We start from the raw sequence: 56,866 nt of genomic DNA on the forward strand, positions 1-56,866 counted from the left end.
GATCCGCAGGGCCGGCCGGGGTGCTTCGGCGAGGCAGGGCGGTCATGGCTTGTCAACCAGCGGCGTTTTCGGAACGGCTAAAGAAGGCTCACTCAAGATCCTGTTACGAGCTCTTGGTAGTCACAATGTTTCACATTCACCATTATGGATCATCAGTCCGGGCCATACTGCCAGTCACCCATCGCCGCGTATTGCCGGAGGTCTTGCGTTGAACGCACCTGTGTTGGCGCCTGCGGTGCATATTGACGATTGCACAACGAGCGTTGACTGGAACCCAATCTCCGCTTCCCAGCCAACGTCGACGTTCGCTGGTCTGTTCGCTGGATTCGTGTTCGCCAGCATGATCGTTATCTTGGCCAACCGGGAGAAGATCAACCATCGAACGGCTGATGCGGCACGAGCCCTCAAGCTGCTGCTGTCAGCCTTCTTCGGTCTGGCCATCGTCGCCTATTTGGAAGGGGTGGTGCGCGGTGAGCAGGAATGCCCGCGAGCACAGACAGAATCTGTAATAAACGGGGGGTCATTGGCGGTCGGAGCGGTCGCCGTGTTGGTGTCGCTGAGCTGGTTGGTGCTGGCTTTCGACCGATATCAGAGCGGCGTTCTACGGTATTTTCGCACAGTCGTGATCTCTGGGTCAGCCTTTGTGGTGGTGATGCTTGTGGTCTCTTCGGTCGGTTACCTTGATGCCACCAGCAGTGAGAAGCACACGACGTCTGATTGGGCGATGTGCGGATTCGGTTTGTTTGCGATCGCTGCGACCCAGATCGTCCCCAGAATTCGGAGGCTTCACGCCCGTGAACTGGATGGCCGTATGCCTGACGGCGAGATTGAGAGCCGCTGGGACAGGCGGGTGTCGCGAGGAGCCTCCGCCGGATTGATCTTCTTCGGGTTCTCTGCTCTAGCGTCTTCCGCGGCGGCCTCCCGGCCTACCCGTTATTGGTACCCCGTGCCCGCAGAAGTCGCGTACGTAACTGCCTGGTCCTCGCTCGTCGGCCCGGTGATTGCAATATCGCTTTGTGTCTTCGCTCTCGCACAGGTCCCCGATCGGGGCAAAGAAGCCCCGGAAGCGACGGGGGCGCCGTCCTGAACGGCTCGGCCCAGTACTCGGCGGGTGATTACAGCCGTTGCTCCAACAGATGGGTACTGACCCGCCCCTACAGGAGCGGTGTATCCGGGGCAGTAGCCGGGGGTGGCTGGGCCTGGGGGCAATCCGTCGCAGTGCCGTTGGTGTACGGGGACGGTACGGCGACCGGCATGCCTCCGACGTCCTGTTCCGCCAAGAAGAGGTGCCACCCACAGGTGATCACGGCTTTCCCGGGGTATTGGCCTGCTGCAGCTCGACGAGCTGGACTTCGAGGTCGGCGATGCCTTTCTCGGCGAACCGCAGGTTGGAGCGGGCGCCTTCGAGTCGTTCTTGGAGTGAGCGGTGTTCTTGGGCCAGTTGGTCCACGCGGCGCTTGAGCTGGGTGTTTTCGGTCCGGAGCGCTCGGGTGGAGTCCGCCGGGGTCTTGTGTTCAGCGTCCCGTAGTTGACCCATGAGTTCGCCGAGCCGCTTGCGTTGGGCGAACACGGTTTCCTGGGTGCGGGTGAGGGCTTCCTCGGAATTGAGCGCGCGTTCGCGCCATGAGGCTTCGATGCGCTCGTGTTCCTGTTGGGCTCCTTGAGCGCGCCGCTGTCGGGTATGTGCGATGGCTACCTGGACGAGGGCTCGTGCCTCGGGGTTCTCGTAGCAGAAGGTGGCGGACACACCTGCTCGCTCGGCGATGGCGCGCACGGTGACCCGTCCGCGTTCGCGCCGGAGTTGACTGACTGCCTTCTCCAGGTGGGTGAGTTTGGCGCGGGTCTGGCGACGGCGGGCGGCGATCGCGGCCGCGGTGGAGCCGGCCGTGGCGGTGACGCGTCTGGCAATCGCTGTTCGGCGGGGGGACGCAGACGGACGAAGCGGGTGGTGGAGTGGCGGCCGGGGGTGCGGCGAACTTCGGCGTGCAGGCCTTCACGGACCGGGTGTTCGACTTGTCCGCCGGCCAGCGTCCGGACCGGGCCGAGGCGGCCGGCAACGGCCTCGGCGACCTGGGCGGCTTGCAGGGGGCCAGGCGGGGTGATGTGGTGACCGGTGCGCCGTCCAGGAGGACGCGCAGGGCGCGGGGGCGGTGTGCAGGTCCCAGGATGGCAAGGAGCGGGGCGTCTTCGGTCTCGGCGGGGCGCCACTTCACCCATGCGCGCGTCAGAGGCGGGTTGTAGGCGTGATCCATTTGAGAGGGCGAGGGAGGCGGAGTCGCCTGTCACGCTGTCCGCTGTCCGCTGTCCGCGACTGCCGCCGCCCACGCACCGGCGTGAGTCTGCACCCGCTCACTCGCCTTCATCACTGCGAGCGTCAAGATCGGCAATGGCTTCGGCGCGTACAGCATCCTCTGACGGCAACAACGCACCGGGCCTGCGGAGTCGGACTACGGCTCACCGCTCCTGGTGGTAGCGCATGCACTCCCCGCTCGCGTGAACCATGGGGTCATCCGTGTACCAGGCCTGCTGGAGGGAGAGTTCGATGCCGTGATCGGTCGTCTGTATCCCCGGCAGGCCCGGGTGGCCGGGCCGGTCCCAGGGCGCCACGTCCGTGACTGTCAGGCCCTCGGCCTTCCAGCCTGCGCGGAGATGGGCCAAGGCCGTGAGGTAGTCGGCGCGGGTCGCGTACCGCAGCGTCCAGCTGTAGCCCGGCCCGCCGCGCGTGACGTCGCCTTTATCGAAACCGAAATCATCGACACAGGAGCTGCTGTATTCCTCCTGCGCCGCGTCCTCCAGCGTGGCACCAGGCCCCGTACCCGCCAACTGCGCGACGGGCCGCAGCCGCGCGACCGTGTCCATACCAGCCTGCTTGGTACGTACGCCGTACGCACGGTAGTCCGCCGCCGAGTGCACCCGGCCCCCCGTCAACGTGCAAGCGCTGGTGAAGGACACCGCCAGCAGCAGCGGGAACCCCACGATGACTGCCCGGCGGGCACGGCGCGGCAAAGAAAACATGTCGGTCGGCATACGGACGATCAAACGCCCCAGGCCACCGCAGCAACACCGCACACCTACTCAACCGCCCTGAGTACCCCGACCAGCACCCCCGACCGGACACCCCGCACAGGCAACCAGCTTCACGCTGCAGTACGTAAAGTACGGGGCGATGCCGATGACAGGGGGCGCCGCCGTCGGCCTCGAGGGGTGAGGGGCTGGGCTGGCTCTCCCCCTGACCAAGCCGACCAGAACGGCAGGCTCGCACGAAAACGCCCCGCTGTAGCAGCAGGGCGTTTCGTTGGTCCCCGGACTTGCGGGTGATGTGATCCCCGGACTACAGGGGAGTAACCAGCAGGTCAGCGCATTGGCACGCGAAGACTCCCGTTTGATTCCCGGACGAGCGGGACTTTGCTGCTCCCCGGACTAGCGGGGTAACCAGCAGATCGGGCATGTCAGCTACGTCCGATCTTTCGGTTCATTCCTGGATGAGCGGGATGTGACAGATCGTGCCCTGTGGAGGCTGGGGCGGACACGCCGCCCTTTTCTTGGTCCTCCCCGAGCGGGTGGTAGCGGTCCTGGGCTGCACGGCGCCACACGGCGGCCGCCGTCGCAGGCACGGCAGCCAGCGCGTTCTCGTGCACCGTGTCCTGCCACGCCGCGGCACGCGCGGGAGGTTCCCACGGCTCGGGAGCGGCAGCCCAATCTGCTCGGCCGCCCCGTACAGGTCCATCGTGTTGCGCAGCATTCCCGTGCCGCGTCGGTCCCCAACGGCGCATACCTTCCCCGCGCACGGCCACGGATGGAGCGGTTCACAGGGATCGAAGGACCGCCACGACCTCGGCTGCGAGGGCTTCGCCGGTCGAGCCGACGGATCGTTCGGGTAGAGGCCCGGTCAGGCTGTCGTGGACCAGCCAGGTTCTCCGCAACCGCTCTGACGGCATGCGGTGAAGCCAACCCCTCTAGACTGTCGTCATCTCTTGCTGCGGGCACGGCGCCATACCGCCTCGAACTCAGCTACGGTGATGGGCTCCGCGTGGAACTCCCCCTGCGAGTTGATCTCTTGCAGATCCGGGAACGGGACCTCGCCGAGGAAGGTCGTGCCCGTCTCCCGGCTGGAATCGGCCCAGTCGAGCCGTCCCTCCCGGTAGACCTCGACCTTACGGACCTCGTAGCGGTCGTCGTCGAGCTCGCTGAAGATGTCCACGGGTTCTTCCGTGAACTCGTGGTCCCAGCGCACCTTCACGTATGACGTCACCGGTTCTGCCCCCCCAGCTCACGACGCGGTCAGTCGGGCCCGGGGATCCGAGGGGGGCACGAACACTCGCGGCCGACCCTCGATCACTTCCAGGACCGTCATGCCAGTGTCTCGAGCGGGTGCCCGAGCACCGGTGTGCACGAAACGGTACGCGAGCCGGTCACTGCGCAGGGACCCGGCGCAACGCCTGCAGGGCACTGCCCATGGGAACGGCGACTTCGTGCCCGCCTCCCCCAAGGCGCGGTTAGGGGTGCCGGGGCCCGGCGTTCCGTCACGACCATGACCCGCGCGGGTGCGCGCACCATGTCCACCGGGCCCCGGTCGCTCAGCCTTGCACGCCCAAGGACGTGCGTCTGCCCAGGGTACCCCCTATCCCTTGGGTCAAGGTCGTGGGTCAGGATGGTGGCATAACGACGTGGTTCCGTACCTACTACGACGGTTGGGCCCTGCCCATCGCCCTTCCCGCCGCACCCTGACCTGTACCCGGAGAGGTGACCGATGCGGTCCCAGCACCCCGACAAGACCGGCCACGGCTACGTGATCGAGCGTTATGTGATGAGGATGGACTCGGACGCCCCGCGCTATCTAGAGCTGAACGGTGCACGCGCCCTGCGGCCGGGGTGGCCGCACGCCGAACGCTTCGCCCGCCATATGATCGAAGACGCGGTCTCCATCACCGACGAGGAGCTGGAGGCCCTCCTGGCCTACGAATGGCGCTCGCGTCTCACGGGTGCCTGGCTGATCGGCGTGGGCCGCCGCGAGTCGTTCCGGGAACGCATCGCGGGCCTGCTGCTGGCCAGTGAGGTCTGCTACTCGGGCGCCGGCTACTGCTTCGCCCTGGCCCGCTTCGCCACGCGGGAGGACAGCGAGATCCTCACCGCCTACCTCGACCACTACCTGGCCCGCACCGACCTCCACTACGACCAGGGCGCCGCCCTCGGCGCCCTCCTCCACCTCGACGCCCGCCTCGCCACCCACTACGCCGACCGCTTCACCCAGCCCGACGGTCCATGGAACCAATGGGTCGAGGGCGTGGGACGCCTCGGCTACCCCAGCCACACCCCTGCCGAACTGCGCCGCTGGACGGACCTACAGTGCGGCTTCGCCAACGGCTGGTCCCACGTGTAGCCACACCTATCTGGCTGCCGCACGTGACAGCCCGTGTCCGGGCGGAGGCTTCGGCAAAGGGGGCTGCCGTGCGGCTGGAGCGGCGGATGGAGATCAACTACCCGCTGCGGTCCCAGGCCCAGGGGCATCTGAACCCGCCCGAGCAGTGGATGGGTGATGCCGCTGAGGGGGGGAGCCGCTGACTGCGTCGAGGTGTGACGGGTAGGGCTGGCCCTTCCTAGCGAGGCACGCGGGCATCGTTGCGGATCCTGGCAGCAGTGTCCGCGTTCTCGCCGAGGCTGACACCCATGCCGCCGTTGCGCAGCGCACCGGGGTCGAAGACGACGACCTCGCCGTAGGTGTAGTGATCGGCCCATACGCAGATGGGAGTCGTGATGATGCGCTGAGCCACTCTCGTACTCATGTTCTGACACTTCATCATGGCGTCACCCAGCCCGGTGGGGTGCACCCTCTGGAGGGTGCCGACCAGCCTGGTGTTCTTGCTCGGTTCCGCGGCTGCGTTGTCAGCTATCTTCGCGAAGTGCCGGTCGATGACCCGCTCGGGGTCGCTGATCGTGCCCCAGGCGCCGGTCAACTGGGCGGTCTGCTGTGAGGCGGGGCTGCTCGACTTGTATGAGATGCCAACGGGTGTGGGGTTGGTGATGCCGAAAGCGGCGTAGTCGGCTGCGGCTGACTCCGGGACGGGCCTCGTCATGACGGGGTCGTAGACAAAGGCCCCGCTCAGCACGCTGTGCGGCGCGGTGAGCTGATACGGACGGGCTGCGGCCGGTGCAGAATTTTGCGTGCTGGTAGGCCTGGCCGCGTTGTTGGCGGGTGCGCTGGTGTGGCGGCCGTACGCGTAACCTCCGGCCGCGGCCGCTGCCAGCGCGCACGTCACACTCACGGCGAGCAGCACCAACCGGCTTCGCGAGCGGCGCCGCGGCGGCGGGTCCGGAGGGGAGGCAGGCCCGAACCCCGGCCCCTGGACAGGCCCATACCAACCTCCGGGGTTCTGCTGGTTCACGTCCACACCCTCATTTCCCGCAGCAAGTGCGCTCCCCCATTATCCTCGCTCACCCACCGACCGGAGCACGCCCCGGAACGTTCTGGTCTGCGGGTTGGCGGGACAGCGGGCACCGCCTTGCAGGCTTGGCTCCTGCGTGGACCGTGCCCGGTGATCCGCCGGGGGCGCTGGGGCGCCGGGTCAGTGCTTGCCCTCGGCCTGCATGTCCTTGAGGGCCTGGGTCAGGTCACCGGTGTCGGCGGCGGGCGGGGTGGTGATCTGCCGCGCGCCGCTGAACTGGTGGGAGTCCAAGGTCACTTCGGCTTCGCCGAAAGTCTCGTGCAGGCAGGCAGGCGGGCAGGCCGAGGGCCGGGTTGACTCAGACACGGCAATACAGCTGGGCAGCGGACCTGGTGATCACCATCTGCAGGTCCGTCTGAGTGCTGGCGCTGGGAGAAGGGGGCTCTCCTCCCAGCGGGTGGGTGTCGAGGGGCTACGCGGGCACCTGTCCGATGGATGGGAGCAAGACGGCGATTCAGAAGGTCATTTGGGCAGTGAGGTGCGTGGTGAGCGTCACCAGGGGTTGTCTCTTCACCGGTCCTCGTGGGTGTGGGCCCTGTCCTGGATGAGGGCACTACCTGTTCCTTGCGCCTCAGAGGGAGCGGCGATCCGCAGAAAGCGGCCACCTCGGTGCTACGGCTGGTGCGGCCGGTCTGGTGATGTGCCATCACCGCTCGCCCAGGAAGGCTCTCCTGCGGCGGAGGCAGTGCTGTAGGGCCGCGCCGAGGAGGCGAACCGCCGAGGGTGAGAATCGGTGGGGTGCCTGTGAGGGTGCCTGGGTGCCTCCTATAGCGTCCCTTCACGCCAGGAATCACGCCCTGGCCATTTCGCGGCGGCATCCTGCCGCCGGGGGGAGGGGACACACCGTATGCGCAAGATCCTCACTGCGGGGAGCGCCGCAGCCGTGCTGGCGGCGGGTTTACTCGCGGGCACGGGCACCGCGTCGGCCGCCGATGACGCGGACACCGTCAAGTTGTCCACGCCTGACATCACGGCCGGGCAGTCGATCACGCACACCGTCACCGTGCATGCCGCGGCTGCGGCGTCCGTGGCGATCAGTTTCAAGCCTTCGGCGGGTGAGCCGGAATGGGGGGACGACGAGCCGCACGTGTCCGTCGAGTCCGTCACGGGCGACGGGCATGCGAGCTGTGAGGCATCCTCATGGCCCGTGATCGGACCGGCTGCGATGCGCTGTCGGCTCACGCCCGGTGATGCCGTAATCCGCTACACCCTGAAGGCCGACCCCAGCGCGGCGGACGGCAAGGTCGACGTGGTCGCCGGGTTCGAGCAGGGCGGCGACGCGCGGGGGACGAGCAGCTTTGCCGTGCACGCCGTCAAGCCTTCCCCTTACATTCCGTATGCGCTCTTCGGGCGAGATGCCGGCGGAAGGCTGTATGAGTACATGGGGACCGGTGCGGTCGCCAATCCGTTCTGGGCACGGCAGTTGGTTGGCGGCGGCTGGCAGACGTACAACACCCTGGTCAAGGTGGGCCAGATCAGCACGTGGCACACGGGCGGCCCGCTGGTGGCCCGTGACGGTGACGGTGTCCTGTGGCTCTACCAGACGACGCAGGCGCCGGCCCCGTTCAAGTCCCGTATCAGGGTCGGCGGCGGCTGGCAGGCGTACAACCAGCTCACCGGCGTCGGCGACGTGAGCGGCGACGGTGTCGCGGACCTCGTCGCACGCGACAGCTCGGGCACCCTGTGGCTGTACCAGGGGATGAAGAACCCTGCCGACCCGTTCAAGTCCCGCGTCAAGGTCGGCGGCGGCTGGCAGGCGTACAACCAGCTCACCGGCGTCGGCGACGTCACCGACGACGGTCTGTCCGACACCGTGGCCCGGGACAAGGACGGCGTCCTGTGGCTGTACCAGGGGACAAAGAACCCCACCAACCCGTTCAAGTCCCGCGTCAAGGTCGGCGGCGGCTGGCAGGCGTACAACCAGCTCACCGGCGTCGGCGACGTCACCGACGACGGTCTGTCCGACACCGTGGCCCGGGACAAGGACGGCGTCCTGTGGCTGTACCAGGGAACGAAGAACCCTACCGACCCGTTCAAGTCCCGCATCAGGGTCGGCGGCGGCTGGAACACCTACAACACCCTGTTCTGAACCGCCCATGCAGTCCCGGTGCGTCCGGCCAGCCCCGGCCGGACGCACCGCTGTTTCAGCGCCCCATCGGCCCCGCGCCAGTCCGCGTGACTGGGCCGGGCGCACGTCAGTGCGATGTGTTCTCCCGTAAGGATGCTTCTGTCCCGCCCAGACAACCCCGCGGCCGGCGGAGCCGTCCTTGGGAGCATGCCGATCGATGAGGTGCACATCTCGGAGCCGGGTCTGCGTCTTGGACGTCACGGGCGCTGGCAGAGGTGTCACCCAGATGGCCCGGGGAGTTCTCGATGGTGACGGACCGCGTCATGGTCGTGAGAGGGCGTGTGGCACCGTGTCCGGGTGACACGCTCTGACGTAGTGGAACTCGATGATCGCTGGCGGCTCCCGCTCGCTGGCCTCACTGTCACCCAGGTGAGGGTGGACTATCAGCTGGGCCTGCGGCTGGGCGAAGGCGCCGAGATCATTGTGGAAGCCGACGCCGTAATGGAGCATGGGGGCGCCGGGCCGATGAGGCCGCTCGTTCCGGAGCGGCAGGAGGTGGCCGCCGCCCTGGGGTTGTTCGGCAGGGTGGTCACCGGGGCGATCGCATTCAAGGACGGACGGCTGCTCGTGGAGTTCGACCAGGGTGCCCGGCTCACCGTCGCGGCTGCCGCGGACTTCGAGGCATGGAACATCACCGGCCCGGACAGGGTGCGGGTGGTGTGCATGCCGGGCGGTGAGCTCGTTATCTGGAGGTGAACGAGAGCACCGGACAAGCTCAGGCGAAGTCGATGGCCGCCAGCGCGGGGCCGGCGAACGCCAGCGCATACTGCAGCATGACGGACCCGCGCCGCACTGGATGGCTCACCATGGTGCTGGGCAGGCACAGCGCGCACAGTCCCACGATGGCGGACAGGCCCATCGACCACTGAGCCGCGCCCGCCAACGGCCCGCTGGCCCCGTCTCCGCTGTATGCCTGGCCCAGGACAACGACGATGAACGCGCCGTAGGCGAAAGCAAGCAGCAGCAGGCCGATGCCGGCGAACACGCGCACGGCCGCCGTGGACGGTGCGAAGGGGTCAGTCGCCGCCACCGAGGGGGCAGCGGCGGAAGGCAGATCGGATGCGGTCATGACCACCATTCTGCCCCGCGCACGCCGCCCGGTCCTCGGCGCGAATACTCATGGACGAGGAGAGCACGTACTCAACTGAGCCCGCCATCGAGGCCGATACTCTGCACGCACCGCGCCCTCGGGATACTGGTGGCGGCGGGTGACGCCGATCCCGGGCTCCGCCCATCCCACTGCCGCACCCCGGCCGCCGGGTGGAGGCCCACGAAGAGGCCGCCCGGGCTGGGTCCGCTGAGTCATCGGATCCGGTGGGGGCCGGATGACGGCAGACGGTCGAGCGCGACAAAGACGTGGCCTGCCGCTCGACGTCGCTTCCGCCGGCCAGCTCTTGATCAGGCGCTGCTCACCCGCTGAAAGATGTCGGAGAGCTCCCCGTTCTCGATCAGTCCGGCGATCACCTCGGTCATGCTCTCGATGCCGGGATCCCTGACGATCAGACCGTTCGAGACCCAGAAGTACCTGCCCGCAAGGGCCTCGCCGGTGCTTGCCCAGAGCTTCATCAGGCGCTCGACCTCGGCGACGGTGAACATGGTCGCGGACCAACCAGACCCATCGTTGAGAGTCACCAAGGCATCGACGTTGCAGACATCGTCCAGGTCCTCACCGGCGTCAGGCAGGAACGACGCCTGGAAACGCTCCGTGCGCACCCGGTACCAGGGCCCGTCCCACCCTCGCTCGATCAGTCCGGACGCAATACTGTGGCTCATCGTGCGAGTGTCCACGGTCAGGCATCGACCTCAAACGAGATCCCCTGCCGCACCGCCGCCGGCTGCGGACAAAGTCGGGAGCATTGGCCACGACACCTTCGGGGCACGAAGATTCGCATCCCGACACCGTCGGCCGAAGCGGAGCGGCGCTGACCTGCCCCACAGCCCGTGCGCCGCTCGCGCCGTTGGGGTCAGCCCAGGCCGACGGCGGCCAGCGCGGTGCTCCAGTCGGTGGCGATCGCGTGCCGGGCCGCATCCAGGCTCACCTGCCCGCTGCACACGGCCGCCTTGAGCCGGCTCTCCACCGTGTCCTTGTTCCCCGCGCTCTTCCCCCCGACGCTGTAGCGCGGCTCTGGCCACAGGTTTTACGGGTCCCGCGGCGCGCCGCCCAGTTCCAGGGGGAAGAGGTGGTCCTCTTCGTAGTCCGCGGTGGAGGTGTCGCTGTAGCCGTAGGCGGCGATCTGCTGGATTTTGAGGGGGTTGATGTAGCCGGTGGGCGGGCGCACCATGGAGGTCCAGCCAGAGACGCAGATCGTCGAGGTGATGGTGGCCTGGGTGACGTCGGGGTTGTCGGCGCCGGGCTGGCAGACCGGGTCCGGAAGGGGGAGGTAGGACTGTGAGCACGATGCCGACACCACTGCTGTGCGTGTGGTGGTGGCGTGGGCCGTGCCGGTGGTCAGCCCCAGGGCGCCGACGGCGAGGGTGAACGCGGCGGCGGCAGCGAGTCGACGGATCACGCGCATGTGGGGGGGGCTCCATCACGTACGGCCTGGGCAGGGATCCCGCGCATCTGACGGCATGACACCACCGCGATGGTCTGTGCGAGGAGAACCGGCGCGTGAACGGACGGCGGCCTGCGCGATCCTTGCCAGCCGATTGCCTGCTGCTGACCGGACCTTCAGCTCCCCTTGGTGGACGCCGCCCGAATGCATCTCCTGCCCGAGGCCACCGCCTTCCGCCCCGTGGCCAGATCGCTCACCGCGAGTGTTCGGCGTGCTCTGGCCTGAGAGCCCTGAGCTATGTCCGGCCGGAGCTCCACAGGGTCAGAAGGGCAGATCGTCCGCGCTGTTCCAAAGGAGATCCGGCGTCGCGGTCGTCGATGCTGGGGTGATGTCCTGGGAATCACAGACCGCGAAGGCGTCTCGCTTGAGTTGCAGGCCCGTGACGTCCTCACCCCATGCCTCAAGCCTCTCAATTGCCCGTTCGCGGTACTGCCAGACCTCGCTCACGGCCAGCGGATCCCGGAGAAGCGGGATGAGCCTGTGCCGGTGCCGGGTCAGGCGCCGGTCGTCCAACAGGGGAATGCACGCGTCGATTGCGGCTTCGCGCACGTGCGGGTCCGGAGCATCGAAGAAGGCTGCGACCGCACGGTAGAGCAAGGGCCGGAGCAGACAGGTCTGGACGAACGGAGGGTAGTCCTCCGGGGGGAAGCCGCAGCGGCGGCTGCTCGCGGCGGCTTCGTCACTGGCCGCGTCGGCGACGGAGCCCAGCCAGCCCAACAGCGCGGCACGCAAAGGGCCAGGGGCGTCATGAGGCTCCTTGTCAACGGGCAGACTTGTGCGCGGGTCGGTGAGGATCGCGGCCACGTAAAGGGCGGCGGGAACCGTCGCGTCGTACAGAGTGTTCTGGTGGTGCACCACGTGGTGCAGGTGATCCAGCGCCTGCGTCCTCACGCGTTGGTCGGCATCGAGAAGGTCGGCCAGCATCTGAGGCGTGTCCCCGGCCGGCCCCATGCTGTGTTCCAGGGCATCCCAGTCGGTGCCTTCCAGCACCAAGGCCGGAACAGGCAGGTCTCCTACGGCACCGGTGGTCATCACCCGATTGTGCCAGCGCCACTCAAAACCCACAGCAAGGGCTAGGGCTACAGGCCACCCGGATCCGCGGCACCGGAGGACAGACCGTCCACGAGGGGGCCGTACGTCCGGCCTCGCTCGACCTCCGTCGTGCCCGGATCTGCGCGAGCCTCCGACCATGATCTAGCTGCCGCGAACCGATGCCGCACTCGCCAGTATGAGGAGCCGCTCCAGCAGCCCGCCCATTCCTGCGTCAGTGTTCTGTCTGACGTGCGTCGATGAGGGCAACCTGCTCTTGCAGGGGTAGTTCGTCAAAGAACCGCGCAGGTTCAGATCCGCGTCTGCTGTCAGCACAGCGCGTCGCCGGATCCGGTTTCCGCGGACGTGCTGGTGTGCTCATACGGATCGAGGTGCCCGCTGCTGCGAGAGTGGTCACGCGGACGTCGAGATTGCTGACGGCGAGGAGGTCGGGGGCGGAAGAGCCAACTCCGCGGCTTCAAGCTGGAGTTCCTCCACTCGCGCCCGTGCTGCGGCCTCCCGCGCCTCAAGCTCCTCCGGCAAAGACACCATGGCGCCCCACCTCCACCACGCCACGGTAGGAGCACACCGAGGCCGCCACACAGCAATCAGCGTCTTCCCAGCTCACCAATCCCGAGAGCCTTTGAAGGGACGAGGCAGGGGCGGATGAACGGTGTGAACTGACTGATACCAGATGGGGGTGGCTATGACCGTTCCCGCTACGGGGTACCGGCCTCGGGTGCCTTCTGCTCGGATTCAAACGGCCAGCGATATCCGGCTTCATGCAATTTGCTCAGTGCCGTGAGGTCGTTGGTCACCAGGACCTGTGCCAGCCGGGCTGCCGCAGCAACGACAGCGGGCCAGCCCGGCGAGTCCAGGTAGGCCTCGTCCTCGGCATCAGCACCGACCGCGTCCTGCACGGCGTCGTAGGCGGCACCAAGACGTGCCATCAGCTCGGCTTCCTCCTCGGTACGGAGGCTCTGCCCAAGCCAACGCGACGGACTGTCCGCCTCGCAGAAGTCGTCGAACAGCACGTGCACCACGTGATCAAGGTTCTCGAACTGATCCGGGTCGAGCCACACCTCTCGTTGCCAGGTTGGGCTGGCCAGCGCCACGACCGCAGGCACGACGTGGAGACGGTAGTGAGGCAGAGCAATGCCGTAATCGATCACACGCCGAGGGTACTCACCTCATGATCGGCCAAGCCCCGGGCCTCGTCTCCGGATCTCATGAGGCAGAGCATGTTGAGCTGGGAGAACGCTTGCCTTCAAAGGGTCCGCACCCAGTCTCTTTGGCAAGGTCGTGGGTCCGGCTGGCGCTGGTTCACCGACGCCACGGCCGCCTGCAGCTGGATCGGCGCCTTCGTCGGCCTGGTAGGCGAGACGGCTCCTTGGCGAGCCACAAGGATGCAACGCCGCCGGGCCGCTACTCCACCAACTCACTCCGCCCTGTTGCCGAGCGCTGCTGCGCACCGCTCGATAGGGATCGAAAGTCGGCCACGATCTGCTGTGCGTACTGGTCCGGTCCGAGGCCCAGGACCACTCGATCGGCTTCGTGAGGTCGCCCCGTCTCGCACAGGAGCCGGACAAGGGCATACATGGCACCGCGGTCACCCCCCTCGGAGCGGGTGCGCAGTGCCGCCTCCATCCCCCGTTGGCGAAGTGCTGCGTTGAGCCTGCGCCCGGCGTGAACGTCCGTGAGAGCCCGATCGGCGAGTTCCGAGAACCGCTCCGCACGGACGAGCAGATCCATGTGCCACAGATGGGCGTCATGCCGGGAGGGGGCGGTGGAGAAGCACTCGGCGTGGGCGCTGACCAGCGCGATCGCCGCATCCCAATCCCGACGTTGTTCCGCTGCCTGGGCCTGCTCGAACCACTTCACAGGACCAGTATCCGGTGGCGACCGTGTGTCTGTGTCCTTCGTGCTCGTGGGCCCTGGCCACACCACGAGCTGATGTCGGTTCCGGCCACCGTGGCCAGGTTCCCACTGCCATGGCCCGGCTCACAGAATTGCGGGTGGACCGTGACCTGGTGCCCGCAGCGACTGCCCAGCTGCCCAGGGCAGGCGAGGAGTCGCCAGGCTCATGATCGGGGTCGTTGGTGCAGGCGGCGCGGATATCGGGGCCGATGTAGCGGCGCCGGTCCATTCGTCGGTCTGCTCGGCCAGCACCGCGGTGACCAGGCGGAGGACGGCGTCGCGGCCGGGGAAGATCCCGACCACGTCGGTGCGCCGACGGATCTCTCTATTCAGCCGCTCCTGCGGGTTATTTGACCAGATTTGCTTCCACACCTGCTGGGGGAAGGCGGTGAAGGCGAGCAGGTCCTCGCGGGCGGCCTCCAGATGGCCCGCGGCCTTCAGGAACCGCTGGGACAGCGAGGTGATGACGTGGTCCATCTGCCGGTTGATCGCCTCGGCGTCGGGCTGTTCGAACACCGTCTGCAATAAGGTCATCACACCGCTGACCGCGACCTTTGGTACTTGCGACGCCAGATTTCGGGCGTAGTCGGTCGTACGCAGTTTCCTCGAAGCGCAACACACTGCCGCTGAGCTTGAGATAGCGCCGCTCGGGCGTGACATAGCGGCGGATCAAGTCCCGCAGTTCGGCATCATCATCGGTATAGCTCACCACAGGATCCTGGCTCACCGAGGACTGAGCATGCTCGTGGACAGCGACGGCACTGGTAGACCAGCGAGCAGGTGTCCCGGGTGCGTTTTTCGGTTTTCGTTCCTCAATTCCAACATTTCGACAGCACTCGGGCCGCAAGGGCGAGCCGAAGGGCTTCGGCTGGCGCGACTTCCGGGACCTGATCGTCCGTGCCCGCATCCAGCTCGACGGACCGATCGTGCTCGTCTGGGACAACGCTCGCATCCACCTTGTGCCGCCGTTGAAGGCGTTCTTCGAGGCCAACGCGGCACTGGCTCACCGTCTTCCAGCTCCCCACCTACGCGCCCGACCTCAACCCTCAGGAGGGCATCTGGTTGCTGGTCAAACGCGACATCGGCAACCTCGCAGCCGCCGACCTCGGCCAGCTGACCCGGGCCGTCAAGCGCAGGCTCAAGATGATCCAGTACCGCCCGCACCTCGTCGACGGCTGCCTCGCCGGCACAGGACTGATCATGGACGGCTGACCGACGTCACGGGATCAAGCTCAGAAGCGGCTCTACAAGCCCGTCGTCGACCAGTTCCTTGTCCGTGAGGTTCGGATTGCGATCCACCCGGTCAGCGTCCCGGGCCCACACCGACGCCCTACTGGTACCAGTCGTCGCCGCCCTCGGCGAGTGAACGGCCCAGGTAGTCCCTCAGGTCTCGTGCCGCCCACCGACGGCTGTCGGTCTCGTGCTCCCAGACGAAGATGTCCGGGCGCTGGGGTGTCTGCACGAACGCGAACTGGTCGCCGCCCCCGTTGTCCCCGAAGAAGAGCAGGGCGTCGAAGGGCATGTACAGCTCGGCGAAGGAGCCGTCAGAGCGGAAGAGAAGGTTCTGCTCGACGATCTGCTCGACGGGCCAGACAGTGTCCACCGCGCTCCGTCCGATGATCCCGTTGCTCTCCAGGAGCAGCTGCCTCAGCTCGGCAGGCAGCCCGCGGCCGAGACGCTGCTCTGCATCAGCGAGGGCCGCCACCTGCGCGGGACTCCGGAACTCCGCCTCCGGAAAGGCCTCAAGAGTCGCTTCTCTCCACATGGTCCGAAGACTACCCAGCGGTCGGCCGAATCCTGAACGAAGGTGGCTGGCCCGCGAGCCAGGCCGGGACGAACCACTGCCAGCCGGATGCTCCACCAACCTGCACCGACATCACGAGTCCAGATTCAGAAGCTACTGGATGCTCCAGCGGTGCGGATGCACGGGATTGTCGGGGCAGGCGAATACGTTGAGCTCACCCCAGCGGCTCACAGTGACCTCCGTGGGGGTTGTGCACCGGTGAGTGGGCTGGTTCTGCTCCTCCAGCGGTTTCCAGCTTCCGCTGCCGCCGTCCCACTCCGAGCTGTCGATGGTCAGCAGCAGATGCATCGGTGTCGCGCAGGTCATACAGTCCATGGGATACGGGTCGGTCGCGTGCCAGGAGGCGAAACCGCCCACACGCCAGCCGGGCGGGATGGACAGGTCGTACTGGTAGCCGAGCGGCTCTGTTGTACTCCTGTCCGCCGACTGTTCGGCTTCCTCTTCAAGGGCTACCTCCCAGGCGTCGATCCGGGCGCACAGTTCCATGGGCAGAAGTCCAGCAAATGGATAGGTGATCACCTGCTCCGGGTGCAGCACGCAGGGCTCGGGCACGAAGCCGTCGGCCCCGACGACCAGCGGCTGCGGCGGCGCGGTCAGCACCTCGCCGACTTCCCACGATCGCCGCCAGCGCAAGTGCAGCTCCAGGTCGTACCGGTCCGGGCCGTGGGCGTTGAAGGGACACCAGAACACTTGAAGCAGATCGCAGTCGCCCGGCCCCTCCGGCAGGTCGGGCACATCCCGCCGGTACAGCTGCGCGAGGCCGATCATCGGCAGCGGGTCGGTCTCGGACGCCCTGGGGATCCTGTGCTCCCGGCGCAGCTCACCCAGGAGCTCGCGTTCCTCGTCCGTCGGGCCGGGAGCCTGCTCGCGGGACCACGCGGAAGCCAGAACCTGCCGATAGCGGCGGATGTCGGCCGGGCGCCGTCCACGCCCACGTCCATGGGCCTCACCGCACACCGGCCACGGCTCGTCCGCCGGCCAAAGCATAGGACCGCCCACGGAACTGGCCGACCGCTCTGGTCTGCCCGGCCGCGGATGGAGCCGAGTCGTCGTCCCCCGAAAGGCGGCCAGTTCCGGGAAGAGCGCCTCGACATCGAGAGGGCGCGGGGGCGTTGTCCTCGTCATAGACGCGACCTTAAAGACCTGACAGCACCGCACAGCGAGCACCCCTGACAGTTACCCGCATACACGCTGCTCACAGGCGGGTGGTGAACCCGCCGTCGGGCAGTTTCCGTAGCCGGCCGCGGTCAGCCAGGCTGACCAGCCTCCCGCGCAGCGGTTCCAATCGAGCCCAAGACCACCACGCTCCTTCCCAGACTGCTTTGGGAACTCAAGCAAGGCATTGGGGGGCCATGACGTAGACGGGGCCGTCCCGCGTACGGGCCGTCAGGTAGTGCCCGGCGACAGCGGAGCCGTGAACGACCAGGAGCGGCCACGCCGCAACCCCCGCAGGGTGAGCACGGTGGTGGACCGCTTCCACCGGGACCCTCACTCGTTGGGCCAGTGGATCTATGGAATCTCCAGAAACCCTCCGGAGCGAATCCGTACGCATTGGTCCATGCCGTTCAGATCCATGCCCGTGCCAGTGACGTAAGCGAGGACGATGCACAACAGAGCACCCGGCGTTCGCCCGGACAACGACAACCGGCAGCGGCGCCACGCAAGACCTCCGTCGGCCGTGCCTCGGGTGGTCCACCCTTGGTTCTTTGAGCCCGCGCTCGCTTCGGACCCGGCCAACGTCCGCGAGCTGACCGCGATGCAGCTCGCCGCCGAGCTCGCAGGTCAGCTCCTCGGCCTCCTCAGGGCTGGCAAGATCCGGCCGGGTGACCTGCTCTACGACGTCTCCGGCGCGGTTCTCCGCCCCGTGGGAGAGTTCGGCACGCCCGTGAGCAGGTCCTCGCTCGCTGGCAGGACGAGTCCCGTCATCGTCTGTGTGGCGCACCGGTACGGGCTCCTGCGCCACCGGCCGGTGCGCGACGGCGATCCTTCCCCACCGGAGCACCCGGGCACCCGGGCCCTCTCCGGACGCTCCTGGGAGATCAGTCCCGCCGCACACGTACTTGCACCAGTCGTCGCTGCGGAGTTGGCTCTGGACCTCAACAGGACCTGATCTGTTGTCGGTCGGTCGATGCGTTCACTGGTCCAGCCTCGGGCAGGTGGGAGTTGGGCCTTCTGCCACAGCCGAGAAGAGGCAGCCGCCCACGCCCGCAAGCGCCCGGTGGTCTTCTCCTGACGGGCAGCAAGGCGGCGCCGCGCGGGCTCCGCGTCCGGCGCGCCGTGATCGCGGTCGCTGACCTGGAGCCGTCAGGGCAGCGGGCCCGTGAGAACCCGGTCGGCTGACGCGGCTTGGTCCATCGTGACCACCGGGCGGCTGGAGGCCGGCCGTGGTCCCCACGCATGCTGGGAGATCCGCCCCGGCACGGGCATCCGGGGCGCCTCCCCCGTGCGTGAAGGAGACCTGCCCGTGCAGCACGTCCATGTCACCCGCCATCCGGCCGCGCAGCCCGGCGTATACGTCCTGAAGGTCCGCGTCACCCGGCACCCCGACTTCCCTGGTGCGGCCCAGGCCTGGGCGGGCGCCGCCAGGAGGTCGCGGACGGCTACGAGTGCTGAGCGTTCGACGCCCGCAACGAGGCACAGGTCAGGGCCCAGTGCGTGGACGTGCGGGGCATCGACGGATCGTTCGCGCTAGACACGGTGTCGCTGCACTGGACCGTCCCCGACACCTACGACCAGGAGAAGTAGCTGGCCGGATGCTTGATCGCCTGGCGCGCGGGCCGCGACGTCGACGTGCGGCTCAGGTACGGCGTGACCCTCGTGTCCGGTGGGTTCGCGGGCAGTGGCGACTCCAAGCGGTACCCGAGGCTGTCCCCCCGGGATGGCACGGTGTTGGAGATCAGGGACGTGCCCCGCCGGGCCGCCGAGCAGGCGGCGGCCGCGGACGACAACGTGACGCTCGTCGAGAGCCGCGGCGGGGTCGACCGGCAGGCGCTGCACGAGCGCCGCCGCCAGCTCCTGGAGGAACTGCGCACGATCGAGGGGTTGATAGCGGCGGGCGGGGGGCGGGCCGCTGGTGTGCCGGTGCGGATCGCACGGGTGCCCGCCCCAGGGGCTCACCGTTGCCGAGGCCGCCGCCCGTGCCGGGGTGACCGTGCAGCGCTGGTGCAGGCAGGGACAGCTGCCTGCCATACAGCACGGCGGGCGCTGGATCGTCATCGAGCCATTGCCCGAGCGGGTGGCAAGAACTCTCATTCCCAGGCGGTGAAGGGGGGCGGGTGACGGGCCGGAGGGCAGTGGCGAGCCGCTGACGAACGAGCCGCCACAAGGCTGCCGGGGGTTCAAGGACGGTATCGGCTTTGCCGGCGGCGGTGAAGTGTGCTCGGGTTGCACCCGGCACGTCATCACGAGGGGGCGGAACATATGCGTGGCATAGCGGTTTTCAGACGCAGAACGGCTGTTGTGGGCGGGGCGGTGGTGGCCCTGGGAGTGCTGGTCGCGGGGTGCGGGCTGCAGGAGGCGGCCGGCGGACGGGAGTTCGGGCCTGCGTCGAGTGATCTGTCGTTCTCCTATACCGGGATCTCGAGCGGGGACGACACGATCAACCAGACCCTGGAGATCCACAACACCTATCGTCAGTCGGTGGTCACCCTCTTGTCGTTCACCGCGCTGGACCGGGCACACCAGCCGATGCCGAAGGTCAAGGTGAGCACTGTCTATGGGAGTGACCGGGGAACTCTGGTGTCCCCCTACGGCTACGGCATGGACATCCTGCGGTTCTCCGGCCCCGGGGAGCACGAGGTGGCCGACGTCCAGGTGAGGGTGGACAAGGTCGTGGCAGCGGCACCCCAGGTGGTAGCAGGGGCTGAGCCGGTCACCACGCAGGCCCTGGACGCAGCCGGCCGCGAGATATCCCGGTTCGAACGGTTCTCCAGGGTCCGCCTGACCAACCCCAACGCGTGGCCGGTCTATGTCCGGGTCGCCTACCTGGTCTACGACCAGCCGCCCGAGGGCCAGAGCCAGCAGGTCGTCTCCGTCACCCCCATCGGGGGCCTCACCCGCGTCCCCTCCCACGGCAGCACCACCATCGAGGTGAAGAACGCGGCGGCCACCGCCATCGCGCGCAACTCGCGGGGACCGGCGGTCAGCATCAAGGCCTACTACTCCCAGTAGGCAGCCTCCCCAGCCGGGACCGGGATGGCCGTTCTTGGCGGCGGAAGCCGGCCTCCGATGGTACCGCGATCGGCTGGCGTTGGTTCGCTCACGCCCTGGCCACCAGCAGCCTGGTGTCCGGCCTGCCGAGCAAGCCATGGGGCCGGGCCCGGCTGTTCGTCGTCCAGGGCGGCAGGCGTTCAGTCTCGGGCTGGGCCTTCGGTGGTGATGCGGGTGAGCAGTCGTGGGCGGCACTCTGGTTCTCACCCGCGACCACGCGGTGGCGGAGCGGTCCAAGAACTATCGGTACTCGACGAATCACGTCGTCATCGACGCTGACCCCCGACTAGTAGTGCTTCGTTAGGTCTGTTCGTTAAGGCTGATCAAGAGCATGTTGGTTGTGTGGATGCACAGGAAGTGGGCCGCCTGCGGGCGGAGTTGGGGTTGTTCGTCGCTGATGTGTTTGCCTCGATGGCGCGCAAGGATCAGCGGGCCTGGGGCGAGTGCTATCTGCGGGGGCTGATGCTCGATGGCCGGCGCAAGTCGATCCAGCCGATGGCCGCTCGTCTGCCGGACGGGAACATGCAGGCCATGCAGCAGTTCGTCAGCCAGTCACCGTGGGCCTGGACGCCGGTGCGCCGGCGTATCGCCGAGCGTCTGTGCTCGGTCATCCGTCCGGAGGTGTGGGTGGTCGACGATGTGTCGTTCCCCAAGTGCGGACGAGCCTCGGCCGGAGTGGCCCGCCAGTACTGCGGAGCGTTGGGCAAGCGGGCCAACTGCCAGGTCGCGGTCAGCGTGCACGCCGCCACCGACGTCGCCTCCTGCCCGTTGGAGTGGGATCTGTTCCTGCCCGAGGAATGGGCGGACGATGTCCGGCGACGGCAGGCTGCGGGAGTGCCGGCCACCATCGGGCACGTGGCCAAGCCCAGCCTTGCTCTGTCCTTGTTGGACCGGCTGGCCACCTGGCTGCCGTCGGTGCCGGTGATCGTGGCAGATGCCGGTTACGGCCGCAGCGTTTCCTTCCGGTTCGCGTTGGAGGAACGCGGCTGGTCATACCTGGTGGCCGTCGACCCCAAGGAGACCGTCCAGCCGGAGGCCGCCGAGCCGTATCGGCCGCCCTACGGCGGGCTGGGGCCTCCCACCCGGCCCTGCTACCGCGAACGCAGCAGGCCCCTGGCGGCTCTGGTCGACAGTGCCACACCCTTCGAGGAGGTGACCTGGCGCCAAGGCAGCATAGGCCGTATGACCTCGCGGTTCGCCGTGCTCGAAGTGCGGCCGGCGGGCAAGGTCGCCCGCCATACCGCCCAGGAAGAGGCCGGTGGACGCAGCCGGTGGGACGGCGTGCTGCCGCTGCGGACCCTGCTGGTCGAACAGGGCAAGGACGCCGGCGAACCGACCGGCTACTGGATGAGCAACCTGCCCGCCACCACACCCATCGTCGACCTGGTGCGTTTCGCGAAGATGCGCTGGCGCATCGAGCACGACTACCGCGAACTCAAACACGGTCTCGGACTGGACCACTTCGAAGGCCGCACCTGGCGCGGCTGGCACCATCACGTCACCCTCGTCACCGCCGCCCATGCCTTCCTCACCCTTCGGAGGCTCGACCCAAAAGCTCCGACCGCAACCTGACCCTCTATCAAGTCCTCGACACCATCCAAGACATACTGCGGTGCTGGACCGGCACATGCACCACCTGCAGCCAACCCCTCCAAAACCCCAGACTCAGAACCTAACGAAGCACTACTAGTGGTCGTCGTCAGCCGGCCACTGCCGGGCAACCGCAACCACTGCAAGGCATGGGAGCTATCCGGGGCCGCCGTCGGGAACGCCGCAGTGATCCCCGACGGAGGCTATCGAGGTACCGGGCTCGTCATCCCACACCGCCGCGACCCTGAACAGAGCGAACTGCCTGCCTGGAAGGAAGAGCACAACGCCTCTCACCGCATGGTCCGCGCTCGGGTCGAGCATGCCCTCCGAGTCAGATCCTGCGCGACTGCCAACTCAAGGGCGATGGCGTGCACCACGCGCTGCTCGGCATCGCCCATCTGCACAACCTTGCGCGCCGCGACTGACCACTCCCGGCCAAGCGCTGTCCGCTCAGGAATCGGCGGGCAGGAGCTGGACCAGGCCGACCCAATTTCCCTCATCCACCTTGGCCTGGGCGGCGCGGACCCTCCAGCGGCCGGCGGGCAGTGGGACCGACGCCTCGGCGGGCATCCCCCCATCGGGGTACTCGACACCCAGGGCGGAACCCGCTTCGGCGGAGTCCATGAGCACCGCGGGACCGTCCGAGACCCAGATGCCGCACTCCTCCCACACCGTGGCCGAGTCTGCCAGGACAGCGTCCGCCGCGGCTCTCAGTCCGGCCTCGGAGTCGGCGGCGCGCCACCGCAGGAACGCCCGGTAGTGGGGCAGATAGCAGCTGGTCGCCGGCTCGTCCGCCAGCACCAGTGCCTGCGCCCCGTTCTCGTCGATGGGGATCACACCGGCCAGCTCGTCCACCGCGCAGGCCCGGTCGTAGTCGTCTGGAGCGGTGGCATCTCCCGCCATCAGTCCACTCTCCGTACACCCGCCCCAGGAGGCCAGGGCGGAGACGGGTACGACGATCAGAGGGCCGCCCATCGACTCCACCCAGACAAGGGAGGGGCCAGAGGCATCGTTGGCGGTGGATGAAGAGGTAATCATGTACGTCAGTGTGCCCTTGACTACTGACAACGTCCCCGCGCTCAAGGCAATCCGGCACGGGGACAGGCGCAGCGCCTGCGGCAAGCAACAGTTACGGGACTTCCTTTCGGCTTGGTACTTGACCTCGGTCGTGTGGTTTCGGCGTTGCAGCTTCGTGAGCTGCGAGTTCTTCTGGTGTTCCGACGAATGCCGGGCCACAGCGGGGTGGAAGGCGTCCGATCACCATGGCGATGGCCTCTTGCGATGTGGCCGCTGGGCCCACCCTCTCGGTGCGGAGAGGTCCGCAGACCCGGTAGGTGCCGTCGGCAGCGGGCTGGATGTAGGGAATGTCCCACGTCCATCGCTTCTCGGTACAGCGGCTGAAGTGCAGTTCGCCCATCCCCGTCCAGGGGAACAACTGCCGTAGCTGTGGTTGCGCGTAGGCCGCGTCGAGAAGTTCAGTACGTACGCGCCCGTCGTCCCTGACCGCCTGCCAGCCGGCTTCCACGAGGGCCTCGCCCGATGCGTTCCAGTCCACTGCCCCATCATGCATGCCGGGTGGTCCGCTGCGCTTGCGGGTGCCGAAGCACCTGGTCAGGACCCTGCCGTGCGACCATGTGCGGGTTGCCGGGGAGGTCCCGGCGCTGGTTGATGCAGGGATTTTCGCGTGAGTGTGGTGGGGGATCAGGGCGGCGGTTCAGCCGTGCCCGACGACGAGTGGGAGCGGTTTCAGCGCGAGTCGGCCCACGGTGTGCCGGACGCGCCCAAGGAGCCATCGGCGCGGGCTCGGATCGCAGCGAGGCGGTTGCGCAAGAAACCCACGGCGTCGCAGATCTGGCCCGGCTACGCACCGGCCCGGCCGAGGCGAACGAAGCAGGGCTGGTATCTCGTCGGGTTCCTGGCGGCACTCGCCCTGCTGATCGTGGCGTTGGCTCCGGGGCAGGTGGCCGGCTGGCTGGCCGGTGAGGAGCAGGAGGACACCTCGCTTGCCGCGGAGTCCGTACGCCCCGGCCAGCCGCCCGGCCCGGTGGAGGGGCGGCCCACGCTCAGCGAACCGTTCAAGGGCTCACCCGCGGCACGCTGGGCCGACGGCGCGGCAGGGATCACGGTTCCCGACGCCAAGGCGACCGGGTGGATGAGCACGGAGCAGGTGGCACGGTCACTCGGCCGCACCCGGGATTTCCTCGTCGCGGCCAGCCTGGATCCGGCGGTGCTGAAGGGCGCTCGTCCCGCCAAGGCGATCGCCCTGATCAACCCGCACCAACCGGATATCCAGGACTACCTTTCGACCTCGTTCCGCGCACCCAGCAAGACCAATGACCCGCTGCTTCTGTTCAGCCGGTTCAAGACAGCGCACACGCGTCTCGTCGGGGATGTGGTGAAGACGCGGGGCCGGATCACCTACCAGCAGGGCGACCGCGGCGCGCTGCGCGTGAGCACTGATGTCACGTACGTATACCCGGTCGTCAGCGCGGCCGCGGGCAGCAGCGAGGTCGAGCGCACGATCGTGCGGCGCGAAGTGGTGATGGACTGGGACGACCCGGCGAAGGTGATCACCGAGCCGGGCACGTTCTCCCTGGTCTCGTACAAGATCGACGTCACGAACGGCGGTTGCAACACCTACAACGGCTACCTCACTCCGGCGTTCGGCACGGGACGGGACACGGGGCCGGGTGACGGCCCCGAGATCGACCCGTACGACCGCAGCACGTCTTTGGAAGAGCGGATGGGGAAGGGCTGCGGCGTCGCCACCCGCATGTGAAGGCACCCCGCGGGGTGCCCGCCCCGAATTGTCCCCTGGACAACCCGTGGTGCAGGAAGCTTCCGAAGGCTCTCCGCAAAGCCCCTGCGACACCCTCGTGGCTCCCGTGCCGTGGCTCACCGAACGACAACAACGCTGTGTTGGTCCTGACGACCACTGAGGCGTCGCTACGAGATCACTCGGGGCTGAACGACGGGCTCTGATCAGCACTAGGGGCGGCTGACAGGCGTAGCGAGCAGAGGAGTTCGCGGTCGGCGCAGCGGGTGGTGAAGCCTACGGGCAAGTCAGTCGGCTCTGCGTTGGTCATCCCCAGGCGAAGGCCCATGCATCGTAGAGTCCGTGTGCGGCCAGGGCCGGGACGAGGGATCGCTGCCACAGGGAGGCCGCGGTGGCCGTCACGGCGAGGACGGCCGCATGGGCGACGTTGGCGCTTCCGCCCCCGCTGTGCCGCGCGGCAAACACGATCGCTGAACCAGCAGCAGCGGCTCCCACCAGCAGCCACCGAACCCACCAGCGGCCCAGTCGGCTCCCGCGCCGCTGCTCTGCGAGTAGCGCCAGCCACAACGCCAGGATCGGCGCCCGGTAGAAGAGCTCCTCCAGCGGAGCGGGGGCGATCAGTCCGAAGCCGAACCGTGTCGTGGTGGAGGTCTGCGCGACGGCGACCGTTCGCGGGTCTTCGGTAGCGGGCACTGACGTCAGGCCTGGAAGCTCCAGGACAAGCTGCGACGTCGCCCACAGGACGGCCGCGAGGCCCAGACTCACCGCCGCCCATCGCAGGGCCTGTCGCATCGACGCCGGCCACAGTCCCAGACGGTTCACGAACCGCCCAGCGGCCGCCCGCACCGAGGTTTTCCACACCACGCCGATCGCCACGGCCACAACCCCGGCCGCTGCTGCGACAGACAGGGCGTCGAAGAAGCTTCTGGGGCTTTCACCGTTCCACGGCACGAAGCCAGGCACGAACACGAAGACATCCCGCAGTGCCTGCGCGGCCGTGAGGGCAGCGAACCACAGGCAGAAGCACACCAGCAGGTGGGCCGTGCGCTGAACCCGTGAACGCGGCCGATCCACGCTACCGTCAATCACGCATTCTGTACGATGAACAGTCACTTGCCCCCCAACGACATGTGACCACACAGCTTGCCCTAGAGCCGCAGCCTCGTGCGCACAGATTCCTTCGCCAACGCCCGGCCACCGCGCATTCCATGAGCTCCACGACCAGCGGGACTCGCGTTCCTTGCTCGCGGAGACTCAGGGGCGAGCGTCGCTCGCCCACGTGGCCCAGATGTCCGCCCCGATGAAGAGCTGTCGGGTTCGAGGTCTACCAGGGTGGCCGGGTGTCGCGGAGTGCTTCCGGAGTCTGGTCGGGCAGAGCCGTGTTCTGGTCAGTGCGCAGCAGCGTGCCCGGGTCGGGTTCGAAGTCCTCGTTGGGCGGTGCCGGCTGGTGGAAGCCTCGGTGCGCGGGATGGTAACTTCCACCAGCTTGTCGTCCTGGAACATCCATAGTCCGAAGCAGTCGTCGTCCTGGTCTCGAAGCAGCACTTGCACCGTGTGCGGATGCGGCCACGGCAGCGACTCCAGGTGCTTGAGCAGGCCTTTGCGGGCACGCATTTTCTCGAACTCCAGGGCCCACCCGAACTCGTAGCCCCATTGCCCCGCTATCGGGACGAAGCGGCCTCGCCACGTGCGTTCCGGGTCGTCTTGGGTCAGCGGTTCCATGACTTCGTCCGACCAGCGGGCGAGCACGATGACCTCGGCATCTCTACTCATGCCGGAGTACCACCGCATCCGCCCAATCCTCCGCAACCAGATTGCTCAACCGGCCGATGCAGGCAACGGTGGGCGGACTGACGACGTCCGGTGCCTGGTCGCCTGTGGTGACGGATCACGCAGCCCGGACGGTTGTCGTCGGTCGGGCGCCGCTGCGGTTGGTGTTCTCAGCGGCCAAGGGCACTTGCGTCCACCACGTCGGTTTTGGCCGGGGGCCGCACGTCCAGCGGCTGGTCGAAGGCGCTGAACGTGGTCGTGCCGTGGTACTTGGCGCCCTTGTAGACGACCTTGAGGATGTACGGCTTTCCCTTGTCAGCGACGTAAAAGGTGTAAGAGCCTCCTGCATCTGCTTTGTCGGTGACGACCAGTGAAATGGCCGGGCTGCCGTTCACCTTGACCGGTTCGCCCTTGGTCGCTTCGCCGAAGGAGGCGAACTCTTGGGTGCATTCGGCCAGCCCGTCTCCCGCCCTCGCCGCGGCGGAGGACGCCTTGATCCAGCGGTTCTGCTTCTGACCGGACACGGGAAACCGGCCCGACCACCGGTGCAGGTAAGCGCGATTCGGGCGGACGTAGTCCGCGCCGTTGATCCGGATCTGTTCGAGGCCGGCACCGGTGGCCCAGGTCGCCCTGGATATGCACCTGTCCTTGAGGTCGGTCACCATATGGCTGGAATAGCCCTCACCGGCGGTCACGGTGGTGTCCACGTCGATCGTCACCGACGTGAGCGCTTTCATCGTGGCGTTCGCCTCGTCCAGCATCTGCCCGGCGGATCGATCCTCCGCGGCGGTGCCGCCGGAGCAGCCGGCCAGGGAGGCACCCACGGCCAGGCAGCCCACCACAGCCGTGGCAGCAGTCGATATCTTTCGCACAAAACCCCCCGATCGTGAGCAGCTCACCTTATCTGGCCGTGGTCATTCGTCACTGGCCCGGCGCGTCCGTACAGGGGGATTCGGTCAGGTACGTCTTCCCACTCATACAGCTGGCGCTTCGTCCACCGGGCCGACAGCGGACTGGCAGGGCACCCCGCCTTGCCGCTCGGAGTCGCGGGCTGCGGGGCCTTTGCCCAGGATGGTGCGTACCGTGGTCCGCGACAGCCCGCTCAGGCCCGCTGTCTCCGCCTCGCTGATACCGCCGAGGGCTGCGCGATGGACCAGGTTGTCCCTGCCATCGGCCGTCTGGCGAAAAGCCTGGAGTTCCGCGCGCACGTCCCCGTCGGCGGGCTGGCTGAAAGCCCGGAGTCCGCTCTGTTCCTCCTGGAGCCGTTGCAGCTCTTCATCGGAAAGGACAGCAAGCCGCCGCCCTGCTGGAACTCGCGGCAGGCGACGCCGCCGGCATCCGGCACCTGGCCGGAACCGACGCGGTCAGCCGCCACGAGCTCGGCGCGCTCACCGCCCGTCGCGACGGGCTGGACGCCGCACGGCTGCCCGCGGGGCTGCGGGCGCAGAACTCGGTGCCCGGAGCGCTCGATGTCCGCCTGGACAGCCGGACAACCCAGAGTGAGCTGCGCACGGTGCTGCGCGGCGTACGGGAGTTCTGCACCCCCATCGCTCCGGACGCGGCGCCCGTCGACTCCTGATTCGGGTAGGTCGCGGCCGAGCTGGTCAGTGGTTGCGGTCAGTTCCTGGCGTCAGTCATCCTCAGACGATGAGGCCGGCTGCCCGGGGGGTCCGTTCCGGCGACCGTACGGCGGGCTGGGGGCGGGTTCCGGGACCCGCTCCGCTGGTCCCGTTCAATCCGGCGCCGGTGACCATCTGGGATGCGGCACTGGCTGCACGCGCTCCCCTCTGGCTAGCCTGTTCCAACTCACGTATCGCCCGTAGCCTTTGGGCATGGCGACGTCTGCAGAACCTGCGTTCGATGGTGTGATCTTCGACTTTTTCGGGGTCCTCACCTTCAACATGGTTGAGGTGATCTCCTACTTCGAAGAGCGGGAGAAGCTCGCCCGGGGAACTTTCCTCCGGGGCTGGGCGAGCCCGCGCGGTCAGGAACTGTTCCTGCGGCTAGAACTCGGTGAAATCACTCAGACTGACTGGAATAACGGGTTCGGCGCCCTCATTGGTGTCCCGCCCGACAACCTGATGGCCCGCTACCTTCACGATGCCTTTCCCGCCTACCAGGTCCTGAATGTGGCCCGGCAGGCGCGCTCTGCTGGGATTAAGACCGCAGTGCTGTCCAACAGCCTTGGGCGGGAACCGTACGACCCGTACGCGGGCTTCGACCTGCATCGCTCCTTTGATGAGGTCGTGTTCTCCGCAGAGCACGGGGTGCGCAAGCCCGACCCTGCCATCTTCGGCCTCGTTCTGGACAAGCTCGGAGTGCCAGCCGAGCGGTGCCTGTTCGTCGATGACAGTGAGGACAATCTGGCCGCCGCCTATAAGCTCGGCATCACACCGCTGCTGGCACTCGACGAGGAGGTGGCGGCCAAGCGCCTGCGTGGCCTACTGGGTCTACCCGCCCTGTAGGAACTCGCGTACGGCTGCGTGAGCAGTGTGCGCAGCCAGCTTCTCGCGGAGGCCTTTCAGTTCGGTTGCCGAGCGTGCGGAGTCCACGGAGCCGAGACACCTTGCCGCGTGACGGGCGCTGGACAGTGCGGCGTCAAGGTCGCCCATGGCAAGGTGAGCCTCGGCTCCCCGGGCCAGGTAGATCGCGTGGCTGCGCGGATATTCGTCGTCTCCGGGATAAGACGCCCCCATTGCGGCTTCAAAGCGGCACACTGCCTCGGCGGGGTCTCCGAGCTGCAAGGCGGCTGATCCTGCGATCATCTCGATCTCGCCATAGCCCACCCAGTACAGGACCTTGGGATCGTCGTCGTGCCGGCCCCGGTCTAATGCCGCACGAGCCAGGTCCAGCTGCCGGGCGCTCTCCTTTCTCGCGCCCGTCATCGACAGCGCCCGCGCCACGCGGGCAGCCAGCATGGCGTGCATCAACGGGGTCGCCTTATGCTTTACCTGCTCGCGTGCCGTTTCCAGGAGAGCCACCGCCCTGCCCGCCTGCCCCGGGGTGGAGTAGCACTGAATGGCTGCGAACGAAAGTGCGTAAGCGCCACTGACCGGGTCGGCGGCCTCGGCGGAGGCTCGGAGAGAAGCCTCGAAGAAGCGCTCGGCGATGCCGGGGCGGCCCTGGTCAAAGGCCGCCCACGCAACCTGGCGGGCAGCTTCAGCCGCCATCGAGTGCAATCGGACCCGCGTCGGCCCGTCATAACGGCCGGATTTGATCAACCTCACGATCAAGGACAGTTCACTGCGTGCCAGCTGGAACACCTCACCGCTACCCAGCTCATCATCGAGATGCCGGAGATAGCTAAGGCGATCGTCCACATGGGTCAGCAAGGCCGGGCCGCTAGGCAGCGGTTCGGGCTTCCCGCCAGCCGACCGTACCTCCAGGGCCCGGGCCCAGCTGCTTGCCGAGACCGACAGGGCCGCGCCGGCCGAGAGTAACCCTCTGCGATCCACACCGCTCCCATTCAACAGGCTGTCGAAAACCGCCAGGCTTCCGGACTGGTCCCATGGCGCATGCCTGCCGCTCGTCGAGCCGGTCTCCTGCAATGACGCGACGAAGGCACCGCCAGTTTGCAGCACCCTGTCGTAGGCGGCTGCGACCTCTGCGGTCACGGACCGGTTCCCGTTCTCCACGTTGCGCAGGTACGCCTCACCGAACCCCGCCTCACGTGCGAACCTCGCCCACACCATGCCGGATGCCCGGCGGGCGTTCCGCATATCGCCACGAAGTTGACTGACCATCAGGACCTGTACTCCCCGCGTGGGATCGGTGCTGGATCGGGCAGCTCCATTGTCCCCACACTCGTCCGGGGTGTGTGCTCGTTGCCACCGGCGGCAACGGCTAGTTACGCGAAGACCCTCAAGCTCCGTGGGGCGACGGTAGGGAATCGACACTTCGACATCGAGGACCACATTCACCCCGAGGGGAAATGGTCAGCGTGAGTGGGCGGACGAACGGCAACTCGGGAAGCGATCAGAGCGAGGAAAACGACATCCCGGACACCGGGCAGAGCGACAGACACACCGGGCAGAACGGCAGCAGCGGCGACGACCAGATGGGCGGCGGTGCGCCCAGCAGCAAGTAGCTGAGAAGGGCGCAGATTCGGATGGACCGACAGCAGCTCATACAGCAGTGCATGGCTGAGATCGACACATACAAGGGCGGCTACTTCCACAGCCGGCCGTGGCTGCGGGCCGCGTTTGAGTCCGTCCCCCGGGAGCACTTCACACCCGACCGGGTCTGGGTGCCCGACCGGGATCAGCAGCGTCTCTTTCCCGTGCTGGACCGCACCGTGGACCCTCAGCAGTGGCTGGAGGCCGTCTACAGCCCGGAGACGGCGCTGATCACCCAGATCGAGGACGGCAAGGTCCGCCCCGAGAACGGGCCCGCCAGCTCAGGCGAGTTCACGTCGTCGATCTCGTGCCCGGCGGTCGTCGTGAATATGCTGCACCACCTGAACCCGCAGCCCGGCGAGAAGATTCTGGAGATCGGCACCGGCTCCGGCTACAACACCGCGCTGCTCGCCTGGAGGGTGGGAGCAGCGAACGTGGTGAGCATTGAGATCGACCCCGACATCGCTCAGAGTGCGAGGGCGAATCTGGAGGCCCTGGCCAGCCCGGTGCCGACCCTCGCGGTGGGCGACGGCGAACACGGCTATCCGCACCGGGCACCGTTCGACCGCGTGATCTCGACCGCATGCGTCCGCAAGATCCCGCCCACCTGGGTGCAACAGGTCAGACCCGGCGGAGTGATTCTCACGCCGGTGACCACCCCGTTCGGGTCCGACGCCATCGCGGTCCTCACCCGCCACGAGGGCGGCACCGCCCGCGGGCCGCTGGTCGCCGCCGTCGACTTCATGCTGGTGCGGGGCCAGCGCAGCCGCTCCCCCTGGAGCACCCTGGGCTGGCCCCGCCTGCCCGACTTCGAACTCACCGCCGCACCTGACGGCCAGACGATCCGCCAGTACACCACGGCGGCCAGCCACAACGAGAACCGCTGTCACGACGAGAGGAACAGGCTCATGGGAGATCACAGCAAGCCGCAGCCGGCCGAGGAGCCCAAGGGGCCGCCGGACAACACCGACGGGCAGAGCACGACCGTCGGGGGCGGGGACTCCGGCACGCACCGCAAGGACAAGTAGCCGTGGCCGACGACCTCTATGGCCCGTTCCGTCAGCAGCTTACCGAGCTGCTGACGGAGCGGGGCCTGCTCGACGACGCCTGGCTCGCCGCAGCCTTCGCGAAAGTCCCGCGCCACTGGTACGTCCCGGACCGGGTCTGGGTCCGAGACGGGGAGCGGTGGTACCCCACCGGGCGGCAGGCCGATCCCCGGCACTGGGCGGAGCTCGTCTACCACCCCACGGAGGCGGTGGTGACCCAGGTCGACGACGGTCAGGAGGCCGCCGACGGCAGCGGGCTGGTTCCCACCAGCTCGATCAGCTCGTCCGGGGCGGTGTTGAACATGCTGCGCTCCCTGGACCCCCAGCCCGGGCAGCGCGTGCTGGAGATCGGTACCGGTACCGGCTACAACGCGGCCTTGCTGTGTGAGCGGGTCGGCGACCAGAACGTCGTGTCCGTCGAGATCGACCCCGCTCTCGCCGCCTGGGCGCGTGAGCGGTTGAACGCTGCCAGGTACAGGCCGACCCTGGTGACGGGGGACGGCGAACTCGGCTACTCCGACCTGGCGCCGTACGACCGGATCATCGCCACCGCTTCTGTGCGCCATGTGCCGCCTGCCTGGCTGGACCAGGTCGCCGACGGCGGGGAGCTGGTCGTTCCGTGGCTGCCCAACGACCGGGCTCTGGGGCTGATGTGGCTACGCAAAGGCGGCCCTCACCAGGCCCGAGGCTATATCCACGGTCTGGAGACCTTCATGGCTGTGCGCGGGCAGCGCCACGAACGCCTGGACGTATCCGCACTGTGGAAGGCCACCGGGGACCAGGGCGTCACCACCAGCGACCACCTGGACCTGGCTGACGTCGACGGCCACGGAGAGTTCCTCCTGGCGGCGGCCCTGCCCGGGGTGACCTGTGTGCGCCAGGACGATGGCTGGTTCATCGTCACCGCCGACCGGAAATCCTGGATCAGGACGCACGCCGAGAGCACCACATCGTTCGGCGAGCGGGATCTCGTCCCGGAGATCACCGCAGCGCTGTCGTGGTGGCGCGAGCGGAACCGGCCCCGCTACCACGACTTCGGCGTGACCATCACCCTCACCGACAGCCTAAGCACCCAGGTGATCTGGCACGACCATGAGGACGACCCCGTCCCGGTCTCCACCGGAGCCGCCGACTCTCCCTGAACCCGCCGCCGCTACTCACCACCTCGTTCACCAGCCGTGCCCACCCGTATCGGAGGCATTCCCATGCCCATCCTCGTGACCCGCTTCGCCGTTGCCGGGGGGGACGAAAGCGTGTCTGGCGCTTCAAGTGCCAGGCCTGCTCCGGAATGGGCGGCAACACCTCCGGCCGCCGCCCGGCCCTTGTTCTGGTGTGACGGTTCAGGGATGTGTGAGGTGTTAGAGGATGTTCCAGGCAAGGGTGTGGTCCTGGCGCTGGAGCGCTGCGATGCGTCGTTCGACCTCGTGTTGGCTGCTGGGGGCCTGGGGGACTTTCCGGGCGTTGGTTGTGATCATGCGCAGTTCCCGGATCGCGGCCAGGGTCGGGTAGCCGGGCCACTTGGTGACGTCGAAGCCGTAGGCGTCGGCGAAGGCCTGGTAGTGCTGCTGGCCGTGGCCGAAGCGCCGGCAGTGGATCTCGACGGTGACCAGGTCCCACTCCGGCTGGCCGTGCGTGACAGTGTCCCAGTCGCAGAGCACGGCGGTGCCGTGGCCGGTATGGAGGGCGTTGCGGTGCTGGGGGTCTCCTTGGAGGACGCCGTCGGCAAGGACGAAGTCCACAGTCGCCAGGGCGTCCGCGAGCTCGTCGGCGCGGTCGTTCAGGAGGTCGAGTGTGGGCTTGTCCAGCCAGCTGGTGGCGGTGAGCGAGCGGCGGATCGCGGCGAGATTGTCGTGGCGCGGAAGGGCGAAGGGCGGGGCGGGCAGCCGGTGCAGGGCCTGCAGCGGGGCGGCCAGCTGTGCGGCGGTGACGGGCTGCGGGGGCTGGTGGAGGTAGCGCCAGAAGGTGACGGCGTGGCCGTCGATGATGACGGGCTGGTCCGCGGGGTGCAGGGCGACGGTGGGGAAGCCCAGGTCCATGAGGTAGCGGACGAAGGCGATGGTGCGGGTGACGTCTTCGGCGCGGGTCCCGCGTCGGGCGATTTTAACGACGGTCTGTTCGCGCTCCAGGAGGATCACTGCGTTGGTGTGGCCTCGCAGCAGGCGGGCGTCACCGTGTTCAAGGCCGACGGTCGCGCAGGCTTGTCGCAGGACTTGGTCCATCTCGGAGTTGTCGAATCCGCCGGGAGCCATCACCACGTGAGTCATGGGCTCCACACTCGCCGAGCGGGGGTGCGCCTGTCACGCGGATCCGGGAGCCGGTGCGAGGATCTCCTTCAGTTCGCGGGCCGGGCGGCCCCACTGCGCGCCGGGCGGGAGTGCTGCGAGGATCTCGCGGGCTCGCTGTTGCACGATGAGGGTGCGGTGTTCCGCGGCGATCCCCAGGAAGGTGGCGGCGGCCAGTTCGCAGGCGTCGGTGGGGCTGCCCTCCTTGACGAGACAGAGCGCTGCCTCGAAGTGCAGCAGGGCGGGGTCGATGCCGGTGCGGCCCGGGTAGAGGCGCAGCGCCATCTCCTGGACGCGGCGGGCCTCGCTAGTGCGGCCCAGCGCGGTGAGTGTTCCGCTCTCATAGAGACGAAAGCGCCGTTCGGGAAAGGCGAAAGCGTCGGTCTCGGCAGCGTGTTCTTCCCGGCTGTCATCGAAAGCGCTCAGCGCATCGCGCAGGGCACCTGCGGCGGCGCGACTATCACGCAGCTTGGCCAGGGCACGTGCCTCCGCTACGGCTGCAAATGCAGTCGTGCGCACCGGTCGTCCGTGCAGAATGGCCCGTGCCTGGCGGGCCAGTCTGACCGCCTCCTCCACGGGACCGTAGTAGAACGGCAGCATGGCTGCCTGCACCCGCACTCTGGCTTTCAGTTCGGCGGTGCCACTGTCATCAGCGGCGATCCGTGCGGTGTGGTACCAGCTCTGGGACCGGCTCAGCTGCCCCAGCTTCATCAGCGCGTCGGCAACGAGAGTGGCGAGTATCGCCATGAGCTCGGACAGGCGCACCTGCACCGCCGCGCACTGGCGGTGCGCGGCCATCGCTTCGACCTCGACGAGGTGCTCGCAGAGCACGCTGATCATCTGTCGCGGCGGGGTGTAGACATAGCGCTGCCGGGCCCGGAAGACCTGCTCTTCGAGGACCGCCAGCTGCGCTGGTCCCACGGACCCCGTAGCCAGGGTGCGGTCGACCGAACGGCGCACCGCATCGACATCCCATTCCAAGGGATCACCTGCCGCGCCTGCGGCCACCTCCACCGCGCGCTGGGCTTCCCTGCCCCGCAATACGATCGCCGGACCGGCTTTGAGCAGCCCCAGGTCGGCGGCGCTGGCCCCGTACAGCTCGCACAGCAGGGCAAGGGTCGCCGCGCGGGGCTGGCGCCCGGTCTCCCAGCGCCCCAGTTGGTCGGCGTCGGCACGGGGAGCTTCCGCGCGCGCCTGGCCCAGCAGGTTCAGTTCGCGGGCAGCCTCATGGAGCGTGAGCCCCCGGGCCAACCTGTGAGCACGCAGTATCGACACGGCGCAATGCTCGTGAATGGCCCGGGCGATCACGGCCACGGCCTCTCCCCGGGCGAGAGCTTCCTGCCGGATACGCCGCGCACAGGAGGGACCGTGCGCTTTCGTTCCCATCACTACCTCCCAGCCGCCGTCAGGACCGTCACAACACTAGTGATGCTTCGTCAAAGGGCGTCAAAAAACAGTGACTTGCCACCAGTGGCTGACCGTTCAAAGTCACTGTCAGACGTCGAAGTGGCGGATCAGTCAACTGCCCGATTGCCCGTCGGCTTCCACGCCGCGAGCCTGGGCCGCTCACCGACGACATCGCGCAGGCGAAGCCCCGTATACACCGTGGCTTTCGCGAAACGGCGCAACGCACCACCCGTTGGGCTTCTGACTCCTTGAGTCGTTCGCAGCCCGGCACCAACCAGACCACCCCACCGGCCATTCCTCAGCCAGCCTCCCGACCACCCCTCGTGGAGTTGTGATGCTCACCCTGCCGTCTGATCGCCCGGACATCCTGCGGCGCACCCCCGGCGCCACCGGCGCCGCACCTGCTCCGGCGTGGGACGCCAAGAGCCCCACCACTGCCATGCTGCACCGCGTACTGGGGGCACTGCGCGGCTCCGCGCGTGCCGACATCGCGGCCCAGCTCCGGCCGGTCCTGGATGCCGCCATCGACAAGGTCAGCGGCTTCCCCTCCCCACACGCGAGGGATGCGGCAGCCGCGGCGCGGGCGGCGCTGGAACGTCCGGCACGCGCACAGGAACTCGGGGTGCTGACCGAGGCAGCCGCAGCCCTGGAGCCTTTCCTCCTTGACGCCGGCTACGTACCCACGCCGCCGACCCGTATCGACCGCGCAGCGGTCTATGCCCAGTTCACGGCGGTCGACCCACCACGCGTCCGGGACCGGCTGAACCAGCTCTACCTCACCTGCGCACGCAACGACGGCGAGGTGAGAGTCGATGCCTACGACGTGTGCGAGCCGACCCTGCCGCTCGGCGAGCGTCCCCAGTGGCACCAGCGCATCCTGCCTGACCTGGAGAGCGGATCGCTCAGGATGCTAGTGGTCTGGCGCCGCGGCGACCTTCTCTCCCCCACCGAATTCCCCAACGGCGCGGCGTACGAGGGGGCCTGGAGCTACATGGCTGCCTGGTTCGCCGCGCATCAGGTGCGCCTGGTCTTCCGCAATCGCGATGAGGCGCCGACCCAGACCGATCACGCCCCCGCTCTCCCTGAAGGGCCCTGCTCGTGAATCCCCCCACCTCGCTCGCGGTCCCTGCCCTTGCCCTTGCCCGCAGCATCCCCCTGACCGGTGCGGCCTTCCCGTGGGAAGAGCGCGAGGGCGGCTCCCTCGGCGCCTTACCTGGGGATGCGGTGTGGTTCCAGCGCCAGAGCACATCGGAGCTGACCACACAGGACCGGCAGTGGCCGGGCTGCTGCCGCAGCATCTGCCAGGGTGTCCTGGAGCGCTGTGCCGCCAACGAAGAGGTGGAGCGCGCGCGACAGGTGGCCAGTGAACTGGTCACCAACGCGCTGGCGCACGGCGACGCCACCCGCCCCATCCGCATGGGGGTGTGGTGCCAGCGCACGGTGGTCCGGATCGACGTCACCAGCTTCTCCCTCCCCTGGAGCCCGCCGCCGATCGAAGGCGCTCTGGATCCGGATCGGGAGAGCGGGCGCGGGCTCTGGCTGGTCGGGATGTACGCGGACGACTGGGGTATCACCTCCACTGCCGACCGCACGACCGTCTGGTGCGACCTGTACCGCACGCGGAGCGCGAAGGCGGCCTCATGAACCCCCGCCTCGATGACCCAAGCACCGTACCCGCCGCGCTGTCGGCCCGCGATGGCGGGCAGCGCCTCTCGGGAGCCATAGCGACCAGCAAGTTGCGTGCTCTGACGGACGAGGACACCGGCGCGTCTGCGCCGAAGATCGCGGCGCGGGTGTTCACCGGCGACGAGAAGCGTGTGCTGCACCTGGTGGCTCAGGGGCGAAGCGGCCGCGAACTGGCCGATGGCGGGTTCTTTCCGACGGAGAAGTCGGCCGTGTTGAGCGTCGCGCAGCTGGGCCGCATCCTGAGCGGTGGCGCATACGTGCGGTGGTCCCGGATCGTGCACCTGGCCGTGAGCCAGCAGGTGGTGGCCATTGAGCCGGCGCCGCCGCTGGACCTGCCCACCTTCCAACTGGACCTGCTGCGCGCCTACGCGGCCGGCTCCTCACTGGAGGAGTACGTCCACCGGAGCAGCGGCGCGGTATCGCGGTGCGAGGCGCGGGAGTTGCGTTACCTGCTCTGCCACAGTCTGGGCGCTTCCGGTTCGGCGAACGCCGTCTACCTAGGCCACCTCCATGGCGCCCTGGACCACGACCCCGCCCCGCCGCTGCTGTTCGGGGCCATCAGCCTCCCCTGCCCTGTCCCGGCGGGTCGTGTGCCATGAATGCCCCCGCCTCCCGTGCCCGGACGTCTTGTGATCCTTCGGTCGCTCTTCCTCTGCGGCGTACTCCCCCTGTATGCCGTCCTGCTCGCTCTGGCTGTCCGTTCCGCGCGCCGCAGGCGGGCCTATCCGCCTCCCGCTCCGGCCTCAGACGTTCCGTTCCTGTGGATCTATCTGCGCGGCTGCGCGGGCTTCCCCTTGCTGTGGTTCGCCCTGCTCGGACTGACCTGGTTCTTCCCCGGCCGTCTGCCCTGACCGCTCGCCTGCCCCACCCCGATGCCCCGCTGTGCACGTCGACTTGTTGCTGGAGGAATGGTGCCTGCCCTGACGACCTCGCGGAAGCCCGCCCCGGGTCCGCTGCCCGCTGCGCTGCACACGGCGCGGCGCGCCGTACCCGGGGCGGCGGAGAGCGAGCTGGTGCTCGACCTCGGTCCTGAGTCGGTGCAGGTGGTGCTCACCCAGGCGGGTCCGTACTCCCGGCATGTCCTGGCGGCCGTAGAGGAGCGCTCGCCATCCGCCTCGCTCGCCGTCGTCGCCGAGCCTGGTCAGCTCTTCTGGGTCTGGCTCATCACGCCGGTCGCGGCGTGGGACGAGGACCCGGGGCGCACCTTCCGCTACGCCCAGGGCACCGTGATACTTCCGCCGCTCACCCGGACCGGGCCGCCCGGCGCCTACTGGGTCCGCACCCCCCACAGCCGCCTGGTGGACCCCGGTGTCCTGGCTGGGGCAGTGCGCGAGGCCGCGCGGGGGCAGTCCAGCCCTGTGCACGAGGTCGGACGTCTGACGGCGGAGGAGCGATGAACTCTGTGCCCGTTTCGGTGGTAGCGGTCCTGGGGCCGCCCGCTTCGGGGAAGGCCGCGGTGGCTACCGCACTCGCTACCCGCGGCGCGGCCGTGTTCCGTGTCCGCGAGGCCGCGCAACTCCTTGCCCGTACGGAGCCGATCATCGCCGGCGTGGTCGATGGCTGCCCCGACGGCTGGCTGCCCGACCTGCTGGCCCACGATCTGATGCGTACAGCGTTGGATACGGCCGTCGGCCGGGTGCTGGTGCTGGAGGGGTACCCCGGCACGACTGCGGCGGCGCGGTCCCTGCAGCTGTGTCTTAAGGCCCGGAGCCGACGGCTGAGTGTGATCGAGTTGACGGCCCGGCCCGGCATCCTGGCGGCCCGCCTTGCGCGCCGCCGGGTCTGCCCCGAAGGCCACCGGGCACCCGGCCGCTCGCATGCTCCCGGGCCTTCGGTGTCCGGGCCGGGCCGGTGCGGTGCGTGCGACGCGCCGCTGACGGTGCGGGACATCGACCGGGGCCCGCTGGCTGACGGGCGGCTCGCCCGCTACGCGGCGAACCAGGCGGGCATCCGGACCGCGCTCGAGGGTGACTCGACGGTGGCGTGGCACACCCTCACCGCCGACCCCGACTCCCCCGACCCGGCCTTTTGCGTAGTGAACCTGCTTGCCTGCGCTGAAGGGATGCTGCGGTGACGGCTTCGAACAGACTGCCCGGCTGCGAGATCTGGTGCACCCCCCGCGGCCAGGCCACGGCCTTGGACTCGCCGGACCGCGAATGGCCTCAGGCGTGCGCGCGGGTCGGTGTGGCGGCCCTTAAATCGTGGGGCCTTCAGGCCCTGTCCGACGACGTCACCCGCGTGACGGCGGAGCTGGGGGTCGACGCCGTGCAGCACGGTCGCGTGCCTGATCAGCGGCGACAGCGGCGAGCCAGGCCGCTCCTCCGTACGCCTGTCGCCCAGCACAGCACGGGCGGCAAGCGGTGAACGCACGCACGTGGCGGCACGCCATGCCCGCCCCTCGTTTCATGGAGTCCGCATGTATGTGATGCGTGTCCTCACCAGCGCTGATACACAGGCCGCCACCGCTCTGGTCCGCGAGCGCATCGGGGCCTTGGACGCCGAGAGGGCGGGCAGGGACGCGGGCGCCGTCACGCTGCGCATCGCCGGTTCCCTCGGCATGCGCCCCAGCCCCAGTGGCTGCGTGGCCGGTCTTTTCGACGACGGCGATCTGCTGGCCGTCCTCGTGCTGGCCCGCCACGGCAGCCCGGACGAGCGCGCCCTGGACGTGGTCGACGCCTACACCCACACCAGCATGCGGGCACTGCGTCTGGGGGTGTTGCTGTCGATGTGGGTCAGCGACCATGCCACCCGGCTCACCCCGCCCGCTTCCCGCGTGACCACGGTGGTCCATGATCCTCGTCTTGCCGCCTACCTGATCGAAATGTGCGCCTGGGAGCAGGAGCGGCACGTGCGCGATGCGGGCCGCCATGCGGTCTTCCTGCACCGGCCTGCCGAACAGCTGTGCAACCTGGACGTGCTGATCGGCACCGAAGCCGTGCTGGTCGACGCCTTGAGCGAGGCCGGCCCCGCCGGTGGTATCGAGCCCCGCCTGTCCGGGATTTCCTGTTCCGCCAGCGAGGGGCGGCGGTGATGGCGCGCCGCAGCCGTATCGGGGAGGAGAGCCTGGTCCCGGTCTATCACCCGGCCGGGTTCGACGTTCCGCTGCGTACCGCGCTGCAGGAGATGGAGGCGGCCCGCTGGGCGGCGATACGCGATCTCCTTGACGCCACCGGCAGCGACTGGGGGCTGCGCACCTCGCGCAGCCAGGTTCTGGCCGCGGCCGCGGCGCGCGCCAGCCACGACATCGTGGGGGCCTGGCTGGATGAGGAGCCGGACTGCACGGACGCGCACGTCATGCGGGCCCGGGTGCTGGTGCAGAGGGCGCTGGACGCCCACCACCGCGGACAGCCGCGTGCCCGCGCACTCGTCGAGGCGGCGCGGACCAGCTGTTACCAGGCGCATGTTTACGCCCCAGCGGACCCCGTGCCCTTAGTCGCCTGGCTGGCGCTCGGCGTGACGGACGTCCGCTTCCTCTACCGCGAGTTCTGGCTGCCACGCACTGATCCGATGCAGCCGCCAGAGACCAGTGACCCGATGCTGCCGCCGGGTCCCTGGGGCCTGTGGTCAGCCATCTGGGAGCGCCACCCCTACAACCGGGAGGCAGCGCACCAACTGCTGCGCTGCGCCAGCCGCCCCGGCACTGGAGCCCCGCCCATGGTTCTTGCCCGGTGGGTGACGTCCTGGGCGGACCCAGGTATGGGGGCTGCGCTGTTGATGCTGCCGCTGTACGCAGCTGTGGAGACCTTCCGGCAGTACGGCGAGAGCAGCCCGCTGCTGCGCCGCCAGTGGGCCGACTACCCAGTTCGGCGAGATGTGCTGAAAGCCGCAGACGGTGCGGATCTGCGTGCGGATCCCCACGTCTCCGTCTCCGACCTCAACTACCTTGCCCATGCCCTGTTCTCGGCCGGCGAGTACACGCGGGCCGCAGACGTTTTCGAGGTCCTGGGCTGCCACTTCACCCGCGCCCCGTGGGCCTACAACACCCTTGATCCGTCCCAGGACGCGCTGGCTGCCCACGAGTTTCTGCGGGTGCGCAGTATCTGCCTCAGCCCGGCCCGAACCGTCCGCGCACGTGATACCGCTCCACCCGGTCCCGCCCCGCCCTGACCTCTGCGCCTCTAATCCCCTCGGCTTCTCCCTTCCTTCCGCTCGTCCGTGTCCACTTCCCTGGAGGTTCCTGTTGCGCTCCCAGCCCTCGCCCGCTGCCAGAGCACGGCAACGCGATGACGACCGTCTGCGTGAACTCGGCTATACCCCTGAGCTGACCCGGCGTATGGGCCGGTTCGGCAACGCCGCGATCAGCTTCTCCGTGATCTCTGTCCTGTCCGGCTGTATGACGATGTACGGCTTCGCCATGGGCGCCGGGGGCCCCGCCGTCATGCTGTGGGGCTGGCTGGCTGTGGGCCTCATGGTCTGCTCCGTCGGGGCGGGGCTTGCCGAGGTGACCAGCGCCTATCCCACCAGCGGCGGCCTGTACTTCATGGCGGACCGCCTCGGCGGCAAAAAGTGGGGCTGGTACACCGGCTGGCTGAACCTGCTCGGTCTGCTGGGTGGGATCGCCGGGATCGACTTCGGCGCGGCTCTGTTCACCGGGGCCTATCTGAACCTGCAGACCGGTTTCACCCCCACCCCCGGCAAGATCATGGCCATCTACCTGGTGATCCTTGCCCTGCACGCGGTGCTCAATCTGTTCGGGGTTCGGCTCATATCCGTCCTCAACGGGATCAGCGTGTGGTGGCACCTGGCGGGCGTCGCCCTCATCGTGGGCGCCCTCACCCTCGCCCCCACCCGCCACCGCTCCCCGCACTACGCCTTCACCGAGTTCGTGAACACCACCGGCTGGTCCTCCAACGGCTACGTGGTGCTGCTCGGCCTGCTGCTGGCCCAGTACACCTTCTCCGGCTACGACGCCTCCGCGCATCTGTCGGAGGAGACCACCAATGCCGCCGAGGCCGCTCCGCGCGGCATCATGCGCGCCATCATCTGGTCCTGGGGCGCGGGCTTCGTCCTTTTGTGTGGCCTCACGTTCGCCATCCACGACTACGCGGCCGTCCAGAGCACGGCGCTGGGCGTGCCGCCCGCGCAGATCTTCCTCGACGCCCTCGGCCTCGGCTGGGCCAAGGCGCTGCTCCTGGTGGTGATCGCGGCCCAGCTGTTCTGCGGCAACGCCGAGACGGCCGCCTGCTCCCGGATGATTTTCGCGTTCTCCCGCGACAATGCCCTGCCCGGCTCTTCCCTGTGGCGCCGTGTCCACGCCCGTACCGGAACCCCCCGGGCGGCGGTGTGGCTGTCGGTCGCCGTCGCCGCCCTACTCGCCCTGCCCTACCTCTACAGCCCCACCGCTTACGGCGCGGTCGTCGCGATCAACGTCATCGGTATCACCCCCGCCTACGCCATCCCCATCTACCTGCGCCTGCGCAAGGGCCGCTCCTTCGAGCCGGGGCCGTGGAACCTGGGGTACTGGAGTGTGCCGGTCGGGATCATCGCGGTGGTGTGGGTGGCGTTCGTGACCGTCGTCTTCTGCCTGCCCCAGAGCCATCCCATCACCGTGGACACCTTCAACTACGCGCCCCTCGCGCTCCTCGCCGCGCTCACCCTGGCAGCCGTGTGGTGGCGGGTCGCGGGCAAGGACTACGAGCTGCCCCCAGTGGCCGCAAGCGGTGACCTCGCCAAGATCCAGGACGAGGTGGTCTGAATGCCGGATCTCTCCCGATCCCGCGAACGGGCCGAGCACCCGGGCGGCCCCACCCTCCCCTTTCCCCGGGCCAGCATGGCCGTACCGCCCCGGCCGCACGCCCACGCCGCGCCCCTGGAAGTTCTGAAGAAGGCCGTCAAGAACGGCAGTGTCGACACGGTGCTGTGCGCGGTGGTCGACCCGCACGGTCGCCTAGCGGGCAAGCGCTTCGACGCCCGGCACTTCCTGCGCCAAGTGGTGCCGCACGGCGCGGAGATGTGCGCCTACCTGCTGTCCAGCGCGATCGACATGAACCCCGCCCCTGCCGGCTCAGGGCTCGCGTCCATGGAGGGCGGATTCCCCGACTTCCATGTGATCCCTGACCTGTCGACCCTGCGGATCACCCCGTGGCTGCCGAAGGCTGCGATCGTTCTGGCCGACGCCATGAGCGAGCGCGGGGAACCGGCTGCGCTGAACCCGCGGGAGATCCTGGGCAACCAGCTCGCCCGCCTGGCTGCCCGCGGCCTGCACGCCAAAGCAGGTCTCGAGACGGAATTCGTCCTCTACCAGGGCACCTTCGCTTCCCCCCGCACGGTCGGCGGGCCCGAACTTGCGCCGCTGACCGCAGCGGGCGGCGACTACGGGCTGCACCAGCCCCCGATCGTCGCCCGCTACCTGCGCCGGCTGGAGCACGCCCTGGCCGGTGCGGGCATGCCCGTGGAGGCAGTCAAGGGCGAAGCGGCCGCTGGCCAGTTCGAGGTCACCCTCCCCTACCAAGACGCGCTGCGAGCCTGTGACCAGCATGTCGTGTTCAAACAGGCGGCCCAGACGCTGGCCCGCCAGGCCGGGGCAGAGGCTACGTTCATGGCCGCGCCACAGACCGGCGTGGGCAGCGGCCTGCACCTGCATGTATCCCTCCACCGCGCCGGCACCCCGGTGTTCACCCACGGCGACGGAGGCGTCCTCTCACCGACCGGCGAGCGGGCCATCGCCGGGCTGCTGGACATGCTGCGCGAGCTGGCCCTCCTCTACGCGCCGAACACCAACTCCTACAAACGCTACGTACCCGGCTCGTTCGCACCCACCCGCATGGTCTGGGGCGTCGACAACCGCACGTGCGCGGTGCGCGTCGTCGGCCACGGCCCGAGCCTCCGCGCCGAGGTCCGCGTCCCCGGCGCGGACGCCAACCCCTACCTGGCTCTGGCCGCGGTAATCGCCGCCATCGTCCACGGCCTGGAACACAACCTGGTCCCGCCGCCGCGCTGGCGAGGCAACACCCACACCGCACGCGACGAGCCCGCGCTGCCCGCCAGCCTGGAGGAGGCAATCCCGCTCCTCGAGCACAGCGCGGGCGCCGAGAAGGCCTTCGGGGAGGAGGTCGTCAGCGGCCTGCTCCACCTCGCCCAGGCTGAGCTGGACCATCAGCAGAGCACCGTGACCGACGTCGAACAGGCCCGCTGGTTCACCCACGCCTAGCCCCACTCGGCCCGTGCATCGCCCTCGGCCGGGCCGTCATCCAGTCTCTGACCAGCAAGGAATGTCATGAAGTTATGTCTGAACCGGGCCACCATCGCCGCCACCTTCCCGCACCCTCTGGTCGCGCGAACCGCGGCACAGTCCGGCTTCCGGTTCCTGGACATGCCCGCCGTGCAGTGGCTCAGCGCCCTGGACGACGACCCCGGCCTGCGCGCGGTGATCGCGGACGGGCTCACGCCCCTGCACAGCCCCTGGACCCTGAAGCTGGGCTGGGACGAGGACCGCTTCGAAGCCGGACTGCACACCGCTGCCGGGCAGATGGCGGCGATGTCCGCCTTCGGCAGCCGCAGCGGATCCTTGGTCCTGCCCCGCTTCACCACCAGGCGCACCCCACTGAGCACGGCTCAGCTCCAGGACCGGATCGGCCGCACCGGCGCCCTCGCCGCCCGCCACGGCCTCGACCTCGTCCTGAAGTTCATCGGCGTCGGCGCCCCCACCGACCAGGGCGTCCGCAGCCTGCCCGAGGCCCTCACCGTCGTGCAGGGCCTCGGCTACAACATCGGGATCCTCCTGGACACCTACCACTGGCACGCCAGCAACGGAACCCTCGCCCAGATCCACCAGATCCCACCCGGCATGCCCCTGCTCGTGCAGATCAGTGACGCCCCCGATCTCCCGCGCCCGCTGCTCACCAACGCGATGCGGACCCTGCCCGGCGACGGAGTGATCAACTGGCCGGACCTGTTGACCGCCTTGAACGAGCACGGCTATCACGGCCCGCTGTCGATCACCGTGAAACCGCGCCTGCACGGCCGGGACGTCATTGACGCTGTCCGCGCAGCCCATCAAGCCGGGCAGGCCGTGCTCGCTCATGTGCCCCTCGCCGAGGGAGCGGTGCGATGACCACGACTGCGACGAGGCCCTCTTCCCTACCCAGAGCCCCAGCGCGTATGGATCCGACGTGGGACCTGCACGCCGCCTGCCATCAGCCATCCGCGACTGCCTTCAGCGCTGTCGAAGCCTTCCGCTCAGGGTTCCCGATCGCAACGGGAGACGCAGGATGACGCTGTCCTTCCTGCCGCAGCCCGCCGCGCCCGTGCCCGACGGCCTGTTCACCCAGGCGAACTCAGCCCGGCTGACCGATTTCTGCCTGGGCGGGGGTGAGAACTACGCCGTCGACCGGACACTGGCCGCGGAGTTGTCACAAGTGGCGCCGTACTGGCGTCTGGCCGTCCTCAGCAGTCGTCTCCACGCCCTGCTGACGGTGGGGTTGCTGGCCCGGCACGGCATCCGGCAGTACCTCGACCTCGGCTGCGGCTTCCCCCCGACGAGGCGCCCGCAATCCCTGTCGGAGCAGCCGGTGTACGAACGGGTGCGGTGCCATCGGCCGGAAGCCGTGGTGGTGACGGTCGACAGCGACCCGGTCGTCGCCGCCCACGCGCGCGCCGCGGTATTCACCCCGCGTGGCGCTCCTCCGTTCGTGGCGGCCGACCTGCGCGACGTCGCCGCCCTAGAGCCCGTCCTGAACATGTTCGATCAGGACCGGCCGATCGCGGTGCTGCTGCACGACGTCCTTGCCTGGATCCCCGAGGACCAGGCCGTGCACGACCTGATGCGCGCGCTCCGGTGCCAGCTGCCGCCAGGCAGCGTCCTCTCTCTGACCCACGCCACCGCTGACCTGCACATCCAGTCCACCCGTGCGGCCGCAGCCGCCTACCGAAGCGCGCAGCTGACGTGGCGGCCCCGATCTGGCGCGGCCCTCACCGAGCTCCTGGGCGACTGGACGCTCCTTGGGCATCGCAGGCCGGTGCCCACCGCCCTGTGGCACCCGGCCCACCCCTTGGGCATCCTCGCGCCCTGGCAGTGCGGCGTCTACGCGCTGCTCGCCACCACCCCCCGCTCCCCTCTGCGGATCCTTGACCGCCCAGAGCGGCCATGACCATGCCCTCCAACGACCCGCCAGTCCGTGCCCTCGCCACCACTCCCGGCTCCTCCCCTCGACCTATGCCCTGGTGAGAGAACATGACCACCACACTGACCGACCCACCCGTACGCCACCTCGTCCTCGGCGCCAACCTGGCGCACCTGCGCACCCGCTGCGCGGTAAGCCCGGTCCACGCCGCGGCCGCCGCCCGCGCGGGTACCGACGAACTCTTCCGCTGGGAGTCCGGCCAGGCACCACCGCCGGAGCAGGCCCTGCAGCACCTGATGCACCTCTACAACCAGCCCCCGGAGCTCTTTGAGGTCCTGGCCCGCTGGGCTACCACCACTGGCGAGGACAGCACCCCCCACGCACTCCTCGACACCGCCGCCGGCTGGCAGGCCCGGCTCTCGGCGACCGAGCTCCACGCCGTGCGTGTCCGGGCATTCAGCAACTACAGCGTCCCCGCGCTCGTGCGCAGCAGGGCCTACGCGGACCACCTGGAGCGGATGCGCTCCGGTGTCCTTCCGGGGCTGGCGGCCGAGCAGCGCTGGCCCCGGCCCGTCGTCACCGGTCCCCACTCCTGGAAGCACGTCGACATCATCCTGGACGCCTCCGTACTCACCCGGCCCTTCGACGTCGAGGCCGGCAACCTCGAACCCCTGGCCGACCAGCTCAAACACCTGGTCAAGGTGGCCTACGGCGAACTCGCCGACATCCGCATCATCTCCACCGCCACCGACTACTCCGTCGACGTCGGCGACGGTGACCTCCTCGGGCTGACCCTGCCCGCTCCCCCGAGCCCCACGGTGTGGGTCCAGGTGACGCGTGGCTCCGTCACCTACCTCAACGGGCCCCAGGGCCAAGACCACTTGGCGGCGTTCGAGAAACTGAGCAGACGGGCAGAAACCCGGCCCGCCAGCGCGGTCCTGCTCCACGAGGCCGCCGCCCGTACGGCGCGGGAGGGGGCGGAGAAGTGATCAAGGCGCACCTGTTGCGGCACGCACCCCCAGCTGGCCAGGTGGACGAAGGCGGCGCCCCGGAGGCGCACATTCCGCGTGGGCGCGACCTCGGCCAGGACCGGCAGCCTGCCGTGGCCAGCGCAGCCGAGTCCACCCGAGCCGCCGCGGAGAGGGCACCAGTTCGCGAGGTGGAGGCGGTGACGACGTCCGAGCCGCCCCTGTCCGCTGCCAACGGACCGCGCCCGCCGGGCCTGGAAGCGGCCATCTACGACGCCGTACGGCTGCTGTGCGCCCGGATCACCGATGGCACCTACCCGCCCCTCGCAACCATCCCGCCGGTGCCCACCCTCGCCGCCGCCCTCGGCGTCGCACCGGTTGCACTGCACCACGCCGTGCTGTACTTCAAGGCCGCGGGCCTACTCGCCGACGACAGCGGCGCGACCCTGGTCAGTGAAAACGCGCCCGCACGCATCACCGCGCTGACGGCCGACAGGACGCTCACCTCCCACGCGATGGACCATCCTCTCAACCCAGGCCCCAGCACCCAGCTCGCCGACCGCATCCGAGCCGACATCGCAGCCGGCGGCGGGGAGCTGGCGGCCCGGCAGCAGGCTGCCGCTCAGGTCACTCAATCCCGCCCGCCGCGGATGACCGACGCTTCGCTGACCGCGCCCCCGGCGCCGGGGCATCTGACAGAGGTAGATCGGGCCGTGGAGATGCTGTGCACGCGCATCGCGGACGGGACCTATCCCCCGCTCACCGTCACTGCCCCGCTCGTGGATCTCGCCGTCCAATTCGGCGTACCCCCGGCGGCCATCAGCCAGGCCGTGCGCCGGCTGAAAAAGAAGGGGGTCCTCACCTCAACCCGCCAAGGCGGGGCCACGATCGCCGCTGACGCGGTCGCCCAGCTCACCCAGCGTGCCGCCGTCTCCCACCCTCCAGCGGCGACGGCGCCCTCTATCAAGCAGCCGATCGCGGAGCTTGCCGCGCGCCTGCGCGATGAGATCACCGAAGGCGTCTGGCCCCAAGGGCAATTCCGCACCCGTCGCGACCTGCGCGTCGCCTACCAGGTGCCGCACCACGTTGCGGCGGGCGCGCTCAAGCTCCTGTCCGAGGAGCAGTTCCTCGAAACCCGCCGACGGGTCGGCGCGCGGCCGCTGTCTGCGGCCTCACGCCGGCCGCAGGCTTGCCTGAGTAAGGAGTTGACGCTCGCCGGCGCCGTGGAAGCGGCCATCAAGATCCGCATCGACGAGGGCACATACCCGCCGGGCACCCGCCTTCAAAGCACCGAGCTCGCAGCGGAGTTCAACGTGTCGCGCTCCACCGTCGGGAAGGCGCTCCACCAGCTGCGGGAGAAACACGTCATCGAGGGCCGGGCACAAAAGACCCGCGTACCGCAGCTCCCCCGCACCGGGCATGACCTGCCCCCCCGTGCAGTGAAGCCCCCTCTCCCTTCGACTCTGCCCAGGTGAGACACGATGACGTCGACACCACATGATCCGCCCGTGAGCCTGCTGCTCCTGGGCGCCAACCTGAACTTCATGCGCCGCCTTCGCGGCGTGGGCCCGGCCCAGGCCGCGGCCGCGTCGCACGTAAGTCCAGACGAGCTCGCACGCTGGGAGTCCGGCCAGATACCGCCAGGCGAGAAGAGCCTGCGGCGATTGATGCGCCTGTACCGTCAGCCCCCTGAGATCCACAAGGTCCTGGCCGACTGGGCCACAGGCATCGGCGATGACGCCAACCAGCGCGTCCTCACGGACACCGCTCCCGGAGCCCACGACCGGCTCGTGGCCCTTGAGTTGCGGGCGGTCGGCGTCCAGGCAACCGGCAGTTGCACCTTTCCCCCACTGGTGCGCAGCAGCGCATACGCGGACAGTCTGATACCGAGGCGTTCCCCCCTCATGGTGGGCTTGACAGACCCGGGCCGCTGGCGCCGCCCTGTCGTCACCGGCTTCCACTCCTACGGACACGTCGACGTCGTCCTGGAAGAATCGCTGCTCCAGCAGCCGTCCCATGGTGACCCCCGCATCCACGCCGACCAGCTGACATACCTGTGCGAGGTCGTCGACAAGGGGCTCGCGGACATCCGCATCATCCGCACCAGCACCGGTGCCGGCACCGGCACCGGCACCGGCACGGGGGGCTATAGCGGTGATCTCCTCGGCCTGGCCATGCCCGGTCTCCACCACTCCACCGTGTGGGTCCACACCACTGCTGACTCCGCCACCTACTGCAACGGGAGCCTCGGCCGGGGGCACCAGCGCGAGTTCGATGCGATGAGCGCGCGGGCGGAGGCCCTGCCGCTCAGCACGGCTCTGCTCCACCAGGCTGCCGCCGCGTGGACGACGCGAGGGGCGCAGGCACCGTGACCAACCAGACATCCACCCCTTCCCGTTCCGCCTCTCCTTCCCTCTCCACTGCCCGCGGGACGAGTGGGCCGGACTCGCTCACGGCGATCCAGCAGGCCGTCCGACTGCTGTGCGCCCGGATCACCGATGGCACCTACCCGCCCCTGGCAACAATCCCACCGGCGCACGCCCTCGCTGTCTCCCCCGGCGTGTCCACCGCAGCCCTACGGCACGCCGTGCTGTACCTCAGCCTTGCGGGCGTGCTCTCCGGCCGTGGGAGCACAGCGATCGTGTGCCGGGACGCTCCCGCGCGGCTTGCCGCTCCTATAACCGGCAGGGCTCTCACCACCATGTGGCGCAGGAACACCCAGAGCCCGGGTCTGAGCAGCGCCCAGCTCGCCGATCGCATCCGAGCCGACGTCAAGCACAACAGGTGGCCGCGCGAGGGGACGTACACCCTGAAGGGGCTGGCCATCGTGCATCAAGTGCCGCAGACCACCCTCAACCAGGCGGTCAAGGCTTTGCGGGAAGAAGGGGTACTGGACGTCCGCACCCGCGTGGGTGTGCGCCTGGGATCCGGGCGCCCAGGGCGGGCCCAACGACGCCAGGACATGACGCTGACGCAGAGTTCCTACACCCTCATCCGCGACCGGATCAAGGAGGGAGCCTATCCGCCCGGCAGTCGCCTGCCGTCGTCTAACCAACTGGGCCAGGAACTTCAGGTGTCCAAGAACACGGTCGCCGCAGCTCTGAACCGCCTTCGACATGAGCGGTGGCTGGACCCAGGCCGCCGTGTCATGCCCTTTGACGCTGCCCGCCCTTGTGGGAGCCCGAACACGGAGGTTGCGTCATGAACACCGCACACCGGCCCGTCTCCCCCCAGCAGCTACCCGACTGGCTCACCGAGGGCGCCGCGGCCGTTGACGAGGGCGGCCACGGCCGCCGGGGCATCGTGCAGTTCATCGGCGAGTGGGAGGACCCCGCCACCCGGCGCGTCGCCGACTGCGCGGTCTTTCTGCGCCCCGAGGGCGGCGGGCGGAGTGGATCGTCGCCGACCACCACACCCTCACCCAGTGCTGAACACCATCAGCTTCCCACCCCGGCCAGGGGCGGGCAGGCCGGGCTGCCGGGGGCGAAAAGCCCCCGGGCCCGGAGCACCACCGGAGGCGGGCAGCCGTCCCGCACCGTCGGACTTCCGCAGAGAAGGAGCCATCCCATGGCGCAATCCAAGTCCGCCGTCGCCGCCGTCAGCGCCCAGGCGCCCGTCCAGGAGACCGATGAGGTCACCGGGCCCGTCGTGGTCGCTGTCGACGTGGAGGACGAGGAGTAGTCCTCGCCCCTGTCCGCGCCCTGACCTGGGCGCTCCTTCCCCGGGCTCACAGGCCCGGAGAAGGGGCGCCCCTCGCGCTTGAGTCTGGAGGCCGGTAGTGATTCACGTGTTCGTCGGGCCGACGCTGGCCAGGTCCGAGCCGCAGCTTGCCGCGCCGGGTGTGCGGGTGTGGCCGCCGGCACGGCACGGCGACCTGTTCGACACCGCGATCCGCGACGGTGACACGGTGGTCCTCATCGACGGCCTGTATCACCAGGTTCCGGCGCTGCGCCACAAGGAGATCCTGGCCGCGATGGGCCGGGGAGTCCGGGTGGTCGGGGCGGCGAGCATCGGCGCGCTGCGGGCGGCCGAACTGTCGCGGTACGGGATGCTTGGCGTCGGCCACATCTACACCGCCTACGTGCGCGGGCAAATCGACGGCGACGACGAGGTGGCGGTCGGACAGGCGCCGGACGAGGAGTTCAACGCGCTGACCTGGCCGCTGGTAAATCTCCGGCACGTGCTGGACCTGGCCGTCTCGACCGCCGTGCTCGACGACGATCGGGCCGCCGGGCTCCTTCAGGCGCTGCGCGCGGTCTACTATCCGCAGCGCACCTGGTCCGCCGTACGGGCTGTGTGCCGCCGCCAGGGCGAGACGGCGTTCGCCGGCTGGCTGGCCAACAAACGTGAGCAGGACCGGCACTTCGGTGACCTCAAGCGCGCCGACGCGCTCGCCGCCATACGGATCGCGCTCGCCAGCACCACGGAGGCGACTGACAAGGCTGGTGTCGCGCCGGGGTGGGAGACGGCCTACTTCCGCCACTGGTCCAACGCCGCCGTGCGGGAGCGGGTGGACGGCCTGGAGCTGTCCACCGAGGACCGCCTTGTCTACCAGCAGGCGTTCGACCCCGCGTTCCCCGAGCGGTGGACGGCCTACCTCGAACACCTATCCCTCCACCCCGCCGACGGCGGGCCCGGGCTGCCGCTCGCCGAGCGCCTGGCCCGGGCCTGCGGCGGGGGCCTGAGCGCCGACCGTGTGTTCCACGGGGCGGTCGACCTGCGCGACGAGCAAAGCGTGAAGCTGCTGCTGGCCGGCGAGACCGCAGAGGACCGGCGGGCGGTCGCCCGGTACGCCGACGCCCTCGCCTGGACCCGCCGCAGCCGCCCAGGGTTCTCCACGGCGGCAGTCCGCGACGAGGTGGCCCGCGACCTCCTGCTCGGGGTGTGGCGGTGCAACGAGGGGGAGTTCGACTCGGAGGCGTCCGCGCGGGGACTGGGCCAGGCGGCGAGCGCAGTGGAGGCAGCCAAGCGGTTCGTGCCCGGGTTTCTGGACGAGACGAAGAGGACGGAGACGGCCCGTGGCGGTTGTTGACGATCTGGTGGCGCTGCCGGGCACCGTACGGGCCCAGACGCCTGAGGAGACATGGAAGGCGGTGGCCGGCCGCCTTGAGGAGTTCGGCATCACCCGGGTCGCGGACCTGACCGGCCTGGACGTGATCAGGCTGCCGGTGTGGACGGCGATCCGTCCCGCCTCGAAGACCTTGTCCACGGCGCAGGGCAAAGGCGGCACACCGCTGTTGGCGAAGCTTTCGGCGGTGATGGAGGCGATCGAGCTGTGGCACGTCGAGCAGCCTCTGCCCGTCGCCGCGGTGGGCCCGGCCGCCGAGGTCGCCCCCCACTGCCCCGTGACCGCGCTGCCGACGACCGCCCCCTACCCCGAGGACGCCCTTGCCCGGGTGGTGTGCGAGTGGACCCCCGGCACCGGCCTGGCGACCGGGGCGAAGACGCTGCTGCCGGTCGACCTGGTCCGCCGCCGCGGCCAACGCCCCGCCTGGACCCCGGACGTGTGGCGGGCGACCAGCACCGGACTGGCGTGCGGCAACACCCGCGACGAGGCACTGCTGCACGCCCTGTTCGAGGTGGTCGAGCGTGACGTGCTGCACCGGGACGCGCAGGCGGGCGGACGGCGGCGCACGCTGATCGACCCCCGCACGGTCGATGACCCACTCGGCCGGGAGATGATCGCCCGCCTCGCGGCCGCGGGCATGGCGCTGGAGATCGCCCTGGTGGACGGCCCATACGGCTTGCCCGTGTGTGTCGCGTATCTGTGGTCGGAGGACTACCCGGTCGTCTTCGCCGGCGGTGGCTGCCACAGCCACCCGGACATCGCGCTCACGCGGGCGGTGACCGAGGCCGCGCAGTCCCGGCTCGCCGCCATCGCCGGAACCCGTGACGACCTGCCCACCGATCCCGGCAGCTTCGAGGCCCCGCCCTTCCGGAGCGCGCTCAACGGCGCGCTCGCCAGCTGGGCGGAGGTGACCGGCCGCTACGCCCCAGCCGGTGCCGGCTTCGCCGAGCAGGCCCGGGACGTCGCCGCACGTGTAGGGCCCGTCACCGGGCACGAGCCGATTGCCCTGGACCTGTCCGCCCCCGATTGCCCCGTCCACGCCGTGCAGGTCGTCTGCCCCGGCACCCGCTCCCGGATCAGAAGGTCAATGCCCCGATGAACCCCACATCCACCACGCCCCCGACTCCGGCGCCGCCCGCGCACGGGCGCTCGTCCCAGTACGACGCCTTCCACGCCGCACGTGCCCGCACCAACCTGGTCGCCAGCCTGTACGCCCAGGCGATGGGCGAGGACTACCCGGCCGAGGTCGCCGCCTCCAGCTCCTGCGACTGGCCCCTGCTCGGGCTGCTGACCGCACGGCTGCGACTGCGTCCCGGCCAGCTCCTCGTGGACGCCGGATGCGGCGCCGGTGGCATCGGCCTGTGGCTGGCCCGCGCCCTCGCCGCCCGCCTGGCCGGGTTCGACCTCTCACCCGTAGCCACCGCCCAGGCCACCGCCCGCCGCGCCCACTTCCTCGGCCCCAGCGCCGACCGCGCCGTCTTCCAGGTCGGGGAGCTGGAGAACACCGGCCTGCCTAACGGAGCCGCCCACGGCATCGTGTGCGTGGACGCCCTGGGCGGTGCGGCCGACCGAGGAGCGGCGCTGCGCGAGCTCGGCCGCGTCCTGCCCCCCGGCGGCAGGCTGGTCGTCACCCGCGCACTGCGCCGTGGCGCGGAACCGGGGTGGCATGAGCAGGTCGAAGCCGCCGGCCTGACGCAGGAGCACCTGGACGAGCGGCCCGGCGAGCCCGCGATGTGGGAGCGGCTCTACCACCTGTGGATCGCCCGCGCCGCCCAGCTGCGGCGCGAGCTGGGCGAGGCACCGGCAGAGAATATGCTCAGCGAGGCACACCGGATGCTCCCCAAGCTCCGCGGCAGGCGAGCCGTCCTGCTGACCCTGCGGCGCCCCCCGGACGCCCCTGCCGGAGCGGGTCCGGCCGGTAGGATGGCCGCGCCCGGCCGCCATCCCGGCGACAGGCCCGCGTCCGGCAAGGAGACCCCGCAGTGAACCAGCACCACGCCCGTACGGCGGTGTTCTCGGCTGGTTCCTGGGGTACCGCCATGGGCAAGATCATGGCCGACGCGGGCACCAGCGTGATCATGCACGCGCGCCGGGGCGAGATCGCGGACGCGATCAACACCCAGCACGCTAACCCCGGGTACTTCCCGGACGTCGAGCTGCCCCACAGTGTGACGGCCACCACCGATCCGGCTGCCGCGCTGGACGGCGCGGACTTCCTCGTGCTGTCCATCCCCGCGCAGTCCCTGCGCGCGAGCCTCGCCTCCTGGGCCTCGCACATCGGTCCGGACACTGTGATCGTGTCGCTGATGAAGGGCATCGAGATCGGCTCCGGCCTGCGGGCGAGCCAGGTCATCACCGAGGTGACCGGCCTGCCCGCCGAGCGGGTCGCCGTGCTGTCCGGCCCGAACCTGGCCCGCGAGATCATGGACGGCCAGCCCGCTGCCGCCACCGTCGCCTGCCCCGACGAGGCCGCCGCCCACCGCGTCCAGCGCGCGTGCCACACCTCTTACTTCCGGCCCTACACGTCCACCGACGTGACCGGCTGCGAGCTCGGCGGCGCGGTGAAGAACGTCATCGCCCTCGCGGTCGGCATCGCCTCCGGCATGGGCATGGGACACAACTCCCAGGCCATGCTCATCACTCGGGGACTTGCGGAGACCACCCGGCTGGCCACCGCGATGGGCGCCCACCCGGCCACCCTCGCCGGACTCGCCGGCCTGGGCGACCTGGTCGCCACCTGCTCCTCCCCGCTCTCCCGCAACCGCACCTTCGGCACCCACCTCGGCAACGGCCTGACCGTGGCCGAAGCGACCGCCGCGACCCGCCAGACGACCGAGGGCGTCAAGAGCGCCGAGGCGATCCTCGCTCTGGCCGGCGATCACGACGTGGAGATGCCGATCACGGAAGTCGTCTTCGACCTGCTGCACGAGAAAGTCACGCTCGACCAGGCCGCGGCCGCGCTGATGCAGCGGCCCCCCAAGCCCGAGCGCTGACCCCGCGGGCGCCCCGGCCACGGGGCCCGCCGCCCGTCACCTGCACCCTCCCGACACGGAGGTCCCTCACCCATGCGCGAATCCGTGCTGCCCGCCGCCCAGATCGCCGCCACCCTCGCCCTCCTCGCGTGGATGATCACCGGCTTCACACCCCTGCCCGGCCGCTGGCTGCGCTGGAAGATGTTCTGCCGGGCCACCTACACCATCGTCCAGCTCACCGGCACGAAGGACGGCCGCACCGAGCAGGTCAACGTCTACAGCCACCTCTCGCCCGGCTCCTTCATCCTCGGACCGCGCGAGCTCCAGGCGATCCTTGACCACCTCACCAGCAGCGGCCGGTACGAACGGATCGACGGCACCGGCCGCATCCTGTCCGCCCGCGGCGAGCAGGACGTGAAGGTGGTGGCCAGCCGTGTGGTTCTTTGACGCGCTCGCCTCCGGCTTCACCCGCCCCACCAACCCTGGCAGGCTCCAGCTGTTCCGGATCATCTTCGGCACCGTGCTCACCGCCCGGTGCGCCCTGGCCTTCGGACAGGGCGGCTGGGACCGCCTCGCCGCCGGCTCGCTCAGCCTCCACCTGACCGAACAGCGCTTCGGGCCCGCCCGGGCCCGGCTCCTCGCCAGCGTGTACCGGCCCGCACTGCTCATCCGTACGACCGCCGCACTCGCCCTGACGCTCGGCATCGCCCCCCGCCTCGCGCTGCTGGTGGTCCTGGCCGGCGCCGCCATGGAACTGCTCTACCTCAAGAGCCCCAACGCCGTGCGGTACACCCTGCTGACCGGCGCCTGCCTCCTCGTCGCCGGGAACCTCGGCCACGGGCTGAGCATCGAGCACGCCCCGAGCGCGGCAAACACGTGGGCCCTGTGCCTCCTCGTGCTGATCACCACGGACATCTACTGGAACAGCGCCTGGCAGAAGCTTCGCAGCGACCAGTTCCGCACCGGCCTCTACCTGGCCCAGTGGGTCCACACCTACACCCAGGTCAGGGAGCACCTCCCGCACCGCCACGGCCAGTACGCCGTCCCCGCCTTCATCCGCCGCCACCTGGGCAGCCTCACCGACCGCGACATCCGCATCTGGCGCCTGCTCGCGGTCACGGTCATCGCGGTGGAGTTCGCGCTGCCGCCCGCGTTGCTCATCCCGCAGACGATGCCGTACGCCGTCGCCGCAGGTATCGCGATGCACGCCGCGTTCAGCTGCCTTAAGCCCCGGCAGTTGATCACCTTCTCCGGCCTGACGACCGGCACCTACGTCGCCTTCGCCGTCTGACCGTCCCCTCCGGCCCGGCCGCGCGGCCAGCGCGTGACCGCTCTACTGGCTGGAAGAGCGGCGGTCCCCCACACCCGTTGACCGGTTGCCGAGCTGTAGCGTCACGCCGCGAGTGCGTGGTCCCGCTGGGACCACGCACTCGCGGCGTCGTACGGTATGCCGGTCTTGAGGCAGCCGTGCAGGATACCGACGGGGCGGTTGGCGAGTTGGCGCAGGGCGGCAGTGAATAGGATGCCGCAGGCCCGTTGCTTCTCGCAGTAGGCCCTGGCACCGGCGGAGATCCGAAGCGCGGAGAAGGCCGGGGCGATCAGGGCGTCGATGAGCCGTCGTTTCGGACGTGCCGGGCGGTCACGCCTTCTTTCTACCGGAGGCGCGGGTGATCGGGCTGGTGCCGGCGTAGTTCTTGCGGGCCGCCCAACCCCGTACGGCGGCCGCCGACTCCGAGCATTCCCCCCGAGCGCCTTCACCTGGATGCGTTGCCCCTGCGATGCCTGCCGTACCAGGATGCTGGTCTGTGGCAGAAAGCACCGACGTGCACTGCCCTGGCTGCGGAGGTGAGAACGAGGAACGCTTGTGGCCGGGTGTTGAGAGCATCAGCGCCTCGGTGGTCTGGAGTGTGGGCGAGTTCTGAGAACGCCTCTTCAGGGTGCCGGGGCAGGCCCGCGGTCCACGTGGTCCGTGAGGTGAAATGGGTGCGCTTGGCGTCGCGGGACCACGGCAGAACTGGAGTGCGTTGGGGACGATACTC

57 protein-coding genes and 5 pseudogenes are annotated in these 56,866 nt (G+C 69.1%); 40 read left to right on the forward strand and 22 right to left on the reverse strand.

Annotated elements, in window-relative coordinates; translation table 11 throughout:
• Positions 1–328: 328 nt before the first annotated feature.
• Positions 329–1,087, forward strand: coding sequence for a hypothetical protein (locus BX283_RS39890; protein WP_143676309.1), 759 nt, complete (start codon positions 329–331; stop codon positions 1,085–1,087).
• A gap of 216 nt (positions 1,088–1,303) precedes the next feature.
• Here BX283_RS39890 and BX283_RS00440 read toward each other — a convergent pair whose 3' ends face one another.
• The 3 genes from BX283_RS00440 to BX283_RS00455 form a co-directional block, all read right to left on the reverse strand.
• Positions 1,304–1,909: a DUF6262 family protein gene (locus tag BX283_RS00440; RefSeq protein WP_101385712.1), complete on the reverse strand. Its 606-nt coding sequence runs from the start codon at positions 1,907–1,909 to the stop codon at positions 1,304–1,306.
• Positions 1,910–2,454: 545 nt separating this feature from the next.
• Positions 2,455–3,027 (reverse strand): hypothetical protein, encoded by a 573-nt coding sequence (locus BX283_RS00450; protein ID WP_101385714.1) that lies wholly within the window; start codon positions 3,025–3,027, stop codon positions 2,455–2,457.
• Positions 3,028–3,967: 940 nt separating this feature from the next.
• A complete protein-coding gene (locus tag BX283_RS00455) occupies positions 3,968–4,252 on the reverse strand; it encodes a hypothetical protein (protein WP_101385715.1) in 285 nt (94 codons plus the stop codon).
• A 498-nt stretch (positions 4,253–4,750) separates the two neighbouring features.
• Between BX283_RS00455 and BX283_RS00460 the strand changes: the two genes are divergently transcribed.
• The gene (locus BX283_RS00460) at positions 4,751–5,380 is read left to right on the forward strand and encodes a DUF6000 family protein (RefSeq protein ID WP_101385716.1); all 630 of its coding nucleotides are present in this window, start codon (positions 4,751–4,753) and stop codon (positions 5,378–5,380) included.
• A gap of 217 nt (positions 5,381–5,597) precedes the next feature.
• Here BX283_RS00460 and BX283_RS00465 read toward each other — a convergent pair whose 3' ends face one another.
• Positions 5,598–6,074: a hypothetical protein gene (locus tag BX283_RS00465; protein WP_143676310.1), complete on the reverse strand. Its 477-nt coding sequence runs from the start codon at positions 6,072–6,074 to the stop codon at positions 5,598–5,600.
• 1,216 nt (positions 6,075–7,290) lie between these two features.
• Between BX283_RS00465 and BX283_RS00470 the strand changes: the two genes are divergently transcribed.
• Positions 7,291–8,532: a hypothetical protein gene (locus BX283_RS00470; RefSeq protein ID WP_101385718.1), complete on the forward strand. Its 1,242-nt coding sequence runs from the start codon at positions 7,291–7,293 to the stop codon at positions 8,530–8,532.
• A gap of 354 nt (positions 8,533–8,886) precedes the next feature.
• Positions 8,887–9,267: a DUF6188 family protein gene (locus BX283_RS00475; protein ID WP_143676311.1), complete on the forward strand. Its 381-nt coding sequence runs from the start codon at positions 8,887–8,889 to the stop codon at positions 9,265–9,267.
• Between the two features lie 19 nt (positions 9,268–9,286).
• On the opposite strand, the gene BX283_RS00480 is transcribed toward BX283_RS00475, so the two are convergent.
• The 7 genes and pseudogenes from BX283_RS00480 to BX283_RS00510 all read right to left on the reverse strand — a co-directional run.
• The gene (locus tag BX283_RS00480; RefSeq protein WP_143676312.1) at positions 9,287–9,640 is read right to left on the reverse strand and encodes a hypothetical protein; all 354 of its coding nucleotides are present in this window, start codon (positions 9,638–9,640) and stop codon (positions 9,287–9,289) included.
• A gap of 329 nt (positions 9,641–9,969) precedes the next feature.
• Positions 9,970–10,344, reverse strand: coding sequence for a hypothetical protein (locus BX283_RS00485; RefSeq protein WP_101385721.1), 375 nt, complete (start codon positions 10,342–10,344; stop codon positions 9,970–9,972).
• 365 nt (positions 10,345–10,709) lie between these two features.
• Positions 10,710–11,087: a hypothetical protein gene (locus BX283_RS00490; RefSeq protein ID WP_257581586.1), complete on the reverse strand. Its 378-nt coding sequence runs from the start codon at positions 11,085–11,087 to the stop codon at positions 10,710–10,712.
• 300 nt (positions 11,088–11,387) lie between these two features.
• Positions 11,388–12,158 carry a hypothetical protein gene (locus BX283_RS00495; protein ID WP_101385722.1) on the reverse strand — a complete coding sequence of 257 codons (771 nt, stop codon included), beginning with the start codon at positions 12,156–12,158 and terminating at the stop codon, positions 11,388–11,390.
• Between the two features lie 716 nt (positions 12,159–12,874).
• Positions 12,875–13,327 carry a hypothetical protein gene (locus BX283_RS00500; protein ID WP_257581587.1) on the reverse strand — a complete coding sequence of 151 codons (453 nt, stop codon included), beginning with the start codon at positions 13,325–13,327 and terminating at the stop codon, positions 12,875–12,877.
• Between the two features lie 253 nt (positions 13,328–13,580).
• The gene (locus tag BX283_RS00505) at positions 13,581–14,036 is read right to left on the reverse strand and encodes a hypothetical protein (RefSeq protein WP_180356976.1); all 456 of its coding nucleotides are present in this window, start codon (positions 14,034–14,036) and stop codon (positions 13,581–13,583) included.
• Positions 14,037–14,297: 261 nt separating this feature from the next.
• Positions 14,298–14,663, reverse strand: a pseudogene (locus BX283_RS00510) (transposase); the annotation flags it as partial.
• 471 nt (positions 14,664–15,134) lie between these two features.
• Between BX283_RS00510 and BX283_RS41165 the strand changes: the two are divergent.
• The gene (locus BX283_RS41165; protein WP_257581588.1) at positions 15,135–15,284 is read left to right on the forward strand and encodes a hypothetical protein; all 150 of its coding nucleotides are present in this window, start codon (positions 15,135–15,137) and stop codon (positions 15,282–15,284) included.
• A 118-nt stretch (positions 15,285–15,402) separates the two neighbouring features.
• Here the strand turns inward: BX283_RS41165 and BX283_RS00520 are convergent, their stop codons facing one another.
• Together BX283_RS00520 and BX283_RS00525 are read right to left on the reverse strand one after the other, a co-directional pair.
• Positions 15,403–15,837 (reverse strand): SMI1/KNR4 family protein, encoded by a 435-nt coding sequence (locus tag BX283_RS00520; RefSeq protein ID WP_101385724.1) that lies wholly within the window; start codon positions 15,835–15,837, stop codon positions 15,403–15,405.
• A gap of 132 nt (positions 15,838–15,969) precedes the next feature.
• Positions 15,970–17,001, reverse strand: a complete 1,032-nt coding sequence (locus BX283_RS00525) for a hypothetical protein (protein ID WP_101385725.1) — start codon at positions 16,999–17,001, stop codon at positions 15,970–15,972.
• Between the two features lie 562 nt (positions 17,002–17,563).
• Here BX283_RS00525 and BX283_RS00530 point away from each other — a divergent pair.
• The 6 genes and pseudogenes from BX283_RS00530 to BX283_RS00555 all read left to right on the forward strand — a co-directional run.
• On the forward strand, positions 17,564–17,986 hold the full coding sequence (locus tag BX283_RS00530; RefSeq protein ID WP_101385726.1) for a hypothetical protein: 423 nt from the start codon (positions 17,564–17,566) through the stop codon (positions 17,984–17,986).
• Positions 17,987–18,949: 963 nt separating this feature from the next.
• Entirely contained in the window at positions 18,950–19,141 is a 192-nt protein-coding gene (locus BX283_RS42320) for a helix-turn-helix domain-containing protein (protein WP_101385727.1), read from the forward strand.
• A 194-nt stretch (positions 19,142–19,335) separates the two neighbouring features.
• Positions 19,336–20,046: a hypothetical protein gene (locus BX283_RS00540; RefSeq protein WP_101385728.1), complete on the forward strand. Its 711-nt coding sequence runs from the start codon at positions 19,336–19,338 to the stop codon at positions 20,044–20,046.
• Positions 20,047–20,266: 220 nt separating this feature from the next.
• Positions 20,267–20,383: pseudogene (locus BX283_RS00545) on the forward strand (IS5/IS1182 family transposase); the annotation flags it as partial.
• A gap of 44 nt (positions 20,384–20,427) precedes the next feature.
• Positions 20,428–21,657, forward strand: a complete 1,230-nt coding sequence (locus tag BX283_RS00550; RefSeq protein ID WP_101385729.1) for an IS701 family transposase — start codon at positions 20,428–20,430, stop codon at positions 21,655–21,657.
• Positions 21,658–21,771: 114 nt separating this feature from the next.
• Positions 21,772–22,100 (forward strand): annotated as a pseudogene (locus tag BX283_RS00555) (IS5/IS1182 family transposase); the annotation flags it as partial.
• A gap of 25 nt (positions 22,101–22,125) precedes the next feature.
• On the opposite strand, the gene BX283_RS00560 reads toward BX283_RS00555, so the two are convergent.
• A complete protein-coding gene (locus BX283_RS00560) occupies positions 22,126–22,713 on the reverse strand; it encodes an Imm21 family immunity protein (RefSeq protein WP_101392054.1) in 588 nt (195 codons plus the stop codon).
• Positions 22,714–22,804: 91 nt separating this feature from the next.
• A complete protein-coding gene (locus BX283_RS41170; protein ID WP_257581589.1) occupies positions 22,805–23,245 on the reverse strand; it encodes a DUF6193 family natural product biosynthesis protein in 441 nt (146 codons plus the stop codon).
• A 123-nt stretch (positions 23,246–23,368) separates the two neighbouring features.
• On the opposite strand from BX283_RS41170, the gene BX283_RS00570 reads away from it, so the two are divergent.
• Positions 23,369–24,454 carry a hypothetical protein gene (locus BX283_RS00570; protein ID WP_101392056.1) on the forward strand — a complete coding sequence of 362 codons (1,086 nt, stop codon included), beginning with the start codon at positions 23,369–23,371 and terminating at the stop codon, positions 24,452–24,454.
• Positions 24,455–24,757: 303 nt separating this feature from the next.
• On the opposite strand, the gene BX283_RS00575 is transcribed toward BX283_RS00570, so the two are convergent.
• The 4 genes and pseudogenes from BX283_RS00575 to BX283_RS42330 form a co-directional block, all read right to left on the reverse strand.
• Positions 24,758–25,540 (reverse strand): type II CAAX prenyl endopeptidase Rce1 family protein, encoded by a 783-nt coding sequence (locus tag BX283_RS00575; protein WP_143676313.1) that lies wholly within the window; start codon positions 25,538–25,540, stop codon positions 24,758–24,760.
• 235 nt (positions 25,541–25,775) lie between these two features.
• Positions 25,776–26,224, reverse strand: a pseudogene (locus tag BX283_RS42325) (hypothetical protein).
• 167 nt (positions 26,225–26,391) lie between these two features.
• Complete coding sequence (locus BX283_RS00585; RefSeq protein ID WP_257581591.1) at positions 26,392–27,045, reverse strand: hypothetical protein; 654 nt, start codon at positions 27,043–27,045, stop codon at positions 26,392–26,394.
• Positions 27,046–27,195: 150 nt separating this feature from the next.
• Entirely contained in the window at positions 27,196–27,543 is a 348-nt protein-coding gene (locus BX283_RS42330) for a DUF6003 family protein (protein WP_373979512.1), read from the reverse strand.
• On the opposite strand from BX283_RS42330, the pseudogene BX283_RS00590 reads away from it, so the two are divergent.
• Positions 27,516–27,800 (forward strand): annotated as a pseudogene (locus tag BX283_RS00590) (dTDP-4-dehydrorhamnose reductase); the annotation flags it as partial. The gene BX283_RS42330 and the pseudogene BX283_RS00590 overlap by 28 nt on opposite strands.
• A gap of 253 nt (positions 27,801–28,053) precedes the next feature.
• Positions 28,054–28,686, forward strand: coding sequence for an HAD-IA family hydrolase (locus tag BX283_RS00595; RefSeq protein ID WP_101385732.1), 633 nt, complete (start codon positions 28,054–28,056; stop codon positions 28,684–28,686).
• Here the strand turns inward: BX283_RS00595 and BX283_RS00600 are convergent.
• A complete protein-coding gene (locus BX283_RS00600; protein ID WP_143676314.1) occupies positions 28,672–29,835 on the reverse strand; it encodes a hypothetical protein in 1,164 nt (387 codons plus the stop codon). The two genes, BX283_RS00595 and BX283_RS00600, sit on opposite strands and share 15 nt — an antisense overlap.
• 326 nt (positions 29,836–30,161) lie before the next feature.
• Between BX283_RS00600 and BX283_RS40285 the strand changes: the two genes are divergently transcribed.
• From BX283_RS40285 to BX283_RS00610, 3 genes are read left to right on the forward strand one after another with little or no spacing between them, the layout of a single operon-like run.
• On the forward strand, positions 30,162–30,308 hold the full coding sequence (locus tag BX283_RS40285) for a hypothetical protein (RefSeq protein ID WP_180356977.1): 147 nt from the start codon (positions 30,162–30,164) through the stop codon (positions 30,306–30,308).
• Between the two features lie 51 nt (positions 30,309–30,359).
• Complete coding sequence (locus BX283_RS00605; protein ID WP_257581595.1) at positions 30,360–31,364, forward strand: methyltransferase domain-containing protein; 1,005 nt, start codon at positions 30,360–30,362, stop codon at positions 31,362–31,364.
• Between the two features lie 2 nt (positions 31,365–31,366).
• Positions 31,367–32,524, forward strand: a complete 1,158-nt coding sequence (locus BX283_RS00610) for a methyltransferase domain-containing protein (RefSeq protein WP_101385735.1) — start codon at positions 31,367–31,369, stop codon at positions 32,522–32,524.
• 216 nt (positions 32,525–32,740) lie between these two features.
• Here the strand turns inward: BX283_RS00610 and BX283_RS00615 are convergent, their stop codons facing one another.
• A complete protein-coding gene (locus BX283_RS00615) occupies positions 32,741–33,646 on the reverse strand; it encodes a phosphotransferase family protein (protein WP_101385736.1) in 906 nt (301 codons plus the stop codon).
• 33 nt (positions 33,647–33,679) lie between these two features.
• A complete protein-coding gene (locus tag BX283_RS00620) occupies positions 33,680–34,978 on the reverse strand; it encodes a helix-turn-helix transcriptional regulator (RefSeq protein WP_257581598.1) in 1,299 nt (432 codons plus the stop codon).
• A 427-nt stretch (positions 34,979–35,405) separates the two neighbouring features.
• On the opposite strand from BX283_RS00620, the gene BX283_RS00625 reads away from it, so the two are divergent.
• The 23 genes from BX283_RS00625 (at position 35,406) to BX283_RS00740 (ending at position 56,118) form a co-directional block, all read left to right on the forward strand.
• Positions 35,406–36,173, forward strand: a complete 768-nt coding sequence (locus BX283_RS00625; RefSeq protein WP_101385737.1) for a hypothetical protein — start codon at positions 35,406–35,408, stop codon at positions 36,171–36,173.
• Complete coding sequence (locus BX283_RS00630) at positions 36,170–36,715, forward strand: ATP-binding protein (RefSeq protein ID WP_180356978.1); 546 nt, start codon at positions 36,170–36,172, stop codon at positions 36,713–36,715. The genes BX283_RS00625 and BX283_RS00630 overlap by 4 nt, the downstream gene beginning before the upstream one ends.
• Positions 36,712–37,356 (forward strand): hypothetical protein, encoded by a 645-nt coding sequence (locus tag BX283_RS00635; RefSeq protein ID WP_101385739.1) that lies wholly within the window; start codon positions 36,712–36,714, stop codon positions 37,354–37,356. The genes BX283_RS00630 and BX283_RS00635 overlap by 4 nt, the downstream gene beginning before the upstream one ends.
• 15 nt (positions 37,357–37,371) lie before the next feature.
• Positions 37,372–37,608, forward strand: coding sequence for a hypothetical protein (locus tag BX283_RS00640; protein ID WP_143676315.1), 237 nt, complete (start codon positions 37,372–37,374; stop codon positions 37,606–37,608).
• 57 nt (positions 37,609–37,665) lie between these two features.
• The gene (locus BX283_RS00645) at positions 37,666–38,154 is read left to right on the forward strand and encodes a hypothetical protein (protein WP_101385741.1); all 489 of its coding nucleotides are present in this window, start codon (positions 37,666–37,668) and stop codon (positions 38,152–38,154) included.
• A 59-nt stretch (positions 38,155–38,213) separates the two neighbouring features.
• Positions 38,214–38,831, forward strand: a complete 618-nt coding sequence (locus BX283_RS00650) for a hypothetical protein (RefSeq protein WP_143676316.1) — start codon at positions 38,214–38,216, stop codon at positions 38,829–38,831.
• A gap of 342 nt (positions 38,832–39,173) precedes the next feature.
• A complete protein-coding gene (locus BX283_RS00660; RefSeq protein ID WP_101385744.1) occupies positions 39,174–39,788 on the forward strand; it encodes a hypothetical protein in 615 nt (204 codons plus the stop codon).
• Complete coding sequence (locus tag BX283_RS00665; RefSeq protein WP_101392058.1) at positions 39,788–40,864, forward strand: hypothetical protein; 1,077 nt, start codon at positions 39,788–39,790, stop codon at positions 40,862–40,864. The genes BX283_RS00660 and BX283_RS00665 overlap by 1 nt, the downstream gene beginning before the upstream one ends.
• Before the next feature lie 70 nt (positions 40,865–40,934).
• Positions 40,935–42,452 carry an amino acid permease gene (locus BX283_RS00670; protein WP_373979514.1) on the forward strand — a complete coding sequence of 506 codons (1,518 nt, stop codon included), beginning with the start codon at positions 40,935–40,937 and terminating at the stop codon, positions 42,450–42,452.
• Positions 42,453–43,907 (forward strand): glutamine synthetase family protein, encoded by a 1,455-nt coding sequence (locus BX283_RS00675; protein WP_101385746.1) that lies wholly within the window; start codon positions 42,453–42,455, stop codon positions 43,905–43,907.
• Between the two features lie 66 nt (positions 43,908–43,973).
• A complete protein-coding gene (locus BX283_RS00680) occupies positions 43,974–44,810 on the forward strand; it encodes a sugar phosphate isomerase/epimerase (RefSeq protein WP_101385747.1) in 837 nt (278 codons plus the stop codon).
• 157 nt (positions 44,811–44,967) lie between these two features.
• Positions 44,968–45,846 carry an SAM-dependent methyltransferase gene (locus tag BX283_RS00685; protein ID WP_180356979.1) on the forward strand — a complete coding sequence of 293 codons (879 nt, stop codon included), beginning with the start codon at positions 44,968–44,970 and terminating at the stop codon, positions 45,844–45,846.
• Between the two features lie 83 nt (positions 45,847–45,929).
• A complete protein-coding gene (locus tag BX283_RS00690) occupies positions 45,930–46,808 on the forward strand; it encodes a Scr1 family TA system antitoxin-like transcriptional regulator (RefSeq protein ID WP_101385749.1) in 879 nt (292 codons plus the stop codon).
• A complete protein-coding gene (locus BX283_RS39760) occupies positions 46,805–48,262 on the forward strand; it encodes a GntR family transcriptional regulator (RefSeq protein WP_107503659.1) in 1,458 nt (485 codons plus the stop codon). The genes BX283_RS00690 and BX283_RS39760 overlap by 4 nt, the downstream gene beginning before the upstream one ends.
• Positions 48,263–48,295: 33 nt before the next feature.
• A complete protein-coding gene (locus BX283_RS00700; protein ID WP_180356980.1) occupies positions 48,296–49,159 on the forward strand; it encodes a Scr1 family TA system antitoxin-like transcriptional regulator in 864 nt (287 codons plus the stop codon).
• Positions 49,156–49,992: a GntR family transcriptional regulator gene (locus BX283_RS41175; protein ID WP_257581616.1), complete on the forward strand. Its 837-nt coding sequence runs from the start codon at positions 49,156–49,158 to the stop codon at positions 49,990–49,992. The genes BX283_RS00700 and BX283_RS41175 overlap by 4 nt, the downstream gene beginning before the upstream one ends.
• Positions 49,989–50,468, forward strand: a complete 480-nt coding sequence (locus BX283_RS41180; protein WP_257581618.1) for a hypothetical protein — start codon at positions 49,989–49,991, stop codon at positions 50,466–50,468. Before BX283_RS41175 ends, BX283_RS41180 begins: the two co-directional genes overlap by 4 nt.
• 97 nt (positions 50,469–50,565) lie before the next feature.
• Positions 50,566–51,819 (forward strand): TfuA-like protein, encoded by a 1,254-nt coding sequence (locus BX283_RS00715; protein WP_101385751.1) that lies wholly within the window; start codon positions 50,566–50,568, stop codon positions 51,817–51,819.
• Entirely contained in the window at positions 51,806–52,954 is a 1,149-nt protein-coding gene (locus BX283_RS00720; protein ID WP_101385752.1) for a YcaO-like family protein, read from the forward strand. The genes BX283_RS00715 and BX283_RS00720 overlap by 14 nt, the downstream gene beginning before the upstream one ends.
• Positions 52,951–53,841 carry a class I SAM-dependent methyltransferase gene (locus tag BX283_RS00725; RefSeq protein WP_101385753.1) on the forward strand — a complete coding sequence of 297 codons (891 nt, stop codon included), beginning with the start codon at positions 52,951–52,953 and terminating at the stop codon, positions 53,839–53,841. Before BX283_RS00720 ends, BX283_RS00725 begins: the two co-directional genes overlap by 4 nt.
• The gene (locus BX283_RS00730) at positions 53,838–54,848 is read left to right on the forward strand and encodes an NAD(P)H-dependent glycerol-3-phosphate dehydrogenase (protein ID WP_101385754.1); all 1,011 of its coding nucleotides are present in this window, start codon (positions 53,838–53,840) and stop codon (positions 54,846–54,848) included. Before BX283_RS00725 ends, BX283_RS00730 begins: the two co-directional genes overlap by 4 nt.
• A gap of 72 nt (positions 54,849–54,920) precedes the next feature.
• Positions 54,921–55,274: a hypothetical protein gene (locus BX283_RS00735; RefSeq protein ID WP_101385755.1), complete on the forward strand. Its 354-nt coding sequence runs from the start codon at positions 54,921–54,923 to the stop codon at positions 55,272–55,274.
• A complete protein-coding gene (locus BX283_RS00740; RefSeq protein WP_101385756.1) occupies positions 55,261–56,118 on the forward strand; it encodes a hypothetical protein in 858 nt (285 codons plus the stop codon). Before BX283_RS00735 ends, BX283_RS00740 begins: the two co-directional genes overlap by 14 nt.
• Positions 56,119–56,866: the final 748 nt, after the last annotated feature.

This window comes from Streptomyces sp. TLI_146, from assembly GCF_002846415.1.
Lineage (GTDB): Bacteria > Actinomycetota > Actinomycetes > Streptomycetales > Streptomycetaceae > Streptomyces.

Bases quoted from the DNA above. Each gene is read 5' to 3' on its own strand.
- BX283_RS00450 (WP_101385714.1), bottom strand. From the start codon at position 3,027: ATGCCGACCGACATGTTTTCTTTGCCGCGCCGTGCCCGCCGGGCAGTC.
- BX283_RS00460 (WP_101385716.1), top strand. From the start codon at position 4,751: ATGCGGTCCCAGCACCCCGACAAGACCGGCCACGGCTACGTGATCGAG.
- BX283_RS00465 (WP_143676310.1), bottom strand. From the start codon at position 6,074: ATGACGAGGCCCGTCCCGGAGTCAGCCGCAGCCGACTACGCCGCTTTC.
- BX283_RS00470 (WP_101385718.1), top strand. From the start codon at position 7,291: ATGCGCAAGATCCTCACTGCGGGGAGCGCCGCAGCCGTGCTGGCGGCG.
- BX283_RS00480 (WP_143676312.1), bottom strand. From the start codon at position 9,640: ATGACCGCATCCGATCTGCCTTCCGCCGCTGCCCCCTCGGTGGCGGCG.
- BX283_RS00485 (WP_101385721.1), bottom strand. From the start codon at position 10,344: ATGAGCCACAGTATTGCGTCCGGACTGATCGAGCGAGGGTGGGACGGG.
- BX283_RS00490 (WP_257581586.1), bottom strand. From the start codon at position 11,087: ATGCGCGTGATCCGTCGACTCGCTGCCGCCGCCGCGTTCACCCTCGCC.
- BX283_RS00495 (WP_101385722.1), bottom strand. From the start codon at position 12,158: ATGACCACCGGTGCCGTAGGAGACCTGCCTGTTCCGGCCTTGGTGCTG.
- BX283_RS00520 (WP_101385724.1), bottom strand. From the start codon at position 15,837: ATGTGGAGAGAAGCGACTCTTGAGGCCTTTCCGGAGGCGGAGTTCCGG.
- BX283_RS00525 (WP_101385725.1), bottom strand. From the start codon at position 17,001: ATGACGAGGACAACGCCCCCGCGCCCTCTCGATGTCGAGGCGCTCTTC.
- BX283_RS00560 (WP_101392054.1), bottom strand. From the start codon at position 22,713: ATGATTACCTCTTCATCCACCGCCAACGATGCCTCTGGCCCCTCCCTT.
- BX283_RS41170 (WP_257581589.1), bottom strand. From the start codon at position 23,245: ATGCATGATGGGGCAGTGGACTGGAACGCATCGGGCGAGGCCCTCGTG.
- BX283_RS00595 (WP_101385732.1), top strand. From the start codon at position 28,054: ATGGCGACGTCTGCAGAACCTGCGTTCGATGGTGTGATCTTCGACTTT.
- BX283_RS00605 (WP_257581595.1), top strand. From the start codon at position 30,360: ATGGCTGAGATCGACACATACAAGGGCGGCTACTTCCACAGCCGGCCG.
- BX283_RS00615 (WP_101385736.1), bottom strand. From the start codon at position 33,646: ATGACTCACGTGGTGATGGCTCCCGGCGGATTCGACAACTCCGAGATG.
- BX283_RS00625 (WP_101385737.1), top strand. From the start codon at position 35,406: ATGCTCACCCTGCCGTCTGATCGCCCGGACATCCTGCGGCGCACCCCC.
- BX283_RS00635 (WP_101385739.1), top strand. From the start codon at position 36,712: ATGAACCCCCGCCTCGATGACCCAAGCACCGTACCCGCCGCGCTGTCG.
- BX283_RS00645 (WP_101385741.1), top strand. From the start codon at position 37,666: ATGGTGCCTGCCCTGACGACCTCGCGGAAGCCCGCCCCGGGTCCGCTG.
- BX283_RS00660 (WP_101385744.1), top strand. From the start codon at position 39,174: ATGTATGTGATGCGTGTCCTCACCAGCGCTGATACACAGGCCGCCACC.
- BX283_RS00665 (WP_101392058.1), top strand. From the start codon at position 39,788: ATGGCGCGCCGCAGCCGTATCGGGGAGGAGAGCCTGGTCCCGGTCTAT.
- BX283_RS00675 (WP_101385746.1), top strand. From the start codon at position 42,453: ATGCCGGATCTCTCCCGATCCCGCGAACGGGCCGAGCACCCGGGCGGC.
- BX283_RS00680 (WP_101385747.1), top strand. From the start codon at position 43,974: ATGAAGTTATGTCTGAACCGGGCCACCATCGCCGCCACCTTCCCGCAC.
- BX283_RS00685 (WP_180356979.1), top strand. From the start codon at position 44,968: ATGACGCTGTCCTTCCTGCCGCAGCCCGCCGCGCCCGTGCCCGACGGC.
- BX283_RS00690 (WP_101385749.1), top strand. From the start codon at position 45,930: ATGACCACCACACTGACCGACCCACCCGTACGCCACCTCGTCCTCGGC.
- BX283_RS41180 (WP_257581618.1), top strand. From the start codon at position 49,989: ATGAACACCGCACACCGGCCCGTCTCCCCCCAGCAGCTACCCGACTGG.
- BX283_RS00725 (WP_101385753.1), top strand. From the start codon at position 52,951: ATGAACCCCACATCCACCACGCCCCCGACTCCGGCGCCGCCCGCGCAC.
- BX283_RS00735 (WP_101385755.1), top strand. From the start codon at position 54,921: ATGCGCGAATCCGTGCTGCCCGCCGCCCAGATCGCCGCCACCCTCGCC.